The 45,154-nt window shown below is 42.9% G+C and carries 37 protein-coding genes; 25 read left to right on the plus strand and 12 right to left on the minus strand.

All coding sequences use genetic code 11. From position 1 onward, the window contains the following. Nucleotides 1-807, minus strand: an 807-nt coding sequence (locus KKA81_15725; protein ID MBU2652377.1) for a linear amide C-N hydrolase, incomplete at its 3' end; no start/stop codon positions are given. A 168-nt stretch (nucleotides 808-975) separates the two neighbouring features. On the opposite strand from KKA81_15725, the gene KKA81_15730 reads away from it, so the two are divergent. Then, on the plus strand, nucleotides 976-1,659 hold the full coding sequence (locus KKA81_15730; GenBank protein ID MBU2652378.1) for a superoxide dismutase: 684 nt from the start codon (nucleotides 976-978) through the stop codon (nucleotides 1,657-1,659). A 58-nt stretch (nucleotides 1,660-1,717) separates the two neighbouring features. Here the strand turns inward: KKA81_15730 and pgi are convergent, their stop codons facing one another. Genes pgi through KKA81_15750 form a run of 4 tightly spaced genes read right to left on the minus strand, consistent with a single transcriptional unit; the run spans nucleotide 1,718 to nucleotide 8,848 of the window. Then, nucleotides 1,718-3,331: a glucose-6-phosphate isomerase gene (gene pgi / locus KKA81_15735; protein ID MBU2652379.1), complete on the minus strand. Its 1,614-nt coding sequence runs from the start codon at nucleotides 3,329-3,331 to the stop codon at nucleotides 1,718-1,720. Between the two features lie 50 nt (nucleotides 3,332-3,381). Continuing rightward, a complete protein-coding gene (locus KKA81_15740) occupies nucleotides 3,382-4,695 on the minus strand; it encodes a TolC family protein (GenBank protein MBU2652380.1) in 1,314 nt (437 codons plus the stop codon). After that, complete coding sequence (locus KKA81_15745) at nucleotides 4,692-7,769, minus strand: efflux RND transporter permease subunit (GenBank protein MBU2652381.1); 3,078 nt, start codon at nucleotides 7,767-7,769, stop codon at nucleotides 4,692-4,694. The genes KKA81_15740 and KKA81_15745 overlap by 4 nt, the downstream gene beginning before the upstream one ends. Continuing rightward, a complete protein-coding gene (locus KKA81_15750; protein MBU2652382.1) occupies nucleotides 7,766-8,848 on the minus strand; it encodes an efflux RND transporter periplasmic adaptor subunit in 1,083 nt (360 codons plus the stop codon). Before KKA81_15750 ends, KKA81_15745 begins: the two co-directional genes overlap by 4 nt. A gap of 246 nt (nucleotides 8,849-9,094) precedes the next feature. Here KKA81_15750 and amrB point away from each other — a divergent pair, with 246 nt between their 5' ends. Continuing rightward, nucleotides 9,095-10,168, plus strand: a complete 1,074-nt coding sequence (gene amrB / locus KKA81_15755; GenBank protein MBU2652383.1) for an AmmeMemoRadiSam system protein B — start codon at nucleotides 9,095-9,097, stop codon at nucleotides 10,166-10,168. Between the two features lie 27 nt (nucleotides 10,169-10,195). Here amrB and KKA81_15760 read toward each other — a convergent pair whose 3' ends face one another. Next, nucleotides 10,196-10,621: a hypothetical protein gene (locus tag KKA81_15760; protein MBU2652384.1), complete on the minus strand. Its 426-nt coding sequence runs from the start codon at nucleotides 10,619-10,621 to the stop codon at nucleotides 10,196-10,198. A gap of 346 nt (nucleotides 10,622-10,967) precedes the next feature. Between KKA81_15760 and KKA81_15765 the strand changes: the two genes are divergently transcribed. The 4 genes from KKA81_15765 (at nucleotide 10,968) to KKA81_15780 (ending at nucleotide 15,973) form a co-directional block, all read left to right on the plus strand. Beyond that, nucleotides 10,968-12,716 carry a tetratricopeptide repeat protein gene (locus tag KKA81_15765; protein MBU2652385.1) on the plus strand — a complete coding sequence of 583 codons (1,749 nt, stop codon included), beginning with the start codon at nucleotides 10,968-10,970 and terminating at the stop codon, nucleotides 12,714-12,716. Nucleotides 12,717-13,022: 306 nt separating this feature from the next. Next, on the plus strand, nucleotides 13,023-14,072 hold the full coding sequence (locus tag KKA81_15770; GenBank protein MBU2652386.1) for a hypothetical protein: 1,050 nt from the start codon (nucleotides 13,023-13,025) through the stop codon (nucleotides 14,070-14,072). Nucleotides 14,073-14,096: 24 nt separating this feature from the next. Beyond that, the gene (locus KKA81_15775) at nucleotides 14,097-15,137 is read left to right on the plus strand and encodes a T9SS type A sorting domain-containing protein (GenBank protein MBU2652387.1); all 1,041 of its coding nucleotides are present in this window, start codon (nucleotides 14,097-14,099) and stop codon (nucleotides 15,135-15,137) included. A gap of 203 nt (nucleotides 15,138-15,340) precedes the next feature. Beyond that, nucleotides 15,341-15,973: a hypothetical protein gene (locus tag KKA81_15780; protein ID MBU2652388.1), complete on the plus strand. Its 633-nt coding sequence runs from the start codon at nucleotides 15,341-15,343 to the stop codon at nucleotides 15,971-15,973. 65 nt (nucleotides 15,974-16,038) lie between these two features. Here the strand turns inward: KKA81_15780 and KKA81_15785 are convergent, their stop codons facing one another. Then, the gene (locus tag KKA81_15785) at nucleotides 16,039-16,755 is read right to left on the minus strand and encodes a Crp/Fnr family transcriptional regulator (protein MBU2652389.1); all 717 of its coding nucleotides are present in this window, start codon (nucleotides 16,753-16,755) and stop codon (nucleotides 16,039-16,041) included. Between the two features lie 170 nt (nucleotides 16,756-16,925). Here KKA81_15785 and KKA81_15790 point away from each other — a divergent pair, with 170 nt between their 5' ends. The 14 genes from KKA81_15790 (at nucleotide 16,926) to KKA81_15855 (ending at nucleotide 31,005) form a co-directional block, all read left to right on the plus strand. Then, the gene (locus KKA81_15790) at nucleotides 16,926-17,420 is read left to right on the plus strand and encodes a Na+/H+ antiporter subunit E (GenBank protein ID MBU2652390.1); all 495 of its coding nucleotides are present in this window, start codon (nucleotides 16,926-16,928) and stop codon (nucleotides 17,418-17,420) included. Then, nucleotides 17,413-17,673, plus strand: a complete 261-nt coding sequence (locus KKA81_15795) for a cation:proton antiporter (protein ID MBU2652391.1) — start codon at nucleotides 17,413-17,415, stop codon at nucleotides 17,671-17,673. The genes KKA81_15790 and KKA81_15795 overlap by 8 nt, the downstream gene beginning before the upstream one ends. 8 nt (nucleotides 17,674-17,681) lie before the next feature. Further along, nucleotides 17,682-18,041, plus strand: coding sequence for a monovalent cation/H(+) antiporter subunit G (mnhG, locus tag KKA81_15800; GenBank protein MBU2652392.1), 360 nt, complete (start codon nucleotides 17,682-17,684; stop codon nucleotides 18,039-18,041). Continuing rightward, the gene (locus KKA81_15805) at nucleotides 18,038-18,277 is read left to right on the plus strand and encodes a DUF4040 domain-containing protein (GenBank protein MBU2652393.1); all 240 of its coding nucleotides are present in this window, start codon (nucleotides 18,038-18,040) and stop codon (nucleotides 18,275-18,277) included. The genes mnhG and KKA81_15805 overlap by 4 nt, the downstream gene beginning before the upstream one ends. Then, nucleotides 18,274-18,975, plus strand: coding sequence for a sodium:proton antiporter (locus KKA81_15810; GenBank protein MBU2652394.1), 702 nt, complete (start codon nucleotides 18,274-18,276; stop codon nucleotides 18,973-18,975). Before KKA81_15805 ends, KKA81_15810 begins: the two co-directional genes overlap by 4 nt. Nucleotides 18,976-18,993: 18 nt before the next feature. Further along, on the plus strand, nucleotides 18,994-19,350 hold the full coding sequence (locus KKA81_15815; GenBank protein ID MBU2652395.1) for a sodium:proton antiporter: 357 nt from the start codon (nucleotides 18,994-18,996) through the stop codon (nucleotides 19,348-19,350). A gap of 10 nt (nucleotides 19,351-19,360) precedes the next feature. Then, on the plus strand, nucleotides 19,361-22,498 hold the full coding sequence (locus KKA81_15820) for an NADH-quinone oxidoreductase subunit F (protein ID MBU2652396.1): 3,138 nt from the start codon (nucleotides 19,361-19,363) through the stop codon (nucleotides 22,496-22,498). Continuing rightward, complete coding sequence (locus KKA81_15825) at nucleotides 22,499-23,407, plus strand: NADH-quinone oxidoreductase subunit H (protein ID MBU2652397.1); 909 nt, start codon at nucleotides 22,499-22,501, stop codon at nucleotides 23,405-23,407. Nucleotides 23,408-23,423: 16 nt separating this feature from the next. Beyond that, nucleotides 23,424-24,092, plus strand: a complete 669-nt coding sequence (gene nuoB / locus KKA81_15830; protein MBU2652398.1) for an NADH-quinone oxidoreductase subunit NuoB — start codon at nucleotides 23,424-23,426, stop codon at nucleotides 24,090-24,092. Nucleotides 24,093-24,095: 3 nt separating this feature from the next. Next, nucleotides 24,096-24,623, plus strand: a complete 528-nt coding sequence (locus KKA81_15835; GenBank protein MBU2652399.1) for an NADH-quinone oxidoreductase subunit C — start codon at nucleotides 24,096-24,098, stop codon at nucleotides 24,621-24,623. 1 nt (nucleotide 24,624) lies between these two features. Further along, nucleotides 24,625-25,809: an NADH-quinone oxidoreductase subunit D gene (locus tag KKA81_15840; GenBank protein ID MBU2652400.1), complete on the plus strand. Its 1,185-nt coding sequence runs from the start codon at nucleotides 24,625-24,627 to the stop codon at nucleotides 25,807-25,809. A gap of 8 nt (nucleotides 25,810-25,817) precedes the next feature. After that, nucleotides 25,818-27,635 (plus strand): FAD-dependent oxidoreductase, encoded by a 1,818-nt coding sequence (locus KKA81_15845; GenBank protein ID MBU2652401.1) that lies wholly within the window; start codon nucleotides 25,818-25,820, stop codon nucleotides 27,633-27,635. 5 nt (nucleotides 27,636-27,640) lie between these two features. Continuing rightward, entirely contained in the window at nucleotides 27,641-28,627 is a 987-nt protein-coding gene (locus KKA81_15850) for a dihydroorotate dehydrogenase-like protein (protein MBU2652402.1), read from the plus strand. Between the two features lie 167 nt (nucleotides 28,628-28,794). Next, entirely contained in the window at nucleotides 28,795-31,005 is a 2,211-nt protein-coding gene (locus KKA81_15855) for a T9SS type A sorting domain-containing protein (protein MBU2652403.1), read from the plus strand. Here KKA81_15855 and KKA81_15860 read toward each other — a convergent pair. From KKA81_15860 to KKA81_15880, 5 genes are all read right to left on the minus strand, one after another. Further along, entirely contained in the window at nucleotides 30,995-33,325 is a 2,331-nt protein-coding gene (locus tag KKA81_15860; protein ID MBU2652404.1) for a glycoside hydrolase family 95 protein, read from the minus strand. The genes KKA81_15855 and KKA81_15860 overlap by 11 nt on opposite strands. 106 nt (nucleotides 33,326-33,431) lie before the next feature. Beyond that, on the minus strand, nucleotides 33,432-34,589 hold the full coding sequence (locus tag KKA81_15865) for an ATP-binding protein (GenBank protein MBU2652405.1): 1,158 nt from the start codon (nucleotides 34,587-34,589) through the stop codon (nucleotides 33,432-33,434). A 204-nt stretch (nucleotides 34,590-34,793) separates the two neighbouring features. After that, complete coding sequence (locus KKA81_15870) at nucleotides 34,794-35,264, minus strand: cold shock domain-containing protein (protein MBU2652406.1); 471 nt, start codon at nucleotides 35,262-35,264, stop codon at nucleotides 34,794-34,796. Nucleotides 35,265-35,404: 140 nt separating this feature from the next. Then, entirely contained in the window at nucleotides 35,405-35,659 is a 255-nt protein-coding gene (locus tag KKA81_15875; protein MBU2652407.1) for an RNA-binding protein, read from the minus strand. 304 nt (nucleotides 35,660-35,963) lie between these two features. Continuing rightward, nucleotides 35,964-37,040 carry an endonuclease gene (locus KKA81_15880; protein MBU2652408.1) on the minus strand — a complete coding sequence of 359 codons (1,077 nt, stop codon included), beginning with the start codon at nucleotides 37,038-37,040 and terminating at the stop codon, nucleotides 35,964-35,966. Nucleotides 37,041-37,361: 321 nt separating this feature from the next. Between KKA81_15880 and KKA81_15885 the strand changes: the two genes are divergently transcribed. The 5 genes from KKA81_15885 to KKA81_15905 all read left to right on the plus strand — a co-directional run. Next, nucleotides 37,362-39,758 (plus strand): ABC transporter permease, encoded by a 2,397-nt coding sequence (locus tag KKA81_15885; GenBank protein ID MBU2652409.1) that lies wholly within the window; start codon nucleotides 37,362-37,364, stop codon nucleotides 39,756-39,758. 169 nt (nucleotides 39,759-39,927) lie between these two features. Continuing rightward, nucleotides 39,928-41,583, plus strand: coding sequence for a VCBS repeat-containing protein (locus KKA81_15890; protein ID MBU2652410.1), 1,656 nt, complete (start codon nucleotides 39,928-39,930; stop codon nucleotides 41,581-41,583). Between the two features lie 527 nt (nucleotides 41,584-42,110). Continuing rightward, entirely contained in the window at nucleotides 42,111-42,371 is a 261-nt protein-coding gene (locus tag KKA81_15895; protein ID MBU2652411.1) for an RNA-binding protein, read from the plus strand. A 10-nt stretch (nucleotides 42,372-42,381) separates the two neighbouring features. Then, nucleotides 42,382-42,582 carry a cold shock domain-containing protein gene (locus tag KKA81_15900; protein ID MBU2652412.1) on the plus strand — a complete coding sequence of 67 codons (201 nt, stop codon included), beginning with the start codon at nucleotides 42,382-42,384 and terminating at the stop codon, nucleotides 42,580-42,582. A gap of 402 nt (nucleotides 42,583-42,984) precedes the next feature. After that, nucleotides 42,985-45,154 (plus strand): LamG domain-containing protein (locus tag KKA81_15905; protein MBU2652413.1); only part of this gene is annotated, 2,170 nt, incomplete at its 3' end.

Here is a 45,154-nt window from a genome sequence, read left to right on the forward strand (position 1 = left end):
ATTGGCCATCAACTGTGAATGGGGGATGTTGTAAACAGGGATATTGGTAAGCACCTGCCATGCGCTGTCGCTCGTTACTGCCCTGAATTCACCACCGGAGTATTCCAGTGTAACCGATTCCCCTGCGGCGGTGCCAACCAATACATGATGGGATATCACATTTACGGCTGCATCGCATACGTTATAGCTGTTGGCTATATCCAGGGCTTCCTGGATATTCGAAGCATGATCCAGTAATTCACGGATGAGTCTGGTAATAAAGATCGTGTCTTTGGAAGGGTCAATGGTGTATGCTATTCCCTCATGCCAGGCCAGACCTGCCGCCAGGCCATGTTCATTGATGCCGTCAGGCACAAAATAGGCACATTTCAGCAAGTGCAGCTTTTGCTGGAATGTCAGATTGGGGTAATTCGTCCCTACGGCATAACCCATATCGCTCATCCTGGTAAAGGCCATGGATGTATAACCATCCGGGGGATGATACCGGACCAGCATAACGTCATTCTCAGGATTGTCAAAGTTTCTGCCGAAAATCAGATTGGAAGGATCCCCTTTTGCACTGAAAAGACTGCATTTGAAGTCTTCATAACCGGATCTGCCTCCTGTATATATTTCATCCAGGATGTCAAGAAGCTCATTATAGTCGCCGGTATAATCCATTTTGTAGAATTCACCTACAGGTGCGAAGGTGTTAAGGGTGGCTACGGTATCAATTCCGTCGCGGTGTTGTGCCCGGCCTGAACTCCATACCAGTATTGAAAGGAAAATGGTCAGGGCAAGCAAGGTTTTGTAATTTGTTTGTTTCATTGGGTAAAGGTATTGCGGTTTATTAAACAATAATAACCCAAGCCTTTTATATTATCCGGTATGTTTTTGCCTGTTGGCTGTTTGAACTTGCAAACAGCATAAATGCATTCATAAACATTTTCCTCCCGGTGTTGTTAATTATGTCGTAAACAGATAAACCTTTATACAATGAAAATATTAAGATTACTACCCGTCATTGCAATGATTATCTTCAGTACCAATGTCAAAGCCCAGTTCACACAGGAACCTTTGCCTTATGCCTATGATGCACTGGAACCCTATATCGACGCACGTACCATGGATATTCACTTTAACCGTCATCATGCAGGATATGTAAAAAACCTGAATAATGCCGTTTCAGGAACCACACTTGAGAAAATGAGCCTGGAGGATATTCTGGTCAATGTATCTCAATACGATGTGGCCGTCAGAAATAACGGTGGAGGTCATTATAACCACCAGCTATTTTGGGCAATCCTGACTCCTGAAAAAAATACCCAACCCTCAACGGAACTGAATAACGCAATAACATCCGCCTTTGGCAATATGGATGAATTAAAGGCAAAACTAAATAAAGAAGCGGCCTCCCGTTTTGGATCAGGATGGGCATGGCTTTATGTTAATGAAAATGGTGGTTTGGCCGTTTGCTCAACACCAAATCAGGATAATCCTTTAATGGATGTCTCCTCTTGCAAAGGGATCCCCATCCTTGGTATTGATGTTTGGGAACATGCCTATTATCTTAATTACCAAAACAAAAGAGGCGATTACCTGAATGCCATCTGGAGCCTTATCAACTGGAAAGAGGTCAGTCGCAATTATGAATTGGCTCTTCAGGAACAAAAAAAGTAGGCTGTAGAGATCTTATTACAGTTACGTTTCGAATTTAGTTTTGTTCGGGTTTTTTCATTTATTTCCCCCTGTAGAAATTTATTAATGCATTGGTTGAACTATCATGGTTCAATGCCAATGTATCATCCGACAGCTCAGGTATGATTTTTTGAGCCAGTACTTTGCCCAGTTCTACACCCATTTGGTCGAAGGGATTGATATCCCAGATTGCCCCCTGAACAAACACACAATGCTCATACATGGCTGTCAGCTTCCCGAGACTCTCAGGATTCAGCTGCTCCAGGAAAAATGTGGATGATGGTTTGTTTCCCTCAAATACTTTGTGGTTGACAAGGTTTTCTGCAACGCCTTCCCCGCGGACTTCCTCTTCGGACTTTCCGAAGGCCAGGGCTTCTCCCTGCGCGATCATATTGGCAATGAGATAATCCTGGTGTGGGGGCAAGGGATGGAGAGGCTCACGGAAACCTATGAAATCGCAGGGGATTAGCTTGGTTCCCTGATGTATCAGCTGATAGAAAGAATGTTGTCCGTTGGTACCGGGTTCACCCCAGTAAACCGGACCGGTCTGGTAATCCACGGTTTTGCCATCGATAGTGACTCTTTTTCCGTTACTTTCCATCGTCATTTGCTGCAAATAGGCCGGGAAGCGCTTCAGGTAATTGTCGTAAGGGAGCACTGCCTGCGTTTGTGCCCCGAAAAAGTTATTGTACCAGATACCCAGCAGTCCCATGATCACAGGGATGTTCTGCTCCAGCGGTGCAGTGCGGAAATGTTCGTCCATCTCGTGAAACCCCTTGAGCAATAAAGTGAAGTTTTCCGGACCAATAGCTATCATGGTGGATAAGCCAATGGCAGAGGTCATGGAATATCTTCCTCCAACCCAATCCCAGAACCCGAACATGTTTTCCGTATCAATACCAAACCGGGCTACTTCCTTTTCGTTGGTGGAAACAGCTACAAAATGCCGGGCAATGGAAGCCGGGTCTTTGAGGGTGTTTAGCAGCCATGTCCTGGCCGTCATAGCGTTCGTCATGGTCTCCAGGGTAGTGAATGTCTTGGATGAAATGATGAAAAGCGTTTCCTCGGGATCCAGTCCGTAAACAGCTTCTGCAAAATCGCTTCCATCAACATTGGATACAAACCGGAAGCTTAGATCCCTGTTGGAATAGTATTTTAATGCCTCATATGCCATCACAGGACCCAGGTCGGAACCTCCTATACCGATATTGATAATGTTACGGATCCTCTTGCCGGAGTATCCTTTCCACTCACCGGAACGGACTTTCCCGGAGAATATCTTCATTTTGTTCAACACGGCGTGTACCTCAGGAACGACGTTTTTCCCTTCGATATTGATCACCTTATTTTCGGGTGCACGTAATGCCACATGAAGTACAGACCGGTTTTCGGTCGCATTGATCCTTTCTCCGGCAAACATGGCATCGCGCCGGGTTTCAACACCTCTTTCCCTGGCCAGTTCAAATAGTAGTTTAAGCGTTGTTTCCGTGATCCTGTGTTTGGAAAAATCGAAAAGGATACCTGCTTTGTTTATTACAAACCGCTTGCTGCGTTCAGGATCTTTGAATAATTCCCGGAGGTTTTGGTTTTCTGTATCAGTATAATGGGATTTAAGTTTTTTCCACGTTGGGCTTTTAGAAAGTAAGGGTTCCATAAAAATTGTTTTAATTATTTTGACTGCTTATTGGCAATGTTAAGTTTTTTTTAACGAATCTCTTTATACAACTCTCCACTGATCCTTAAGAGTTCCGTTTCGGCCTGTTTGGTACGGAATTGTGCCAGAAGTAATTGATATTGCGAATCAATCTGTTTTTGTTGGGTAGCCCTGAGATCGATATCGTTAATGGTTCCGAGCCTGTATTTTTCCAGGGCAACTTCTACGTTCCTCCGGGCAATCTCCTGGTTGGCGCTTTCAAGCCTCACCAGTTCCAGGTTCGACAGGTATTCGTTATACAGGATATAAATACTGTGATGTACATCCAGGATGCTTCTTTCGTGACTGATTTCAGCTGAATTGATGTTAATCCTGGCATTCCTGATGTTTCTGCTTGTATTGAAACCATTGAAAAGATTATAGGATAACGTGAACCCAAAGGAAGGGCCATATGCCTGATTATGTTCCAGATATCCGGTTTGTGCACTTAGCTGGTTATATCCGTATGCAGCATTGAAATTCAGGCGGGGGTACCTGTCGCTTCTGATTTGTTTAAGATCAAGTTCTGATATCAGTAAGTTCGTCCTTGAGATCATAAGATCGATATTCTGCGATGAACTTTGTTCAATCAGATATTCGTATTCCAGCGGCTCGAGAAGGTCAATAATATCGGTAACTTCAAAGGAAAGTCCCGGTTCCCTGCTAAGAAGCTGGTTTAGATTGGCTTTGGCATTTTTCAGGGCGGCAACCTGTTGTATCAGCCTGTTGCTGTCGGCATTAAGGTCGACCGATGATTGCAGCAAGGTAAGTTCCGATTCGGATCCGAGCTTAAACTTGGCTGCTGCTATGGTCTTTCGCTGAAGAGATAGATCCACGGCTTCCTGGAGTACCTTCATCATTTTTTTTAACTGCACAATACTGTAGTAATTAAGTACTATTGCAGACACAGTACTTTCCACCAGCATCCTTGCCTCCAGTTCGCCCATCCTTTCCATTTCACCAAGCATCTCTTTCGTGGTGAACATACTAAAACCATCGAAAAGTGTCCACGATAATGCGATATTACCACTCAGTGAAATATTCCGGGCATTTTTGACATTCCTTTCCGTTCCTGCAAAGGTTTTTTGGTTGGTTGTATTGTAGGTGTTATTATTAGCGGCATTCAACGACAATTCAGGAAGAAAACCGGCATTGCCCAGGGTGTTGTTGTTCCTGGCAATTTCCATTTCGTTTCTGCTGATGCTAATGGAGAAATTGTTCTCAAGACCGGTTTGAATGGCATCGAAGAGGGTAAGTGTATCCTGGGCCGGGCTTTCCGTAAGGATTAGTATAGACAGAAAAAACAGTATGACCGTATTTTTCATGATGATATTTCTTTTCGGGCTAAAGATTTTCTCATTCGTTTTCCTGATAAATATGTATACAATGCAGGGATAACATAAAGTGTAAGGATCAGCGAGAAAATCAACCCGCCGATAATGGTTATACCCATTGGGATACGGCTTTTTGATGCTGCTCCGAGGGCCATCGCGATGGGTAAGGCACCCAGGGCAGTGGCAAGGCTGGTCATCAGGATGGGTCGCAGACGGCGTGTTGCAGCGTCAATCACAGCTTCCTTTAAATCCAATCCTGCCGCTTTCCGTTGGTTCGCAAATTCTACGATCAGGATGCCGTTTTTGGTCACTATGCCTATCAGTACGATCACCCCGATCTGGCTGAAAATATTGATGGTTTGTCCGAACATCCAGAGCGATAACAATGCCCCTGCAAGGGCCAGGGGTACGGTGAACATGATGATGAGCGGGTCGCGGTAACTTTCAAATTGAGCTGCCAGTACCAGGTATATCAGGACCAGGGCCAGCAGGAAGGCAAACAAAAGACTGCTGGAGCTGTCTTCATATTCCTTGGAAGTACCGGCCAGAGCAGATGAAAAAGTATCATCCAGAGTCTCCGAAGATATCCTGCGCATTTCTTCAATGCCCTGGCCCAGCGTTACTCCTTGCGCCGGAAGTGCCGATACGGTTGCGGATACATAGCGGTTGTAACGGTATAATTGCGGAGGATTGATCTGGTTGCTGAGCTTGACCAGATTGTCCAGTTGTATCATCTTGCCTGTATTGCTTCTCACATAGATGCTGCTTAGATCCAGGGGATTATCGCGATTTGTCCGGTTGGCTTGCCCGATAACCTGATACTGTTTATTGTTCAGGATGAAATACCCGAACCTCTGCCCGCTAAAATAAAACTGCAGCGTTTCAGCTACATCCCTGACATTGACGCCCAGCGTGCGTGCCCTGTCACGGTCAATTTCTACTGCCAGTTCCGGTTTGTTGAATTTCAGGTTCAGGTCGCTAACCTGGAATTTATCGCTTTGCTGCACTTCTTCCATGAATCCCGGCAATACCTCGCGAAGACGGTCAAAATTGGGAGCTTGTATCACAAACTGCACAGGCAGGCCAAACCCTCGTGAACCTCCTATGGTTTGCTCCTGGATAACATAACTGCGTGCAAAATTATACTTGCTGACAACACCCGAAAGCATATCAGCTATCTGCTGCTGGGTCCGGTCGCGCATAGCAGGGTCAGAAAGACTAATCCTTAAAAATCCGCTGTTTATGGATCCTGAAGCCCCGAAACCGGGAGATGTTACTGCCAGGATGGCTTGCTTTTCCGGGATCGTATCAGCAATGGCAATTAATTCTTTCATGTAATCATCCATCAACTCAAAAGAAACGCCTTCGGGGGCAGTGGAAAACACCGATAATCTGCTTTTATCTTCCAGCGGGGCCAGCTCTGAAGGTATCATTGACCCAAAACCAAGGATCATAGTAAGAGCTATTGCTATGATAACCAGCGATAACCAGCGTCTTTGTATGAAACCACGCAACGACCAGTTATATCTGTCAATGAGGTAATTCATCCAGTTCTCCGTTGTTCTGAAAAAGCGCTTGTGTTTCTTTGTTGGGCGGAGCATCCTGGAACTCATCATCGGTGTCAGGGTTAGTGAGACAAGGGCCGAAACTAGTACCGCACCGGCCACCACAATCCCGAATTCCCTGAATAATCGTCCCGTGAGACCACTAAGGAAGATGATCGGCAGAAACACTGCGGCCAAAGTGATGGTGGTTGAAATGATCGCAAAATATATTTCTTTGGAGCCTCTGTGCCCGGCTTCTACGGGATCCAGGCCTGTCTCGACTTTATGGAAGATATTTTCAAGCACAACAATGGCGTCATCCACAACCAATCCGGTTGCCAGGACAATTCCGAGCAAAGTGAGGATATTGATCGAAAAGCCGGCGATATACATGATAAAAAATGCACTGATGAGGGAGATTGGGATGGCAATAACCGGGATTATAGTCGTTCGCCAGTTGCGAAGAAAAACAAAAATTACAAGTACTACCAGGCTAAAAGCGATCAGTATTGTTTCTTCCACCTCCGTGATGGCCTTACGAATGCTGGTGGTTGTGTCAATGGCATAACCCAGTTTTATATCCGGGGGCAGGTCGATACTGATTTGTTCAACTCTTTTATATACTTCATCGGCAATGCTGATCTGGTTGGCCCCGGGTTGCGGGGTTACTACGACACCCACCATGGGTAAGCCTCCATTGCCACGCAGGATGGCTTTCTCATTTTCAGGAAGTAATTTGGCTTCCCCTACGTCCTGCAACCGGATCAGTATACCATCCGAATCGCGGATGATCATACGGTTAAACTCTTCAGCAGTGGTGAGGCGTCCCTTGGCACGTATGGCTAACTCTGTCCCGTAGCCTTCAATAGCCCCGGTGGGTAATTCAACATTTTCACGGTTGAGGGCAAGGCGTACATCCCCGGGTGTCAGGCCGTAAGCGGCAAGTTTTGCAGGATCAAGCAGCAGTTTGATGGAATATTTCTTCTCACCCCAGATCCTTACCTCACTAACTCCTTTGATGGTCTGCAAGCGCTCTTTGAATACATTGATGGCAAAGTCGGTAAGATCCATAAGGTCGCGGCTGGAACTTTGTATGGTCAGAGCCACAACCGGAGTGGCATCGGCATCAGACTTGGTAACAATCGGAGGATCGGTATCTGCCGGCAGATTGCGGATGGCACGGGAAACACGGTCGCGTACATCATTGGCAGCCGCCTCCATGTCAGTGCCTATCTCAAACTCTACGGTGATGGTACTCCTGCCGTCGCGACTTACAGAAGTGAGGGAACGGATGCCCGCAATACCATTTATGGATTCCTCCAAAGGCTCCGTGATCTGCGACTCCATCACATCGGCATTTGCCCCCACATAACTTGTGGATACCGTTACAACCGGTGGATCAACACTGGGATATTCCCTTACGCCGAGGAAAGTGAATCCGATAATCCCAAATAAAACCAGTACAATGGAGATCACAGTCGCTAATACCGGACGTTCTATGCTGACAGATGCTATATTCATTGTGCTGGTTGCATGGAATTGTTTACGGGTAAAATATTTACCTGGATGGGCATGTTTTCCCTGATCTGCAAAAGACCGGTCGTGATCACCGTATCCCCGGCCATCACCCCCTGTACGATCTCAACCTCTCTTTCCGTCCTCATCCCGCTTTTTACATAAACCGGTCTTACATGACCGTTTTTGGCAAGGAATATCTTCTCTCCCCGTATGTCGGGGATGATGGCCTCACTCGGGACTAACAACGCATCAGGGATATTCGCCAGAAAAACCTCTACCCGCGCAAATGCTCCGGGCACAAGCATAAATTTTCCGTTGCTGCAATAGGCCCTGACCGTGAATGTCCTTGTGCCCTGATTAATACGGGAATCAACAGCGTATACTTTCCCGCTGAAGATACTGTCAATGCCTACCAGCTCAAATCGTATCAAGGTACCCTTGTCTATCCTGCCCTGATATTTCTCCTGAACGGCAAACTCTACCCTTACCGGGTCATAATCCTGAAGGTGAGTGATCAGGGTGGCAGGGGAAACATAAGCACCCGGACTGACCATTCTTAGTCCTACTTTACCGCTGAATGGAGCTGTAATATTGCACTTGGCAATCTGAGATCTGAGGAGTTCAATCTCTGCTTCTATGATTCCTAACTGATTTACAGCTACATCGTATTCTTCCTGGCTTACCGCATTCATTTCCAGGAGTTTGGTTTTTCTGAAAACATCATCTTCAGCAAGCTTCTTCTCAAGCTCAAGCTTTTTCAGCTGAGCCTGAAGCTCACTGTCATTTATCCTTACCAGGAGGTCGCCTTTGTTTACCCGGCTGTCTTCTGAAAAATTGATTGAGGTTATCCTTCCGGATATCTCCGTCCTTATGTCAACTTCCTCATTGGCAAGGATGGTTCCTGTTACGCGTAACTTTTCTTCAAGTTCCCGCGGATGCAATACAATCCCGTCAACGACAAGCATTGTTGTATTCCTTAAAGCCGATCCCTGTTCTCTTTCACCACAGGAAAAAAACAAAGGGAATAATAATAGGAAATATAAACCTTTGTTTTTCAGGATTAAATTTTTGTTCTTAAACATATTGCTTGAAGATCTTAGATGCAGAATAATCTTACAAAAGTAAGTAAACAAAATCAATGCGTGTTTGGTTAATTTGCGTGTTGGTTTTTCTTAATTTTACTTTATATGTAATTGGGAAGGATAATAAATGGATGCAGGCCGCAAGTAACAGGGTTCAAGGAGTGATCCGTCACTTTTAAAATGTAGTTCTTTATTGAATTTGGATAAACGGTTTTGCTTAACAACCATAATTCAGATATGCACAAAATGATCGTACGAAACACCATGATGCTTATCATCATTTCCATTGCCTTTCTGGCTTGTAAGCCGGTAAACCGGGAAACGAATAACCTTCGTTACCCGGTTGACACGATTGGGTTTGCCCATCTCGACTATCAGATGGACAGCATTATGGAGAGATTAACCAGGAATCATGAGCAAAATCCTGAAACATTCCTGGATATGCCCAAAGTGGTTATTTCTCCTCACGATGATTATGCATTTGTTGGCAACTTATATCCTGAAACCCTGAAGAATATCAGAGCCACAACTGTTTTTCTTTTTGGTGTTGCCCACAAAGCCAGACTGCTTGGCCTTGAGGACCAACTCATTTTCGACAGTTATGATTGCTGGAAGGGACCGTACGGCGATGTTAAGGTGTCGGAAATAAGGGATATGCTTAAGCAGCAATTGCCGCCAGGACTATTTGTGGTGAATGATTCCATGCACCAAATGGAGCATTCCCTGGAAGCTTTGATCCCTTTCCTTCAGTTTTATAACCGGGATGTGCAGATCATTCCCGTATTGGTGCCATATATGTCATACAACAGGATGGAGGATATCGCGAAGCCTTTGTCTGAGGCTATTAGGAGTGTACTCGTTGATAAAGGTTTGGAATGGGGTAAAGATTTTGCCTTTGTAATCTCAACCGATGCGGTACATTACGGTGATGAGGATTGGGGAGGGAAGAATTTCGCGGTATACGGGACCGACAGTGCCGGATATGCGAGAACTCTTGCTCATGAGAAAATGATCATGGATACCTTATCAGGAAACCTTAGCCCACGTAAGATAAAGGCTTTCTGTGAGTTTACCGTTGATGAAAATAACTACCATGAATACAAATGGACATGGTGCGGCAGATATTCGGTGCCATTGGGATTGCTGACGGTATTTGAATTGAATGAAGCAACCGGGAATAAGCCGTTGGCCGGAACGATTATCGGTTATTCCAACAGCATCAACCATCCTGTTTTAAAAGTGGATGACCTTGGAATGGGAACAACTGCTCCGGCAAACACGCATCATTGGGTTGGTTATGCTTCAATTGCTTATAAATGACCGACAGCAACCTCAATTGATATTGATTTAGCCGGCCAGCACCACCATAAGAAAGACAAAAATTACAAAAAACATGGCGATGATTTTCAGCCGCCATTTAGCCAGGTCTTTTTCCAGCAGGGCATCTATGAGCAGGAAAATGCCGGAAAGAAGTATGCCGATATCGGCAAACCATATTACAGTTGCGGCTCCTGGCCAGTGCATGACCTTAAACATCAAAGCCAGCAATGAAACGATCAGTGCCAGGGAAACAAAAATCCCGTTAAATCGCTCAAAGCCGGTCGCAAGCTTGCCAAGAAATGAGGAGATCATCAAAATAAATAATAAAATGCTGGCCAAAGCACCTACCGCGATCAGAATGTTTGCCCCCGGCCAGTGATTTGTTTTGAAAAATGCACCCAGTAGCAATAAAACCGGGGCAATAAAAGCGAAAATCTTAATGTATTGTTTCATGATTTTAATGATTTGGGTAGCATTTAAAAAAAATCATATTTATCTTTTCCCTAAAGTTAGCATAACAAGCGGCCTTTGAATTTGCCCACTTTTACTTTTTGCATACAATATACAATATTTTTTATACAGGTTCGATACTATTATCGAATTAGCTCGCCGAACTCCTTAAGCATAAACTGGATAAAAATCGAATGCCCGGTTTTATATTCAAATACATATGCGTATCGATTAATTTTTATATTTGTAAAAGAAATCCTAAGCCTGCCATGTTCTGATGAGAGAAGACTTAGTCCGTTCGTTATGTCAATGTGCCTGCCCGTTTATTAAATTATTAAAATTCGGATGTGTGCTATTTTTAGTGCCTGGGATTTTCTATGCCCAAACTCCTGATGAATCAGCGCTATCAGGCTTGCCCGACGATACTGTAAAAATTCATCTTCTTCTTGAATTGGGTGAGCAATACTGCAGTATTGAAAACGATAAAGCACTGGCTTACCTCCAGGAAGCATTTGCGCTTGCTACCGCCTCCAATTATGAGCAGGGTACAGGTAGAAGCTTGCTGTGGCAGGGACGGGTATATTATTACAAAGATGACTACAAACTGGCTGAAAAATATTACGGTCTTGCTGAAAATGCGATCAGCAAAAGTGATGATAAAGAATCTATGGTCCTGTTGTCGTTTTTCATGGGTGAGTCTTGCAGGATACAAGGTGATTATATCAATGCCCTGAATCATTATAAAAATGTTTTGGAGTTATCAAAAATGGCTCCTAATAATATCCTCTCCTCTGCTTCGTATATGGCTATGGGAAACATCCTTGTGGCAAGGAAAGACCCGGTTAAAGCACTTGGGTATTTTCGTGAAGCCCTTAGAAGGAAAAAAGAGATTGGAGATAATTTCGGAATTGCCTGTGCAATGCTCCAGTTTGGAGAAGCATACGAAGTTCTCGGGCAACATGATTCTTCCCTCTTTTATTATAAGAAAAGCCTTGAGATCAGGGAGCAGCTTGGCATAAGCCGTGTAATTGCCAGTTCTAAGTATGCTCTTGCCGGTTTGTTGATCTCCATGGGAAGGTACGAAGAAGCCATTGTTTACCTCCTGGATGCCCGGGATCGTTTTGCTTCACTGGATGAAAAGACCGGCGTCTGCATTACCAGTTATCGGCTGGCCAAGGCTATGAACTATCTCGGTAATAAGGAAGGAATTAAACTGGCAGAGGAAGCCCGTGAAATGGCAGCCGGGATAAACAACCCTGCCCTGGTGAGTAAAGGATTTCTCATTTTGTCAGAAATATTTTACCATAATGGCCGGTACGATGAGGCCTATGATTTCCTGGCAAGTCATAAAAAAATGGATGATAGTCTTTTCACTGCAGAAAAAGAACGTACACTGGTGGAATTTGAACAAAAGTTTCAGTCGGAACAAAAAGATAATAAAATAGCCCGGCTTAAAGACGAAAGCAAAATCCAGAAACAGAATATCCTCTTGCTGAGCATTTCCAGCTTTACCTTGCTGGCCATCCTTTTTTTCGTGGCCATTTTGTTCCGGTTAAAATCACAGGCTATGAAAAAGAATGCACTGCTAATGGAACAGCAAAGCTTAATCATGACCCAGGAAAGCAGGATCAGGGAAAATGAGAACCGTTTGCTTCAGGAACAACTGGAGTCGAAAAACAGGGAACTGGCATCCAAAGCTCTGGAGATGATCCGTTTTAATGATACAATTACAAGTATTATCGATCAGCTTGAAAAACTTAACAGCAAACCCGGAGCGGATATAGAAATGTCAGAATACATTAAAAGGATCATCCATGAGCTGGAAAATAATAATAAGCAGAATATCTGGAACGAATTCGACAAGATATTCAAGAATATCCACTCCGGCTTTTATCAGCGCCTGCTCGAGTTATGTCCCGATCTGACCCCTACGGAGATCAAGACAGCCGCCTTACTGAAATTAAACCTTACCACCAAAGAAATTGCTGCAGTTACTTTTAAATCAGAGGGAGGGGTTAAGACAACCCGCTATCGCCTGCGTAAAAAACTGAATTTATCAAGCGAAGATAATCTCATCCCATTCCTGATGCAGTTATAAATACCCTGTTTTATTTTGCTGTTATACTGCCTGTTACAATGATTGTGACTTTTTGAAACCCTTCCTGAAACTTTTATAAGACCTGTGAAATTTTTGCTGCGGTTATCCCACCCATACATTTGCCATTAAAAGGGTGATCAAGCAAATGGAAGGGAAAAATCAAAAACCATCGAAGGGGAAAAAGACCGCCGAGGATAAAGATAGTATTGCCGAGATCCGGAAGAAGATCAAACAGCAAAAAAGTGCTCTTATGAAAATTATTCGAAACATTCAGAAGGAAACATAATCAACTTAAACCAATTTATTATGAAGAAGTACACATCTTTTCTTTTTATGATCCTGATAGCCGTCTCAACACTGGTTTCTTGCCAGAAAGACGAGGAAGAAGATCAGGAAACGACAGAAATTTTAGACAACTCGCTTATCATTGCTCAGTCAACCGTATCACAGTATGTCATTGTTTCACCATCAACAGGTATTGTCCTGGCAAAAGTACAGCCCAATGTTATAGGTTTGGAAGACTGGGTTCTCGGTTACATGAGCCAGAAGGCCGTTATTACAAGTAAGGAACCTGGTGGCAGCTTTGTTAAGGTGATCTATACCTGTAGCAGGACTACCGGAGATAATCTCTTTCAGGTTACCAGTGAAGATGATTTTGATGTCATGCAGATGGATGTTTCCCTCGTCGGACCCAATATTGTTTTCGCTGCTCAGGAAGTGGGAAATGAATCCAACGACCAGATTCACAGGATTAACGAAGATGGCTCCGGTTATCAGCAACTTACATTTAAGGATGAAGGCGTTGTATGCCCTGGCAGGGTTGCCACAAAAATGGTTTTTGCCTATATGCCCTGCTGGTCACCCAATGGAACCAAAATTGCCTTTAACGGCAAACTCCGGGAAATAGACACCAACCATCCGCACGATGCCGTGATCATCATGGATTCAAATGGTAACAATAAACAGGTACTTTTTAGTGTACCCATGGAGGAAGCAAACTATAAGGATATATGCTGGACCCATGATGGAAAATTCCTCATTTTTCTGATGAATGAAGGAAATGATGTTAAAGTGAAGGTGTTGAATGTTGACAATCAGGCGATGACAGACATTTCCAGCCATCTTATGGTAAACGGTTTGCATACGACCAATCTCTGGTCATCACCTAACTCAAATAAAATTGCATTTAATAAATATGAACCGGGTGGGGGAGACCTTTATGTGATCGGGTATTCTGTGACCGATACCGATCAATTTGTGATCAACAGCGGATACACAATACTTGCATCTCATGCAGTGACAGGTCTGCATTTTGGCAAACCTAACTGGCAGATCTTCCCTATTGATAACAATTAATAACTAACCAATAAAAATATTGCCATGAAAAGAATCAATACTTTAATTATTAGCATGTTGTCGGTTGTTTTGACCTATGGACAGATCACCCTGAACAGCACTTACAACCTTCAACCCGGAGACACTTACCGGTATGATATTTATGATGAGGTGCAATCCATTGATCCCGGCCCTGCGGGTGCAGGTGTCCAGTGGGATTTTGGCAGCATCACCGGGGGGACTTTTATTGCCGGGGAACCCGCTATTTGCGTGAATCCGGCAGGAACACCATTCGCCGATTCTGCCACTGTCGCCGGCGCAAATATTTGCACCCGCCCCAATGGTACCGATGATGGCGCTTATGCTTATTATCTCATGACCTCAGGAGAACAAGTCCTGCTTGGAATAGGCGCTTATGAATCAGGAAATGTATCTTTTTGGCACTATGATGATGAACAGGTGGCTATGGAATACCCTATTACATATGGGGGTGCATTTAGCGATAATTTTGATATGAGATTGTTCAGTAGTGGTATAGGGTCCTATTTCATGCGTGACTCCGGTAGTATTCATGTTCAGGCCGATGCCTATGGGAGCCTCATCACACCGGTAGCAACATATAACAATGTGTTACGTATTACTGAAACAAGCAATACTTATTCTTGGATGAATTTCGGTTCGGGGTGGACTTTCACAGGGAACTCCGATATGATAAGTTATTACTGGTTTGCGGAAAATATCAAGGTTCCGGTTTTCACAATTATTGAATTTGTTGGCTTTGCGGATTATTCCGTTCATTATCTCGTTGATCATAATTTCCCGTCAGGAGTAGGAGAAAATGAGATTCCCTCTGTCAAAATATTTCCGAATCCGGTAAATGAGACATTATACTTCACACCTGAGGAAAGCATGATATCTGTTAGTATCTATTCCATTGAAGGCAGGATGATGAAAGAATGTCAAAATGAATTCAGGAAGGGAATCCTGCATCAACTGGATGTCGGGAACTTGCCTTCCGGAGTGTATGTTCTTGAAGGGAAAAATATTGATGGAATATGTGTCACGAATCGCTTCCTGAAGCGATAGTAAATTCAACATTATCTCGCGGGGCTGCTTATATCAGGTGGCCCCGTTTTTTTTGCCCTGATTCCTGAAATAAACCTTATTGCGGGATTAATGGATTTATCTATATTCCGGATTCTTAAGAGGCTCTTTTAATTAAGCTGCCATTAAAGAAGTTCCACAGCTTTTTTATCTTTGTTAGTGTGAATATATAAAAAAATCGTTCTATGAAAAGATTCTGGTGGTTTTTATTTGGCCTGATGATACTGTATATGTTAGGTATCATAATCCTTTCCCTGATAAATTTCGATGGATGGGTAATGCCTCTTTATGAGGATATTTATGGTCCTTCCCATTTGTTTGCCCTGAACACAACCCTTACCATGTTCCTGCTTTGGGCCTCAGCCCTACTTTTCATTGTTAATGCCATGTCGGAAAGCATGTTGGAAAACAGAAAAAGGAAAATTATTTTTTACCTGAGCCAGGCCCTTATCTTTTTCTACCTGGGCTTCGACGACCGCTTCCGGATCCATGAAGGGATTGGAGATGTTTTTGCCTTTGATGATGCATTTGTGATCATTTTCCTTGGCCTTGTGGAAGTCCTGATACTGGTATTCTATGAACGAATATTAAAACAACCTCTCGTTAAATGGAGATATTTGCTGATAGCAGGAATATTCTTCGCAATAATGGCGGTTGCAGACCTCAAGTCCTTACCGCTGGAAAAATATGGGATCAACGATACGCTGGTAGAAGATATCCCCAAAACCTGGGCGGCATTTTTCCTGATGATATACCCCCTTGATATACTTCTTTCCAGGATTAAAGAACTAAGGGAAAAATCAGAAAGAAGTTACTGAGTAATATCTTGATATGAGATAGTTTGAAGATTTTTTGTTTATTCAATAATTTTGTTTCGATCTGATCATCCAATCTCGCTGATCCTTTTTAGTAATGGCATGTTGATGATGGTCAGCATGCTTCCCTCAATCTTTATCAGCTTATTGTCCTTAAAATCTTTAAGCACTTTCACTACACTCATGTTTGACATACCGGTCAGTTCCCCTAAGTCCGCACGTGAAAGAGATAACTTATAAACCGGGCTTTTGTATATCTCCTCCGATAAATAGATCAAGGCATCGGCCAGCCTGCCGTTAAGCTGTTTGTACATAAGATTGGCAAAGTGCTGGAATGTGGAATTAGTGCAGTGATTCATGGTTTTAATAATCTCAGCCGCAAACTTCCCGTTATTTTCTATCAGATTTTTAATAATACTGTTCTCAATTACACAAATGGTTGTATTCTCTATTGCCTGGGCAGTGTATCCGTATACTTTGTTCCCATAAACAGATGGCAACCCTATCAGAGTCCCTGGTGGTAAAATGTTCAACACAAGGTTTTTCCCCGATCTGGGTATTTCCATGTATATTTTTACAATTCCACTTTTGATGAAGTGTACATTGTTGGCAAACAAACCTTGTTTGAAAATAACCTCTCCAGGCTTAAAGCTCAACTCAACTCTGTGATTGTCGCTCATTATCAGCTCCTGTTCACTAAGTTGATTGAAGCAGGAAGATTTATTTCCGCAAGCCAGACATGAATCAATCTGTTTCTCCGGTATTACCTCATTGCTGATAGACATCTCTTTTACAGGATACTGTTAATGTAATTGCAAATATATTAATTCTATAAGCCGAAATACATGAAAATCCGGATCTGTTTATATTCAGGAGTTGGTCTGATTATATGCCGTTACTTATTTTTCAATGAATCATCCGGGTACTTTTGCTGAAATACGAATTTTCATAAAATATGAAACTTAAATCATTGACCCTGTCTGTTTTAACATTTTTCGTTATTTGGGTTTTACTGAATAACAGCCTTTCAGGGGAAGTGGTCATGATGGGGGCCATTCTTTCCGTTGCCATTGCTTTGATCTTTTGCAAGGCGTGTAATTTGTTCAACGATATTAAGTTGAATCCCAGGGCTCTGTGGCATTGGTTCCTATTCTTTATCGTCTTTCTATTCGAACTTGTCAAAGCAAATCTTGATGTAGCCAGACGTGTAATATCTCCGAAACTTCCCATTAATCCTGGAATAGTAGAGGTAAAAACAAAGTTAACGTCTCAACTGGGCAGAATGATCCTTGCTAATTCCATTACCCTTACTCCTGGAACTTTTACTGTTGAACTCTCAGGAGACAGGATTTTTATTCATTGGATCGATGTGAAAGGTAAAAATATAGAGGAGGCTACGGATTTGATTGTGAGAAAATTTGAAAAACATCTGGAGGTAATTTATGGTTGACATAATTTTAACAATATCAGGTATAATAATATTGGTAAGCCTGATATTATCATTATACCGTTTCTTCTGGGCAGAATCGCTCTTTGACAGGGTGATCGCCTTCGACATTATGACCATTATCTCAATCTCGATCATCGCCCTGATCACTCATTTTTCGGGCAGGCTAATCTATATCGATGTTGCTATCATTTATGGATTGCTTAGTTTCCTCGGGGTTATAGTTGTGGCCAGATACCTTGAAAAAAGTTTATAGACATGGAGATCATAGATATCATTGGTGCGTTTATCACGCTTATCGGAGCAATCTTTCTTTTGCTTGGGAGCATCGGATTGATTCGAATGCCGGATGTTTTCACTCGTATTCAGGCTGGAACCAAGGCTTCTACACTGGGTACCATACTTACCCTGCTAGGAATAGGGATTATCCATTCTGAGGTTCTTGGGAAATTTTTCCTACTGATAGTATTCATCCTTATCACAAACCCCATTTCTTCACATCTGCTTGCCCGTGCAGCCCATTTTACTAAGGTTAAAAAATCGGAATTGACGGTTATTGACAGGCTGAGCCTAGATCAGGATGATATAAATGAATCAGATACTTTAAATCAACAAGAACTATGAACCTGTTACTCATAATTATATTATGCCTGGTCATGCTTGTGATGGCAATTACCGCTATAGCTCAGAAAAAGCTGACCGTAGCTGTTATTGCAAGCGGGATGGTAGGACTGATGGCATCGGTACTCTATTTGTTGATGGCCGCACCCGATGTGGCCATGACTGAAGCCGCTATTGGAAGCGGACTTACAACTGTCCTGTTTTTCTATGTTTTGTTTAAAATTAAAAAAACACAATGATCCGGAATTTTGTCATATTGCTCATTCTGGCCGGCCTGGCAGTGATATTTATCAGTCTGTTCGGGAATCACGACAGCAATTCAGGCCTTTCGCCATTGGCTCAACATTATGCCGACCGGGGAGCAGAAGAGGTGGGCGCTGCCAACCTGGTTACTGCAGTGGTGGTCACTTACAGGGGCCTTGATACCCTTGGAGAAGTGACTATACTTTTTTTGGTTGCCGCCATTGTCAGCTTTTTCCTGAAAACCAACGGTAAAGTGAAAGAGGAAGAGAAAAAGCGCGAAACCAGCGAAATAATGCTGACAGCCTCAAAATTGCTCCTGCCGATTGTTATTTTGCTCGGGGTCTACATTTTTATCAACGGCCACCTTACTCCGGGCGGTGGATTCCAGGGGGGAGCCGTGTTGGCTACAGCCTTGGTACTGGTATTGATGGCTAATCCTGAGTTCTCGTTAAACCATCATATCATCGCTACCATTGAGTCGATCTCCGGGATAGTATTTGTTGCTGTCGGCGTGCTGGGGCTTTTGCTGGCCGGTGGTTTCCTGGATAATAGAATATTGCCCCTCGGGACTTTGGGGGAATTGTTCAGCGCTGGTGCTATCCCGGTGATCTATTCCTTCATAGGCTTGAAGGTAGGTGCCGAGCTTTCCAATGTGCTGTCCCGCTTCCAGATTATTCAAAAGGAAGAAATGTAATTTATTAATACTTGTTCAATGGATATTATCGCATTAATAACCGCTTTTGCACTGATACTGATTGGCCTGTTCGGCATTCTGTCAAACAGGAACATCATTAAGATCATTATCGGGTTTTCTGTCCTGGATACCGGACTCCACGTGCTGATTGTCACACTGGGATATATCAGAGGCGGTACAGCTCCCATCCTGGATGATTCAGTTGGATTAACCCAGGTTTCTCAAAAAGTGGTGGATCCCCTTCCTCAGGCCCTGGTGCTTACTGCCATCGTAATCGGGTTGGGTGTGACCGCTCTGATGCTGGCCTATGCCCTGAAAATGTACCAGGCTAAAAAGTCGCTGAATATTGATGATTATAAAGAATTAAAAGGATAATCCTTTAAGCATGATTACTATGGATCCGATCTCTCCGATATATATCATTGCTGTTTCGCTGGGAATAGCTTTTTTGATGGGTGTGCTGGGAAAATCAACGAACCGTTTTTCGTATTTTCTTTTGCTGGGAGGCCTGTTGTTCAACGCGGTCGTGTCGTTTCAGTGGGTTTATTACCTGCTTCATGATCTGACAGGGCCACAGAACATTTTTACCGCCGGGTTTAAACCTCCTTTTTCCATCAACCTTTTCATGGGCATTGAAGAGTCAGTGATCTCAGGAATGATAAACCTTGCCGGCTTGCTGGGTGCGGTTTATATGGCCCCAGCCATGAAAAAGAACGGTACAGGAAGCATGATGGTTTTCCTTGTGCTCTTCATGAGCCTGAATGTGATTTCCTTATCCCGCGACCTTTTTAACATATTTGTGTTCCTGGAAGTAGGAAGTATTGCCGTTGCCGGACTTGTCATCCTTGAGAAAGGCCTCCATGCCGTTTCTGCCGGGTTTAAATATATGGTTGCTACCAGTGTGATCGGAAGTATCCTCCTTATCGGAATCATCTTCATGTACTCGTTTACCGGATCGCTTAACCTTGACCAGATCATCGGGGATTCTACCCTTTTCAGACAAGGTGCAATGATTTCCCTGTTCCTGATCCTGATAGCTGTAATCCTCGAATTAAAACCGTTTCCGGCTAACGGGTGGGCACTGGATGTTTACCAGGCCGCTCACCCTGGCTTGTCTGCCATGCTTTCTTCCGCTGTTGCTACGGCTAATCTTTATGTGTTGTATAAGTTTTCAGGAATGGCTTCGGAGGGATTATTACACTTTCTGAGCCTGATCGGTTTGCTGACTTTTGTCGGATCCAACTTCCTGGGTATCAATCAAACAAATGCCAGGCGCCTGCTTGGGTATTCTTCTGTCGGACAAATTGGGCTGCTCGTGGCAATTATCGGTTTGTTACCTCATTCCGGCAATAATTTTAAAATGATTTTTATCGGTATCCTGGCCAGCCACTTTTTCGCCAAAGCGGGCTTGTTCTGGCTCGCAGGTATTGTCAGGATGGATGAGCTGAAGAAATGGTCTGCACTTCGCCAAAAACCGGTGCTGCTGTTCCTGTTTATCACTTTTATTTTAGCACTCACGGGGTTTCCCCCATTCCCTTCATTTTGGGGGAAATGGCAGTTGGTGATGGAACTGGCTAACCATGGTCAAATTGCTGCCATCATTGCTTTGCTGGTGGGTTCGGTTTTTGAAGTCGTTTATTTGTTTCGATGGATGGGTTACTCCATCAAGCTGGATACGGTCGAATTGCCAAAGGTGAACATTTCTGAAATTATACCGGTTATCCTCTTCGGCTTGGGTCTGTTTATCAGCGGGTATTATATTTCCCAGGAAACCGCTTTTGGAGATACCATCAACTTTTTGCCAATACTCGTGGTTGTCGTTCTGTTACTGGTCGATTTTCTTCCGGCGTATATTAAAAACACACTTTCCATACTGGCCACAGGATGGTTTGCATATCTTCTCCTGCCAGGTCAGGATCTGTTGAAGCAGATCTTTACGGTCATTTTCCTGGTTGGGGGAATCTTAACACTCATCCCGGGTTATCAGGTAAAAGGGAAAAGGGCCGGTTTCTACCCGTCTGCCATGCTGATGTTCGGGGGTCTGGCTCTGCTGCTGGAAGCCGAAAACATGCTGCAGTTCTTTTTTGCATGGGAGTTAATGACCATTGGTTCGTATTTTCTGATCATACGTGGGAAAAAATCCATGGTTCATGCATATAGCTATATCTTGTTTTCCGTTGGTGGTGCATATCTGATCCTGCTTGCTTTTGGAATGGCTTCCATTGGGAATACCGGACTAAGCCTTAACCTGCTTTCACAGATTGGATACTACCCTGCTGTTGCCCTTGCTTTGCTGGCGGTTGGGTTCATGACCAAGACCGCCTCCCTTGGACTGCATATCTGGCTCCCGGGCGCCCACGGTGAAGCTGAATCCGATGTTTCCCCGATGGTTTCAGCCATCCTCCTGAAGGCCGGGGTATTCGGATTGATCCTGCTTATGCTCTCTGCAGGAGGTGAAAACAACCCTTATGAATATCTGTTTTATATTCTGGGATGGATTGGCGCCTTAACCGCCCTGGTTGGTAATCTTGGGGCTGTCTTCCAGGAAGATGCCAAACGCTTGCTGGCCTATTCAAGTATTGGACAACTCGGGTACATCCTGTTTGCATTTTCTATCATGTCGCAGCTAGGATGGCTAACCGGATTTACCTATACCATTAACCATTTCATGTTTAAAGCCATTCTCTTCCTGGCTGTTGGGGGGATCGTTTTGCGCCTTAATACTCACAATATGTACGAAATGGGGGGGCTTATCAAAAAAATGCCTTTCACTTTTATTGCCCTGCTGATCGGGATTATAACGCTTGCCGGCATTCCGCCTCTTTCCGGGTTTGCAGGTAAGTGGCTCTTTTACAATGCAGTGATATTAAAAGGATGGTACTTTCAGGGGGCCATTGTGTTCTTCGCCGGTACTATTGCATTCCTTTACTGTTTTAAACTTATTTATTCCATTTTCCTGGGACAATTGAAGGATAACCACAGGAATGTGAAAGAATTGCCTTTCTGGTATCTGCTTCCGCAATATGTATTGATATTGGGAATTATGGTTTTCTCAGCCAAACCTGATTTACTATTGAAACCTTTAGGAATCGCCCTTTCATCGGCTTTCCCATCTGACCCCCTTACCTGGAATGGAACCACCGCCATCAGTAAACTGGGATACTGGGATGCCACAACGATCATGATGGTCATCGGGGTGATGTTTGTGATTTTACTGGGCTGGCTGATGTTGATGAGCCGCAAAGCCCAAAAGGTTAAACAATTTAATATAGTATATGCAGGGGAGAGGCCGGAACGCCCTGAACTGACACATGTTTCTCATAATATTTATGCAGGATACAATAAAGCGCTCGGGTTCATTGTAGAGCCGGGAATCACCAATTTCTGGAACTACATCACGAATACCCTGGAATCGTCCGGTAATTTTATCCGGCAACTATACAGTGGTAACGGGCAAAGCTATATCATTCATTTGGTATCATATATAGTTATAGTTTTTATCATTTACATAAGTGGCATATAGATGGAAATTTCTGTGAGCAAAATACTCTGGACATTACTCGGGTTATTTATCGTTCTGAACTGGGGACTGATCATGGGAGGGATCATGCGGAAAATCGTTGCCCGGGTGGGTAAACGATACGGCATCCCGGTATACCAGCCTTACATCGACCTGATCAAAAACTATGCTATCAGGTCGCAGATCACCCACGGGGTTATGTTTTACCTGGGACCTGTCTTCCGGCTTTCAGGAGGTGTCGGGATCTTTCTCTTCCTGCCCTTAATCTTTGGTTCACCACACTGGTCAAATTTCTCTTTTTCCGGCGACCTGGTGCTGATCCTTTACTTCCAGTTTTTCGGTATGCTGGGTATGGCCCTGGGGGCCGGAGAGGGTGGACACCCATATTCTGCTATCGGTATCAGCCGCGGACTGTCGCAGTTCACCGCTATTGAAGTCCCGATGACCCTGGCCGTCATATCCCTGGCAATACAATACCAGACTTTGTCAATCTCCGATATTGTAGCTGCCCAGCAAGGCGGAATAACATCCTGGACCCTGGTAACAAACCCTTTTGCAACCATCGCAGCCATGCTGTCACTGCTGGGAGCTTTCGGACATTCCCCTTTTGACCTGGTAAAAGCGCCTAACGAGATCCCCATCGGACCACCCACGGAATACCACTCTACCTACCTGGGTGTCCTGCGCACCAATGCAGCCATCTTACATGTGGTGGAAGCCGTACTCTTCATGAACCTGTTCTTTGGCGGCGCAAACAACTGGTTCGAACTCATCCTGAAAACATTCCTTATTTATTTCTGGAGTGTTTTTGTCGGGGTCGTTTTCCCAAGGTTCAGGATAGAACAGTCGGTGCGTTGGTTCCTGAAAGTACCACTGCTGTTGGGCATCATTGCGATTATCATATTCATTTAAGAAAACCGGGCACAACATGAAAGAGACAACAAATAACAACAAATTTCTTCATGAAGAAAACAAACCGCGCAAAGTGCTTGCGCCCGACGGGAGTATCATTGAGATCGACCCGATAAGAGATTACTTCTGCGAAGATCGCCCGCAGGTTTCAAAGCCGGGAAATAAGGTGGTAGAGAGATTCCTGAACTGGGCAAGGGCAGAATCGATATGGGTTTTGGGGTTTGGGACAGGATGCGGAAGTATAGAGATACCTCCCCTGATGACCCCGCGCTTCGACGCTTTTCGCTTCGGAGTGCAGACTCGCCCTACCCCCCGGCAGTCAAATGCTTTTATCATTTCCGGTTACCTTTCGGTGAAAACCCTCAAAAGGGTTATCCGAAGCTATGAACAGATGCAAAACCCCAAGTATGTGCTTGCCCTGGGCAGCTGTACCATCAATGGGGGTATGTACTGGGATAGCTACAATACCATCAACAGGCTTGATCATTATATGCCGGTGGATGTTTATATTGCCGGTTGTATGCCACGCCCCGAAGCATTGCTCGCAGGGTTCATGAAACTCAAAGAACTGATAAAACAAGGCAAGGCCGAAAACGCCAATAAATATATCGAGAACCTTGATTGGTACAAAGCCAACCAGAAAAAGATCATCAAGGATTGGAATATGCCCGATTATAACTGGTAAATCATGAAAAAAATCATAGATAAAATAGGCTATAAGTTCAACCTTTCGGAAATCCAATATCAACGGGATAACCTCACTTTCTTTACCATTGATAAGGAAAGCGTGGTTCAAATGCTTACATACCTGCGTGATTATGAGGGATTCAGCCATTTTGTGCTTATGACCGCCGTGGATTGGATTGAAGACGGTTTGTTTCAGTTAACCTATATCCTGAATAATCCCAAGGAAAAGGTTGACATAGGCATTCGTACCGTGATATTGCGGGAAAAGGCGGAAATGACCACTGCTCATCATTTGTGGAACCAGGTGGCAACGTACCAACGGGAATTGAAGGAGATGTTTGGTATACACTTCCCGGGAAGTCCGCGTATCAACGAGCCTTTCCTGCTGGAAGGATGGGATGATATCCCGCCAATGCGCCGGGATTTTGACACGAAAAAATATTCAGAAGAAACATATTTCCCTCGTCCGGGACGCAAGACCCATGACCCGGCTGAGTACATGAAACAAAAACTATATCCCAATGAATAAAATGCATTGGCTGGATCCGGGATACGACCGCGCCAATTATCCTGAGAAAAGAAGCGATGGTAGCTTTGTGGTGGATAAGGCATCGCAAAAATTTGTGAAAATATGGCAGGGGCCCAATCATCCCGGTGTCACAGGAAACATGTCTATCGAACTGACTGTGAGTGGGGATGAGATTATAGAGGCAAAAACTCATGTTGGATATCTGCACCGTGGTTTTGAGAAACTTTTTGAACGGAGGAAATATATACAGGTCTTCCCTACCTGCATCCGTATGTGTGTTGCCGAACCTGATTACAACGAGTATAACCTTGCCGCCGGCGTCGAGGAACTGGGTGGAATAGAGATTCCGGAAGCAGCTTCATGGTTGAGAACCTTAGTCCTTGAGATGGCACGCCTGCAGTCATTGCTGAGGGTTGTCCCCGGACAGGGCGGGACCACAGGGCTTGGTATCGGTGTACAATGGGGTGTTTATCTTCGGGATCTTATCCTGGATCGTTTTGAGGAACTGACCGGCGGCCGTGTCTATCATATGTTTATTATCCCGGGTGGTGTCCGGGGCCTGCTCCCATCCGGTTTCAGAAAAAGGATGAAGGAAAACCTTGCTGATATTGATGAGTTTATCGGTAATATCGATAAAGTGATGTTTAACAATGCCGTTTTTAAAAAGCGAACGGTAGGTGTTGGAATCATTGATCCCTCCTGGGTAGACAGCTACGGTATAGTAGGCCCCAATGCACGTGCTGCCGGGTTTAAAAGAGATGTGCGAAAGGATTACCCCTACCTGAAGTATAAGGAACTTGATTTTGACCCTCAGACAGCCACTGAATCGGATATTTACACGCGATCACGCATCCGTTGGCACGATCTGATCATGACAGTCGATCTGATCCGGCAGATCCTGGATAAAATCCCGGACCAGGGAGATATCAGAGCCAAAACCCCCAATGTGCTTCACTGGAAACTGCCCAAAGGTGAAACTTATGTCCGATCCGAATCATCACGTGGGGAATACGGGTTTTACATGGTATCCGACGGATCGGCTTACCCCAGGAGAATCAACCTTCGCGGGCCAAGCTATACTCATGCGGTTTCCCTGCTGGAAAAAATGCTGATCGGTGCTAATATTGCTGATGTTGCCAGTATCATGGTTTCCTTGCAAACCTGTCCGCCCGAAATTGAACGTTAACAATCTTAATGAATGACGGTATGAGTTCGATTAAAGATATATTATCCCCGTTTACCGCCTGGAAAAACCTTTTCAAGGAACCGGTGACCATCAAAGATCCTTTGAGGGAAAGGCCAGGTGCTCCCCGTTACCGGGGATTTCATAAGAATGATGTGAATGCATGCATAGGATGTGGAACCTGCGAGTCGATTTGTGAAAATGAAGCCATCGATATGGTGCCTGTGGAAGGATTTAACCCAAAAGATGGCGATAGCGGCCTGCGACCAAGTATCGATTACGGTCGCTGCTGCTGGTGCGCTTTGTGCGTTGACGTTTGCACAACCGGTTCACTAACCCTGTCGAACGAGTATACCTGGGTGGATACCGATTCGGATAATTTCAGGTTTATACCCGGTATTGACAGGAAATCATGGGAAAATAATGAGCCTGGCTGGAAAAAACCGGGTAACGGATATGAATTATATGACCTTGAACGGGTGAAGATGGAACACCTCGGGCCTGAACAACGCGATGAATCCTTTATCGAAATCATACAAGGTTTCTCGAAAGAACAGGCAGAGAAAGAAGCCGACCGCTGCGTGGAATGTGGTATCTGCACTGCTACATGCCCGGCCCACATGGGCATCCCTGAATATATCAAGGCAATCAGAAACAACGACCTCGAGGAAGGATTACGCATTTTGTACGAAACAAACCCTCTTCCCGAAATCTGCGGACGTATCTGTACCCATAAATGCGAAAGTGTTTGCTCTCTCAACCACCGTGGTGAACCTATCTCAATACGCTGGCTGAAAAGATATATTGCCGATCAGAACCCTGCAGAAAAGTATAAGGAGATCCTGGAAACTGACACCGTTAACAAAAATGGAAAGAAGGTAGCCATCATCGGATCCGGGCCTTCAGGACTGTCGGCAGCCTACTATTTATCTAAGATGGGATACGAGGTGGAAATCTTTGAAAAATTGCCTCAGGCGGGCGGTATGATGCGATTTGGAATTCCTGAATACCGTTTACCTTACGACCAGTTGGATAAGGATATAAATTATATTTTATCGCTGGGTGTGAAGATACATTACAACATAACCGTTGGTAAGGATATCACCCTGGATAAAATGGGAAAAGAATTTGATGCCGTTTTTGCCGGAACCGGTTTGCATCTTGGACGCAGCACCCGTGTTGAAGGAGCAGATCATCCGCACGTTTACCAGGCCATTGAACTTCTCCGTAAGATAACCCTTGAGGAAGAGATCCATGTGGCTGAGAAAATTGTGGTTATTGGCGGAGGGAATGTAGCTATGGATATTACCCGTTCGCTGGCACGCTTGCAAAAGCAGAAATACGGAAAAGTGCAGGTCATCGCTACCAGCCTCGAAGTGGAAGAACAAATGCCTGCCGATCGTGAAGAAGTGGTAGAAGCGCGTGAGGAAGGAGCCACCATTTTCCCGGGATGGGCCCCGCAGAGAATTGAAATCCGGGATGGTAAGATAACCGGACTGCATGTTGTCCAATGCTTATCCCTGTTCGATGCCGAAGGTAAATTCAACCCCCAGTGTAACCTGGATAATGCCCGATTCTTCGAGGGAGATATGGTTGTGGAATCAATCGGACAAGGTATGGATCTGAGCTATATCTCTGAGGATATCAAAGAAGACCTTGAAATGGGACCACGAGGCAGGATAAAGGTTAATGATTATTTTCAAACCAGCGTTCCGTGGTTATTTATGGGAGGCGATACTATCCAGGGACCGGATGTTATTCACGGTATTGCCAACGGCCATAAAGCCGCCCTCGGTATCGATAAATATTTATTTGGCGACAAAAACTAATCAACATGGATGTTTCAGTAAGTTACATGGGATTATCCCTGAAGAGCCCGATTATTGTCGGTAGCTCATCCCTGACGGAAAATGTGGAAAATTCTATTGCCTACCAAAAAGCTGGCGCTGGTGCCATTGTCTTAAAATCGCTTTTTGAAGAACAGATCCTGCATGATGTCGACGAACAACGTCTGAACAATATGTACGGCTCGTTTAACGATCAGGAATACTATGCTATGTATTTCAGTAAAAAGCACAACCTGACTCAATACGTAAACCTGATCAAAAAAACGAAAGAAGCACTCGATATCCCTGTCATTGCCAGTGTCAATTGTGTGACGGCAGATGAATGGATTGCCTATGCGAAAATGATAGAAGATGCAGGAGCAGATGCCCTTGAAGTAAACCTCTTCCTGCTCCCGGCCGATGTAGATATCTCCGGCCTGGAAAAAGAAGCTATTTATTTTGAGATCATTGAAAAGATCGGAAATGCCATTTCCATTCCCTTTTCCCTGAAAATAAGCTTCTATTTCTCAGGATTGGCCAATTTTGTCTACCAATTATCTAAAACAAAAGCCTCTGCTGTTGTTTTATTCAACAAGTTTTACAGCCCGGATGTGGATATAGAAAAGGAAAAAGTAATATCAGGAGATGTGCTTAGCTGTAAAGAACTAAATACCATGACACTGCGATGGATCGGTATCCTGTATGATAAAGTTAATATTGAACTGACGGCTTCCCGTGGCATCTTTACAGGGGAACACGTGATAAAAAATCTGCTGGTCGGTGCTCAGGCTGTTCAGGTAGTATCAGCAATTTACAAGGAAGGACCAAAGGCCATTGAATCTATGATGAATACGCTGACTGATTGGATGCTCAGGCACAATTATGATACCATTGCAGATTTTCGCGGAAAAGCCAGCCAAAAAAATATAAAAAGGCCTGTACTTTATGAGCGTACCCAATTTATGCGCTATTTCTCGGATGCAGGGTATAAATAATCTTTTCTTCCCTTACTGCTTGTAACAGATCCTGGATTTTATTGCAAAACCATAATTGCAATTATATCTATTTATGCGTAATTTTAACGAAATTATCATTTGTCGCAAAGTGAACCATGCACTTGTGAGTTAAAAGTGATGATTCAAAACGTATAAAAATCTGAAAAATGAGATCCCTGATATCCTGTTTGGTCATTGCCTTAATTATCCCCTTTTCTTTTTCCCAGAAAAATGTATATAAAGGCAAATATTTTAATGATATTGCTGCATTTTCAGAATCCCCAGCATTAAGGGATGTTGTACCAATCTCCCCCGAACCCCAAAGAACCATTGCGGAAGAATTCAATCACATGCAAAAAGGGCTTCCGGTTGCTCCCTATAACGCCAGTCCTATTGTGCGGAATCATATCCTAGATGAACTGAGTAATGATCCTGTGGAAATAATCCATAATTTCGAGGGAGTGGGCAATGTAAATATGCTTCCCAATCCGGATACAGAAGGCGATGTGGGGATAAATCATTATATACAGATTGTAAAAAGCTCATTTGCCATTTGGGATAAGAGCGGCGATCTGCTGTATGGTCCGGCGGATAATAAAACTCTTTGGGCTTCACTTCCCGGGCCCTGGCACGATAAAAACTGGACCGATCCAGTTGTCATCTATGACCCCATAGCCGACCGTTGGATCGCCACCGCCATGGTTTATGACCTTTACGTGGAATACTGGGAGATGATTGCCGTTTCAACCGGTCCGGATCCGCTCGGCTCATGGTATTGCTATGCCCTGCACTTTACAGGAATGCCCGATTATCCCAAAGTGGGGGTCTGGTCAGATGGCTATTACCTGACTATCAATGAATATTTTATCTCAACCTCTTTTAGCTACCTGGAAGGTGCCGGTTTGCTTGTTTTTAACAGGGATGATATGATCAATGGCAATCCGGACCCCGCTATCCTGCATTTCCTGGCGGATGCTCCTACCCAGTTCTTTCTTACTGATCCGGCCAGCTTCCTGCCGGCAGATATTGACGGCCCACCCCCACCTGAAGGCACGCCCCATTACCTGGTTACCATCCGTGATGATGCCTGGGGATATGATTTCGACCATATCTGGCTGTGGCAGTGTATTGTTGATTGGGACGATACGGCAAACTGTGTTTTCGAGGAGGTGGCGAAACTTGAGACTGAGCCTTTTGATGCCAACTGGGACAATGGTGTCGGATGGGTTACCCAACCCAATACGGGTACAAAGCTGCACGGATTGGGTCAGTTCATGATGTATCGCCTTCAGTACCGCAATTTCGGGGATTACCAGTCGCTGCTTTGCAACCATACCATTGATGTCGGGAATGACCACGCGGCTGTCAGATGGTATGAGTTACGCAAGCATGATTCCGACTGGGAAATATTTCAGCAAGGAACATTTGCACCTGACGCTGACAGCCGTTGGATGGCAAGCGTTGCAATGGATAAAGACGGAAACATTGGCCTAGGATATAGTGTTTCCGGGACATCTACCTATCCTTCCATCCGGTTGAGCGGGAGGAACTATTATGATACGCCCGGAACCATGACCTTTGCGGAGGCAGAAGTCGTAACAGGTGAAGGAAACCAGGCAACGAATGTCCGATGGGGCGATTACAGCATGATGGGCGTAGACCCCTCGGATGACCTTACTTTCTGGTATACCCAGGAGTACCTTCCCTATACAGGATGGAATACCTGGCAAACCCGTATCGCTTCATTTCAGTTGCATAAAAACCTCACGCCTTCAGCTGACTCCCTGGTCTTTGAAACTATAGAGGAATGTATGGATGGGAAAGAAATTTCCTGGAAAAACAATTCTTCCTATGAGGTTACCATCACAGATATTGAACCGGAGGGATATTTTAATGGTCCGGCCGCATGGTACATCGACCCATGGCCAATTTCCCTGCCTGTAATCCTTCAACCGGAAGATTCACTGGTATTTAAGGTTAAGATTGATTTCCCGACCGATCAAATCCCTGGGTATATTTCAGATACCCTCGACCTGACAACAGATTACAAGGTTCACCGTATCCCTGTTTTTGTCAATGATGATCTGCTTACAGGGGTTAGAGGTACTCCAGGAAAGGATCATTCACCTGTTGTAATAATCCGCCCCAACCCATTTATAGAGCAAACAGAGATACAGGTTGATCTTTCCGGGCCAGGAATCACTGAAATAATCCTTTACGATATCAGTCTTGTTGAAGCGGGAAAGATCCAGCCTGCAGAATACAAAATGGCCGGGCAATACCGCTATGACGTGGGTCATGGGCTTCCAAAAGGGGTGTATATTTTGAGAATCCGGTTTCAGGATGAGATCGTTGCAAGGAGGTTGGTTAAAATCTGAGGGGGGTGGTGAGGGATACTTTTTGCCCTTGCAAGGTCTCTATGATGATGGAGTCATCCTCAATGTAAAATGATTTCTCCCCGGAGATTTTAAATTCCCCCTTAAAGGGATTTTTCAGGATTATTTTGCCTCCTCTTTCAGGGGAAATTTCAATCTTTTCAATATTCCCTTCCTTCATTTCAGCAGATATCAAAAAGCCTCCTTCAGCTCTTAGCTTTGTAAACCGGATATCGACCCATGATGCCGGGATAGCAGGAAACAGGACAACTTTTCCTATATGGCTTTGAAGAAGCATCTCCTGTAATCCTGCTGCGAATGCAAAATTGCCTTCGAGTGTGAATGGCCTGTATTTGAAGCTGGAATAACCCCGGTTATATTGCTCCCCGTTAACATGGAATGAGTTTATGGAACAGAAGTTTTCAGCAAATATTCTCAGAGAATTGGCTGCACCTTCACCATCCAGTGCCCTGGCCTGGATGTTTCCCAGCCAACTGTAAGAATAACCCACCCAGGCAGCGGTTCCATGATCAAGAAGGTTGTTTATGGATTTGGATACTATATCCCGGGAAGTTTCCCCTTGAGACACATCAATTAGCCCCAGAGGATGGATAGCCATCAAATGGGAAAAATGTCTGTGGGATTCAGTAAAAGGCATGCCGGGCACTACCATTAAACCTGTTTCTTCATCCACCGCCAGGTCAGGCCATTCCTTCCCGATACTGTCCCATTTGGCAGCATCTGCTGAATATCCCAATTCCTCCGCCAGCTCGGCTGCTTTTGCAAAAGTCCAATGTATCAATGAAAGATCGAAATTGCTGGTTTGGTCAAACCAGGCCTGAGGTGAGTTATCAAAGATTTCAGGACTGGAACTCAAGGGGAGTTTTCTTTTACCGTTTGAATTTTTTACGGAAAGCTCATCCAGGTGAACTGCTACATCGTGCAGCCAGGGATAGGCTCGTTTTTCCAGGAATTCTTCATCTTTCGAGTAACGCCAGTGCAGATAAAAGTGTTGAGCCAGCCATGCAGAGACTGTCGGGCCGAATGAATACTGTATCCAGCCTCCCATTGGCTCGCCGGCCAGTGTGCTAACTCCGGGAACATTCAAACCGTTTGTTCCGAAATACTCTTGAGTATACTTCCTGAAAGCAGGTTTGCAACTCCAAAGCCAATCAAGAAACCCCTTTTCCAGATCCAAATGGTTGGAAGAATATGCCGGCCAGTAACTTAGCTGGGTGTTGAGGTCATGGTGAAAGTCTCCTTTCCAGGGAGGAATGTTGCCATTGTCGGCGGTCCAGACTGCCTGTAATGAAATAGGAGGGGACCCCTGACGCGCAGTTGATCCGAATTTATACATCTCAAGATACCATTGCCTCTGCAGAACGGAATCGGGGATGATAATGCTTGATTGACCCCAGAAATCCCCCCACCACTTTTTATGTGTCGAATAATCGTTATGATATCCTGATTGAAGATGAGAATCCGTTATGTCAGACGCGTTTTTATTCTCTTCCGATCCAGGGTAAGAAGAGCTGATGCTCCAACATCCGTATTGGGTTTTCGCTGATCTTTGCCATTGGATGGCGATCATATAAGAGAACCCTCCCCAGCCATCCTGCTCATAAGTAATGTTAGCTTCATTTTCTCTGATTCTGCCTTTGTCATATCCAAGGCTTCCCAGGTTATTCCCGCTTACGGAGTTCCATTCTCCTGAATCAGTCAATGATTTATACGGCGGAGGCTCCAGTTCCGGTCGTATGGATTGCCCGGTGCCCTCAAACCAATACCAGCCAATCGGCTCCGTCGCATGGATAAAAGAACAGAACTTTACCCCACTTTCCCACGTGATCTCGCAAAGGGCGTCGTAAACAGATAAACGAACGGATTTTATCTTTCCCAGAGATGAGATGTCGAATTCAATGGCTCCCGCCGGAATTTTTGTAGGGCCGGGATTAACCTCATAAGGCTGATCAAATAATTTCTGAACCTCCCCATAGTTATTGTTTTTCCATTGGTCATGTACCCAGGAAAATTTCCACTTTTCCCCGGAAAAGTTTTCAATGGGCCGAAGATCCCATAGATCTGCACGGTCGAGTGATATCCTTAACTTCCCGTCGCTCTGCCACAGTAATGCACCCAGCATACCGTTCCCTAAAGGGATGGCTTCATCCCACCGGCTGGCAAGGCTGTCGCTGACAAGATCATAATCCTGTAAATGACAGGATGGCGATTGCCTGCAACTGTTTGAGGTCGCTAATATCAGGAAATAAACCACTATCAAACCTACCCTGGAAGCAATCATATTCGAAAGAACACTGCTCAATCTTAAAATATGGGTTTTTTGAGTTGTTGTCGTGAACAATTCTTTGTAGATTAAATTTTAAACATACTTATAATGAAATCTTATGTTGAGTTTTCTTTAGAATTGATTAAAGTAAATTCAGATATTTCTCCAGAAAAACATTCAACCCACAAACCCTGAAATTACCCGATAGCAAATAGTCCTCATCCTCATTATTGATTATTATGTAGTTTTGATCGGTATTAAGAAATTGCACAGCTTCCGTATTTCCTCTTGATGGTTTTATCCCGGATCCAAATTTGATTTCTATTCCGGCTATTGGAACATCCGCTTTTGTAATTACCAGGTCAAGTTCTGCTCCGTCATGAGTCCTGAAAAAATATACTTTGCGATTTGCCGGTAGCAATGGTAAAATCTGTTCAATAACAAACCCTTCCCAGGAAGAACCTTTCTTCGGATTTCCATACAATTGCTCTTTATTGTCAATTCCATTAAGATAATGAAGCACACCGGAATCACGGATATAAACTTTTGGAGACTTGACCAATCTTTTTTTCGTATTGGAGTGAAAAGGTTTTATGGTTCTGATTAAAAATGCATCTTCAAGAAATGAGATGTACTTTTTAATTGTATGTACACTTAAATCCAGACTTTTACCCAACTCCGAATAATTTACAATATTTCCATGATAATGAGCAAGCATGGTCCATAGTTTTTCCCCTGTTATCCGGTCACCGGTGAACCCAAGATTAGGTAAATCCCTTTCAAAATAGGTTTTTACAAAGTTATTCATCCATTGGATCCAATATTTTTCGTGCAGAAAGGGATCAGGAAACCCTCCTTTTACCCATAACTGGTTAATCTCATGTTCAGGAAAGATTTCCGGGACTAAAAACGGAGTAAGCTCGTAATAAGCAATTCTACCCGCCAATGATTCAGAACTATCTCTTATCAAATCAGGTGATGCGGAGCCAAGTAACAGAAACCTTCCCGGCCGCCTTTTTTGGTCAATCAGGCCTCTGAGTATTGGAAAAAGGTCTTTTTTCCTTTGTACCTCATCAATTATAACCAATGCATCTGTAAACTGTTCAAGATAGGTTTCAGAATCTTCCAGCTTCACAAAATCATTTGTTAACTCCAGATCAAGATATATTGATGATTTGAACTTATTTTTAATGTGCCTGGCGAGCGTTGTTTTACCAACTTGTCGGGGCCCGATAATAGCAACGCACGGAAATCCTTCGAGGAGATCAAGGATATGCTTTTCTGATAATCGCTTAATCATTTGACAAATTTACTAAATAAAACTAATAATTTGAATCCTGAGTTCAAAAATTTAGTTTTATTTAGACGGGCTAATAATTAATCGAAACAAGATGATGTAATGAAATCGCGCTATACTATAACTCCAGCTGTTAATTTTCCTGTAACCTGCAACCTGCAACCTGCAACCTGATCCTCATCATCCCGCCTCCCCACTTAAAATAAGCTATTTCTCCTCTTCGCTTTCTCTAAACAGCTTTACATTCATGGCGGAAGGACCTTTCTGACCGGCTCCAACCTCAAATACCACGAGATTCCCTTCTTTGATATCTTCTTCGGTATTGTTTACATGTACAAAGACACTTGCTTTGGATTCAAGGTCTTTGATAAATCCATAGCCTTTTGAATCATTGAAAAAGCTTACTACGCCTTTTCTAATCTGGTTGCCTTCTCTTTTTGTTTGTTGAATGGGAACGCTGATCACAATATCTTCAGCCTTGATCACTTCTTTTTGGGCCGGGTCGGGGGGGGTGTCGGTGATTCTGCCATGCTCATCAACATAGGCGATCATATCGTCAAGACTGCTGTTTTTCTCGTTTTCTTTCCTGGCAGCCCGTTTCTTTTCTTTTTCTTTTCTTTTTTTCTCTTTCCTGGTTCTGACGTCTTTTTTATTGAATGATTCCTGAGATCTTCCCATAAATTCTTTTGTTGTTATGACTTTTTAAGGTGTTTTTAATATACTACCATACAATAATAAAAAATGCCCTGTGCCCATTCCCGGGGGAATGGGCAGGGCCAATTTTTTCATAATATAAATGCAGCTTGATGTTAAATTTATCAATAATTGTCCTTACGGGGCCTTGCTTCATTCACCGTAAGCGGTCTGCTGTTGAAGTCTTTACCATTGAGCGACTTTATGGCATTATTGGCTTCTGAATCATCTTCCATGACAACAAAGCCAAAGCCTTTGCTCCGGCCACTAAACTTATCGGTAATTATCCTTGCAGATTCTACCTGTCCAAATTCACTGAATATCTTTTCCAGTTGCTGTTCTGTAACCTTGAAATCAAGGTTTCCTACATAAATGTTCATTGTGTTTTAAAATTAAATTATCAAACTACATGGACTGAACCTCCTGTGATTGTTACAGTTCCATGTTTTTCGGATTCAAAATGAAGAGCTAAAATTTCTAAATTCTATGGAGGATATTAGAAATAATTGCGCATTGTCTTAAATCAGAATTTTGCAAAGATACACAAATAGTTTGCATAATTATACTATTCTGAAAAACATATAGAGAAAACCAAAGGATTTGAATCCGAAAAATAAAATAGAAGCTATGTAATGTATATCCCGGAATGAATAGGAAATTAAGATCCCTGGTGTCTCTGGTTTGCTATTTGATGATTTTAAACGATTTCGTTAATCCTGTAGTTGTGTTTGAAATTTTCAGGAAGTATATGCCTTTCCTGAGAAAAGCTGTGTTAATGTAAACTCTGCTTTCATTTTCAATAATCCCTGCTTCAACAGCTTGTCCTGTTATACCGGTTAAGCTTATGTGGATTTGATTTATATCATTATTATCGGTCATCCTGATATTCAAAACATCAGTCACAGGATTGGGATAAACAGATACCCATGCTAAATTATCGGACTTCTCCATAATGGCTGTATAAAACCAGATTACCTCCACATATTCAGGATGATCGATAAAAGGGTTCCTGTTTCCCTGAATATCATAAACAGTGTTATTTCTATCGGTTTCTTTTGAGCTGACCGGATCGGCCATATGCCAGTCCCAAAGCAGCTCAAGTGCCCAGGGTTTTGGCTGGGAACCATTGAACATATCACTACCCGGCCATGTAATGTCTTCTTCATAATAGCGGGTAGCCATATAGAAAAAACCGCGGGCAAGGTCTCCTTTGTATTCATCAATGGGCTCAAAAACAGTTCCTGAATAACCCGGGGAAATGCAATTGCCCAATTTTGAGCTATTTAAGGATGTCCAGCTTGCATTGCCAACTTCACCATAGGGATGATTGCCTCTCTGTCCGTTTACCCATCCATCGGTCGGATAAATGTGAAAAAGATCGGAGTACATCGGGTAGATTTCACCGCCAAACCAGCTTTTTGGGAAACTATGCTCACGGTTGTAGCAATCCCCTTCCTGGGTATAATTTCCGCACTGATCGGTAATGAACGTGTATTGATATGGCGGTGTGCCCCCCGGAATGTCGGAGTATATGTCCCAGACTTTTCCATTGGGCTTTTGGTCGGTCAGTTCAAACAGTTCCCAGAGCTCTCCATAGGTTACGGTAGTATGATCATCGATGATGTCATGCAATGCCTCCTGCAGCATTGTTCCGTTTAAGCCTGCAGCATTGTCGTAATACCCGGGCGGGATCTGGCCTATTCCTTGCTGAAAGGCAATGAGAATAATTATGACAATATAAAAGTGCTTGAATAAACTCATGGCGTTAAGAGTTGTGACTTTATTTATCATGCGTATAGTTGTCCTACAAGGCGTAAAATTAAATAAATTCCAATAGATGGAGGATTATCTTGTTGATTACACATGAAGTTATTTGAATATAACAGAAGTGCTTGATAGGGGTAAAAATATGTCGCGGTTTCAGTTGTCCATAATTGAACATAAATTAAATTTTTTGAACACTTTTTCGATCATTTTTCTAAATAATAGTTACCTTAATGAATAGACAAACAACGCATTACATAAATGGCATATTTTTAGGTATTTATCCTCTGTCAGTGCCATTAACCAAAACAAATAGTCATGTTCAGAAGTTTTTTGATATCAGCTTTCCGCAATATTTTCAAGTATAAGACTTTTTCGTTTATAAATATTGCTGGATTATCCATTGGTATTGCCGTGAGTATTTTTGGTTTCCTTTATGTTTACCATGAGCTTAGCTATGATAAATTCAATAAGAATTCAGAGAAAATATACCGGATAGCTGTGGATGCGCTTATCGGAAGTACGGATATTTACCAGACTTTTACTCCTGCTCCCATGGCTCAGGCCTTGTACAATGAGTTTCCCGAAATCGACAAGGTTTGCCGTATTACCAATCCTACAGAAATTGAATATACTGTTGGCGAAAAAAACTACCTGATAGAGAATACCTTTTATACAGATTCAACATTTTTCGAAATATTTACATTTCCTGTTGTATACGGTAAAACATCAAAGCTTCTGAACGAACCGTATACTGCTGTCCTGACAAAAAGTACCGCGGTAAAATTATTTGGAGACAGGAATCCTGTAGATGAAATCATTGAAAAAGACAGTACGGTTTTTAAAATTATTGCAGTTGTGGAAGATGTCCCTGCAAATTCACATTTTAACTTTGATCTGGCATTGTCATTGACAAGCTTTGATGGCATGTATAATGACAATAACTGGTTCAATAATAATTTCAGAACCTACATCATGACCCATGAAAATGCGGATGCGGATAATATTCAGGAAAGATTGCCGGATTTTACTGATAAATACCTTTTTAACGGCAGATACTCGGAGAACACCGCAAAAGGGAACAAATGGGTGTTATATCTTCAATCCCTGGAGTGTATTCATCTGGATTCACATATCAGAGGGGAGTTTAAGCCCAATGGGAACAGGGAGTATGTTCAGATTTTCATGATCGTTTCGATCTTCATTTTACTGATAGCTTGTGTCAATTTTATCAATTTGTCGACAGCCCGTTCCGCTACAAGGGCAAAAGAAGTGGGTATACGAAAGGTTGTGGGTTCAAACAGGAGAATTCTTTTCTGGCAGTTCTTCGGAGAATCTATGCTTATAACCTTCTTTTCTTTGTTAATTGCTTTATCCATCGTGGAAATTGTCATTGGTCTTTCCGATTTTACAGGACTTGATTTTTCCATGTCCTATCTGAGCAATCCATATACCATTCCGCTGCTGTTACTACTGGTATTGATTGTGGGAACAATATCAGGAATCTATCCTGCTATGGTACTTTCTTCATACAGACCATTGGTGGTATTAAAAGAAAAAGGCATCACCAGTAAAGGTGCAGGTTGGTTCAGATCCGTTCTGGTGGTAATTCAATTTACAATCTCGGTAGGTCTTATTGTAGGCACTGTAGTGATCTCAAAGCAGTTAAACTTATTGCAGAATGTTAATCTTGGCTTTGATAAAGAGCATGTTGTAACTATTGAAAATGTGGACTTGCTGAAGGGTAACACCAGGTCCTTCATTCATGATATCAAGCAATTATCCTTTGCGGAGGAAGCCTCAAATGCCCACCGCCTGCCCGGAATGAGATTGATCAACATAGGCTTTGGTGTCAACAATTTTGAAACAAACTTTTCCCTGAATCTCATCCTTTGCGATGAAAATCTTTTGGATGTATTGAAATTTGAGTTGCTTGCAGGAAGATTCTTCTCCGGTGATTTCCCTACCGATACAGCCGCTATCGTTATCAATGAGTCTGCAGTAAAGACATTGGGATGGACCGTTGAGGAGGCATTGGGACAAAAGCTGAATGACTGGTCACCTGAAAGGAATATGTTTCATGTTATAGGTGTAGTGAAGGATTTCTATTATGAATCAAAACACAATAAGATACAACCCATGGGATTTTTACTTTACGAAAGGTGGTTTGGGAATGGGACGGAACTGGCTGCAATCAGGATGAAACCCGGCGATACTAAATTTCAGCTTACTGAAATAGAAAAAATCTGGAACAATTATGGTTCGGAAATACCCTTTAAATACTCCTTCCTGGATAATGAATATGATGCAATGTACAGAAATGAGATGACAACCCAAAAGCTATTCATTACATTTTCCTTCCTGGCAATTTTTATAGCCTGTCTGGGCCTGCTCGGTCTGGCATCCTTCATCATTATGCAAAAGACCAAGGAAATTGGAATCCGGAAAGCATTGGGCTCATCATTATTTGGAATTTACTGGTTTATATCTCAGAAATTTGGCAAATGGGTTATCATTGCTAACGTTATAGCTATTCCACTTTCATGGTTTTTAATGAAACGCTGGCTCGAAAACTTTGAATATCGCATCTCAATAAGCTGGTGGATATTTCTGCTTGCCACAGTGATTTCTATCTTAATAGCATTACTTACAACATTTTATCAAACAATCAGAGCTTCAAGGGCAAATCCCGTAGACGCACTACGCTACGAATAACATGGTATACATGTCGGATCGTTAACCTGCAACCTGCCCCCTGCCCCCTGCAACTTGCCCCCTTTTTCCCCCTCTGCTTTTCATTCAGTATCCCTCAGAATTGAACGGATTTTGTCGTACGTTTTTTGTAAATTCGATTCGTTTCTGAAACAAAACAATAAGTAATACTATGAAAAGGATATTCAGCATTCTTCCGGTTTGTTTATTTTCCTTATTTGCTTTTTCCCAACATACCTTTAATCCGGTTACCCAGGCAGTTGGACTGGAGGTCAATACCCAAAACCTCGGGCAGGCTGTTGGCTGGGGGGACATCGACAATGATGGTGACCTTGACCTTGCCTATTCCTATTCCAACCCTGCGGAATTTAAACTTTACAGGAATGATGAAGGGATGTATACCGATATTACCACTGTTGCAGGCCTGACGGGCATCAGCGCCTGGACGATAATTTGGGCTGAGGTTACGGGTGACACCCTGAATGACCTTATAACAAGAAGCAGCCTTTACAGAAATAATGGTGACTACATTTTCATATTTGCGGGAAATATCGCCGGACAAATCAGTTCGGTTGCAGATTTTGATAAGGATGGGAACCTTGATCTTTTCGATAGAAGCCTGCCAGGAATTAAAACTGGTGATGGATATGGAAATTTTACGATTGAATATCCATTGGATGTTCAAGGCGTCAGGTCAACGGTTTGTTTCGATTTTGACCTCGACGGAGATATTGATGTTTTTGCAGGAACAAGTGACCAATACGAAAACAAGCTTTTCAGGAATGACGGGAACATGGTTTTTACGGATGTTACAAACGGCTGCGGAATGGTTATGCAAAATGATATTTATGGTGTTGCTGCAGGAGATATCAATAATGACGGGTATCCTGATATTTATGCGGCGGTTCATAAAGACCAATTGGAGGATCCCGGGAATTATCTTTTCCGTAATAACGGTGATGGTACTTTCAGCGATATTACTACGTCAGCTGGCACCATCGGTCAACCTTCAACGAGAACTGCCAGTTTCGCTGATGTAAACAATGATGGCTGGCTCGATATCCTTGTCGATGATCATTATCATGGCAATTTTCTTTACCTGAACAATGGTGACGAAACCTTCGATGAAGTAGCCGATGAATTGAATATCAGGGATGTCGTAACTTCCTGGGAGATCGGAGGGGATTACTTTGGCACATCCTGGGGTGATTATAACCTGGACGGAGCCATAGATTTTTTCGGTTCCGGCCATATGAGCAGGCAAAAACTTTATGAAAACCAGAATTGCCCGAACAATTTCCTGAATATTGAACTAACAGGTACGGTATCCAATTACAATGCCGTTGGAACCCGTGTTGAGGTCATTACAGGAAGCATGCATACATATCATACCGTAATTGCCGGTGACGGCGGAAATAATTTTCACAGTTATCCGCTTGAAATCGGACTGGGTGATGAAACTACAGTGGATGAGATCAGGATCTATTGGCCCAACAGTGATGTTCAATACTTGTATGATATTCAGGCAAATACATTTTTAAAAGTAACGGAAGGCAATCCGGTTTCGGTTTCGGGAGAAGGAATTCCTGGTGATATGGAATTATTTCCGAATCCTGCAACAGAAACAGTAACTTTCAGCATCAACACATTTTTCTCAGAACCGGTTGAGATAACCATATTCAGCTCTGATGGCCGTGCTTTGATTTATGAAAAAATTGAGATAGCCGGATCGTACACCATTCCTGTTCGACACCTGGCAGGCGGTTTGTATGTTGTCAGGATTCATTCCGCTAAATATTCGAATGTGAGTAAACTGATCGTTAAATAAATGAAATGTATTCTGTGATTTCCCCTGCACCTTTATCCCGGAAAGTAAAAAGTCACAATAGATTTATGAAATTGGGGCTTTCTAATGTGCCCTATTGTGACTATTGTGGTTTATATTAAATGAATATCAGGAATGATTAATAACAAGTTACAGGTTGCTACCTGTAACCTGCAACCTGTAACCTGTAACCTGAAACCTGCAACCTGCAACCCTTTGTTAATGTTTCCCGATACTCATATAAAATAAAATTAGCTTTCTGATAAATATAGTGTATCTTTGCAGCAAATTATGGTTTGATAATTTGTGCATTTAGCTGCTGATTCCTTCCTGATCATTGGTTTATAACTGCCCGATTTTTAAATCCCCTGATTAGTAATTATTTAACAGATAGGAATGCTTTAAATAAGTTTGGCTTGTTTTTAATAATGCGTTGCGAAAATAAGATTGAACAACAGCAATGCACTCATAATAAATGATGCATCCAAACAAAAGTAATTCCTATCTCAAACATTTAAACATTTAGTAAGATGAACATTTATGTAGGAAACCTCGATTTTGATGTAAAAGACGAGGAGCTTAGGGAAATATTCGAAGAATATGGAACTGTGGATACCATTAAGATTATTTCTGACAAATATACCGGAAGAAGTAAAGGCTTTGGTTTTGTGTCAATCCCGGATAATAGTGAAGCAAATAAGGCCATTAAAGGTCTGAACGGGACTACACTGGGAAACCGTGAAATAACCGTTAATGAAGCCAAGCCAAAGAAAGATAGTTTTTACAATTAATCAATGCATTATGGAAAAAGGAAAAGTAAAATGGTACAATGAAGCCAAAGGTTTTGGATTTATTGAGACCAATAACGGCAACGACCTATTCTTTCATCGTAGTGGTCTGGTCAGCTCCTATGCTGTACTTGAAAACGACGAAAAGGTAAGATTTGAAACAAAGGAAGGCCCGAAAGGACTGTACGCCGTGAACATTGAATCTGAAAAATAACAGTTTTATATAGAAACTATTATATTCTCAAAAACCCAATACAACCCATCTGGTTGTATTGGGTTTTTCTTTTTCAGGATGTCGGTAATCCTCAAACCTCACCAAAGGATTGTCTGCCTTTTATCGATTTGGTTGCAAATATTCTAAAAACCGGAATTTACGCATCGGATTGATTGTAAGCAATTTGAGATACCCGGGAAATTGTTACAAGGAAAAAAGATGTTAAGATTTACCAATCTTACCAAGAAATCGGGAATGAAAATCTCTCTTTCCTGAAAAAAAAGTGATCTTTAAGCATTAAAACCAAATTAGCCTTTTAAGTCGATCAACATTTTAATTGTACGTTTCAAGTAACCTTCACCGGATTCTGTTAGGGGAAATGGTTGAAATAAAAATCTGATTATGGGCCAAAGAAAACTTTTGATTTCCTTGCTGGTTGTATTTGGCTGGCTGGGTGTTATTGCACAGAACAACTGCCTGGAGTTTAATGGAACTTCACAATATGTGTCAGTACCCGATAATAGTTCGCTTGATCTGTCATCGGCCATGACCCTCGAGTTTTGGGTCTATCTTTCAGGCACTGATGGCAAAGTAGTACTATCTAAATCGAATAGTGATGCTGATGAGAATTTCAGGATTTATATCAAGCAAGCGGATGATCAAATTTATTTTGATTATGGCAACGAGACCCAATATGCACAAACCTATGAATTCACACTGAATTTATCCACCTGGTATCATATGGCTTTTTCCGTATCCGCAGGAAATCCTGGAAAGATTTACGTGAACGGAGTTGAAGCCACAACCTATAGTCCTGCAGTAGCAAATGCGCCTACACCAATTCCAACAAATACCCATGCCATGGAAATTGGAGGAGGTACTGCATATCCATCATATTTTGCCGGAAAGCTTGATGAAGTCCGCATTTGGAACGACATCCGCACCGAAGACGAAATCCGCCAGAATATGTACCGGGAATTGCCTGATCCGGCATCAGAAACAAACCTTGTTGCCTATTATAAGCTAAATTCAACCAGTGGAACAACTGCAACAGATTCCAAAGGAAGTAATACAGGAACCCTGACTAATATGACTGGCAGCGAATGGCAAACCTCTTCTGCTATATTTGGTCCGAAAAATTGTTTAGAATTTTCTGGCGCCACTGAACATGTGAAAGTCGCAACATTAAGCCCATCTTTCACCCAGGGAACAATTAGTTTTTGGATAAAACCAAAAGCAACTCCTGTAAACCATGCAAGGGTACTTTCAGATTATTGGGATGATGATGAAATTTATCTTTCTAGTGGCGTGGGGAAAGTAGCAACCTGGCATATGATTGATGGAGATGAATTAATGTCATCAAATCCTTTGCCTAATAATAAATGGACACATGTTGCAATTACTATGGATAATTCAAGTTCAAAGCTTTACATAAATGGTGTGTTAGATGATGAGTCAGGTCCATCAGATACTGATATTTCAACGGATTTCGAAATTGGGGGTTATAGTACTAGTGGTAATTATGAAGTAGTTAATGGCTATTTGGATGAGTTCCGTATATGGAGTGTTGTTCGAACAGAAAAGGAAATCCGTGAATATATGTGTAAAAATCTTACAGGAAATGAAGATAACCTAATCGCATATTATAATTTTGATAATGTTTCAGGAATTACCCTTCAGGATTTTTCAGGTAATGGTAATGATGGTACATTAACCAACATGGACAATTCAGACTGGGTATATTCCTCTGCATACAACTTCTGGCTGAACACCTCATCTTCTTCCTGGTCAACGGCAACGAACTGGAGCCGGGGTAGTGTTCCTCTTGTTAATGGGACTGCCAACCTGGGTATATTCAGTTATAGCGGAGGAACCGCACCGGTATTTGCCAATTCCAGTGAAGATAGTTTTGATAATGTTGTATTGGATATGTCTTCTGACTGGAGCCTGGGTGACTGGATACAAATAAAAGGAAATCTAATATTAGAAAGTAATATGGATTTGAATGGCAATAGTATTTATCTTATAGAAAATGCCATGCTGGTAGAAGATGAAGGACGCCTTTACGGAAGTAGTGGAAACATACAGATTTCACGAATCCTGAACAATATAAATGAAAATGTTGCAGGACTGGGAGCAGAAATTTCAACCAGTGCTAATATGGGATACACAACAATTTCACGAACCCACTCAGCTTCATCTAATCCGGTGAGTATTGAAAGAAACTATAATATCGTTCCCTCGAATAATTCCGGTTTAAATGCCACCCTGGCGTTTCATTATCACGAAGATGAACTGAACGGACAGGCAGAAAACGACCTTGTTTTGTATAAATCCTCAGACGGTGCGAACTGGTCGCGCCAGAATAGTTCATCTGTCAATACTAATGCCAATATAATAACTTTAACAGGAATTGATGGGTTTTCGCATTGGACAGCCTCAGAAGGACATTACCTTACAGGAAATGCACTCGATTTTGATGATGCCTCCAGCCAGGATGTTCTTATTCCAGATCATGATGATTTTGATTTCACTACAAATTATACTCTTGAAGCATGGTTCTATTATACAG

It is taken from the genome of Bacteroidota bacterium (genome assembly GCA_018831055.1).
Lineage (GTDB): Bacteria > Bacteroidota > Bacteroidia > Bacteroidales > B18-G4 > M55B132.

Coding starts and splice junctions, on each gene's coding strand:
- KKA81_15730 (MBU2652378.1), top strand. CDS start 976: ATGAAAATATTAAGATTACTACCCGTCATTGCAATGATTATCTTCAGT.
- pgi (MBU2652379.1), bottom strand. CDS start 3,331: ATGGAACCCTTACTTTCTAAAAGCCCAACGTGGAAAAAACTTAAATCC.
- KKA81_15740 (MBU2652380.1), bottom strand. CDS start 4,695: ATGAAAAATACGGTCATACTGTTTTTTCTGTCTATACTAATCCTTACG.
- KKA81_15745 (MBU2652381.1), bottom strand. CDS start 7,769: ATGAATATAGCATCTGTCAGCATAGAACGTCCGGTATTAGCGACTGTG.
- KKA81_15750 (MBU2652382.1), bottom strand. CDS start 8,848: ATGTTTAAGAACAAAAATTTAATCCTGAAAAACAAAGGTTTATATTTC.
- amrB (MBU2652383.1), top strand. CDS start 9,095: ATGATCGTACGAAACACCATGATGCTTATCATCATTTCCATTGCCTTT.
- KKA81_15760 (MBU2652384.1), bottom strand. CDS start 10,621: ATGAAACAATACATTAAGATTTTCGCTTTTATTGCCCCGGTTTTATTG.
- KKA81_15770 (MBU2652386.1), top strand. CDS start 13,023: ATGAAGAAGTACACATCTTTTCTTTTTATGATCCTGATAGCCGTCTCA.
- KKA81_15775 (MBU2652387.1), top strand. CDS start 14,097: ATGAAAAGAATCAATACTTTAATTATTAGCATGTTGTCGGTTGTTTTG.
- KKA81_15780 (MBU2652388.1), top strand. CDS start 15,341: ATGAAAAGATTCTGGTGGTTTTTATTTGGCCTGATGATACTGTATATG.
- KKA81_15785 (MBU2652389.1), bottom strand. CDS start 16,755: ATGTCTATCAGCAATGAGGTAATACCGGAGAAACAGATTGATTCATGT.
- KKA81_15790 (MBU2652390.1), top strand. CDS start 16,926: ATGAAACTTAAATCATTGACCCTGTCTGTTTTAACATTTTTCGTTATT.
- KKA81_15795 (MBU2652391.1), top strand. CDS start 17,413: ATGGTTGACATAATTTTAACAATATCAGGTATAATAATATTGGTAAGC.
- KKA81_15805 (MBU2652393.1), top strand. CDS start 18,038: ATGAACCTGTTACTCATAATTATATTATGCCTGGTCATGCTTGTGATG.
- KKA81_15810 (MBU2652394.1), top strand. CDS start 18,274: ATGATCCGGAATTTTGTCATATTGCTCATTCTGGCCGGCCTGGCAGTG.
- KKA81_15815 (MBU2652395.1), top strand. CDS start 18,994: ATGGATATTATCGCATTAATAACCGCTTTTGCACTGATACTGATTGGC.
- KKA81_15820 (MBU2652396.1), top strand. CDS start 19,361: ATGATTACTATGGATCCGATCTCTCCGATATATATCATTGCTGTTTCG.
- KKA81_15825 (MBU2652397.1), top strand. CDS start 22,499: ATGGAAATTTCTGTGAGCAAAATACTCTGGACATTACTCGGGTTATTT.
- nuoB (MBU2652398.1), top strand. CDS start 23,424: ATGAAAGAGACAACAAATAACAACAAATTTCTTCATGAAGAAAACAAA.
- KKA81_15835 (MBU2652399.1), top strand. CDS start 24,096: ATGAAAAAAATCATAGATAAAATAGGCTATAAGTTCAACCTTTCGGAA.
- KKA81_15840 (MBU2652400.1), top strand. CDS start 24,625: ATGCATTGGCTGGATCCGGGATACGACCGCGCCAATTATCCTGAGAAA.
- KKA81_15845 (MBU2652401.1), top strand. CDS start 25,818: ATGAATGACGGTATGAGTTCGATTAAAGATATATTATCCCCGTTTACC.
- KKA81_15850 (MBU2652402.1), top strand. CDS start 27,641: ATGGATGTTTCAGTAAGTTACATGGGATTATCCCTGAAGAGCCCGATT.
- KKA81_15855 (MBU2652403.1), top strand. CDS start 28,795: ATGAGATCCCTGATATCCTGTTTGGTCATTGCCTTAATTATCCCCTTT.
- KKA81_15865 (MBU2652405.1), bottom strand. CDS start 34,589: ATGATTAAGCGATTATCAGAAAAGCATATCCTTGATCTCCTCGAAGGA.
- KKA81_15870 (MBU2652406.1), bottom strand. CDS start 35,264: ATGGGAAGATCTCAGGAATCATTCAATAAAAAAGACGTCAGAACCAGG.
- KKA81_15875 (MBU2652407.1), bottom strand. CDS start 35,659: ATGAACATTTATGTAGGAAACCTTGATTTCAAGGTTACAGAACAGCAA.
- KKA81_15880 (MBU2652408.1), bottom strand. CDS start 37,040: ATGAGTTTATTCAAGCACTTTTATATTGTCATAATTATTCTCATTGCC.
- KKA81_15885 (MBU2652409.1), top strand. CDS start 37,362: ATGTTCAGAAGTTTTTTGATATCAGCTTTCCGCAATATTTTCAAGTAT.
- KKA81_15890 (MBU2652410.1), top strand. CDS start 39,928: ATGAAAAGGATATTCAGCATTCTTCCGGTTTGTTTATTTTCCTTATTT.
- KKA81_15895 (MBU2652411.1), top strand. CDS start 42,111: ATGAACATTTATGTAGGAAACCTCGATTTTGATGTAAAAGACGAGGAG.
- KKA81_15900 (MBU2652412.1), top strand. CDS start 42,382: ATGGAAAAAGGAAAAGTAAAATGGTACAATGAAGCCAAAGGTTTTGGA.